Source organism: Corynebacterium pacaense (assembly GCF_900169525.1).
Taxonomy (GTDB): Bacteria; Actinomycetota; Actinomycetes; order Mycobacteriales; family Mycobacteriaceae; genus Corynebacterium; species Corynebacterium pacaense.
Genome location: NZ_LT821239.1, coordinates 651,144 through 704,696 on the forward strand (window position 1 = coordinate 651,144; position 53,553 = coordinate 704,696).

At 62.9% G+C, this 53,553-nt stretch carries 36 protein-coding genes, 1 tRNA gene, 1 other RNA gene and 2 pseudogenes (1 of these 40 cut by a window edge); 24 read left to right on the forward strand and 16 right to left on the reverse strand.

Features of this window, described 5'->3' with window-relative positions:
* A pseudogene (locus tag B7E02_RS14910) lies at window positions 1-153 on the forward strand (PhoU family transcriptional regulator); its annotated part reaches 9 nt to the left of the window's first position; the annotation flags it as partial.
* An 11-nt stretch (window positions 154-164) separates the two neighbouring features.
* Here the strand turns inward: B7E02_RS14910 and B7E02_RS14310 are convergent.
* Window positions 165-788 (reverse strand): hypothetical protein, encoded by a 624-nt coding sequence (locus tag B7E02_RS14310; RefSeq protein ID WP_179129617.1) that lies wholly within the window; start codon window positions 786-788, stop codon window positions 165-167.
* Window positions 785-1,438 carry a hypothetical protein gene (locus tag B7E02_RS03140; RefSeq protein ID WP_080793021.1) on the reverse strand — a complete coding sequence of 218 codons (654 nt, stop codon included), beginning with the start codon at window positions 1,436-1,438 and terminating at the stop codon, window positions 785-787. The genes B7E02_RS14310 and B7E02_RS03140 overlap by 4 nt, the downstream gene beginning before the upstream one ends.
* Window positions 1,439-1,627: 189 nt before the next feature.
* Between B7E02_RS03140 and B7E02_RS03145 the strand changes: the two genes are divergently transcribed.
* From B7E02_RS03145 to B7E02_RS03155, 3 genes are all read left to right on the forward strand, one after another.
* Window positions 1,628-4,054, forward strand: a complete 2,427-nt coding sequence (locus B7E02_RS03145; RefSeq protein ID WP_080793023.1) for an MMPL family transporter — start codon at window positions 1,628-1,630, stop codon at window positions 4,052-4,054.
* Entirely contained in the window at window positions 4,044-5,297 is a 1,254-nt protein-coding gene (tgt, locus tag B7E02_RS03150) for a tRNA guanosine(34) transglycosylase Tgt (protein WP_080793025.1), read from the forward strand. The genes B7E02_RS03145 and tgt overlap by 11 nt, the downstream gene beginning before the upstream one ends.
* 152 nt (window positions 5,298-5,449) lie before the next feature.
* Complete coding sequence (locus B7E02_RS03155; RefSeq protein ID WP_245802144.1) at window positions 5,450-6,340, forward strand: hypothetical protein; 891 nt, start codon at window positions 5,450-5,452, stop codon at window positions 6,338-6,340.
* 317 nt (window positions 6,341-6,657) lie between these two features.
* On the opposite strand, the gene B7E02_RS03160 is transcribed toward B7E02_RS03155, so the two are convergent.
* Window positions 6,658-7,392, reverse strand: coding sequence for a queuosine precursor transporter (locus B7E02_RS03160; RefSeq protein ID WP_080793030.1), 735 nt, complete (start codon window positions 7,390-7,392; stop codon window positions 6,658-6,660).
* Here B7E02_RS03160 and gluQRS point away from each other — a divergent pair.
* Window positions 7,391-8,281: a tRNA glutamyl-Q(34) synthetase GluQRS gene (gluQRS, locus tag B7E02_RS03165; RefSeq protein ID WP_080793033.1), complete on the forward strand. Its 891-nt coding sequence runs from the start codon at window positions 7,391-7,393 to the stop codon at window positions 8,279-8,281. The two genes, B7E02_RS03160 and gluQRS, sit on opposite strands and share 2 nt — an antisense overlap.
* On the opposite strand, the gene B7E02_RS03170 is transcribed toward gluQRS, so the two are convergent.
* Window positions 8,278-9,147, reverse strand: a complete 870-nt coding sequence (locus tag B7E02_RS03170) for a DUF1963 domain-containing protein (protein WP_080793035.1) — start codon at window positions 9,145-9,147, stop codon at window positions 8,278-8,280. The genes gluQRS and B7E02_RS03170 overlap by 4 nt on opposite strands.
* A 61-nt stretch (window positions 9,148-9,208) precedes the next feature.
* Window positions 9,209-9,293 (reverse strand) — tRNA-Ser (locus B7E02_RS03175).
* A 129-nt stretch (window positions 9,294-9,422) separates the two neighbouring features.
* Here B7E02_RS03175 and ffs point away from each other — a divergent pair.
* From ffs to B7E02_RS03205, 6 genes are all read left to right on the forward strand, one after another.
* Window positions 9,423-9,517, forward strand: an RNA gene (ffs, locus tag B7E02_RS03180) — signal recognition particle sRNA small type.
* Between the two features lie 107 nt (window positions 9,518-9,624).
* A complete protein-coding gene (locus B7E02_RS03185) occupies window positions 9,625-10,908 on the forward strand; it encodes an aspartate aminotransferase type Ic (RefSeq protein WP_080793037.1) in 1,284 nt (427 codons plus the stop codon).
* Window positions 10,905-11,546: a hypothetical protein gene (locus B7E02_RS03190; RefSeq protein ID WP_080793039.1), complete on the forward strand. Its 642-nt coding sequence runs from the start codon at window positions 10,905-10,907 to the stop codon at window positions 11,544-11,546. The genes B7E02_RS03185 and B7E02_RS03190 overlap by 4 nt, the downstream gene beginning before the upstream one ends.
* Window positions 11,547-11,564: 18 nt before the next feature.
* Window positions 11,565-13,661 carry a DNA polymerase III subunit gamma and tau gene (locus B7E02_RS03195; protein ID WP_080793041.1) on the forward strand — a complete coding sequence of 699 codons (2,097 nt, stop codon included), beginning with the start codon at window positions 11,565-11,567 and terminating at the stop codon, window positions 13,659-13,661.
* 93 nt (window positions 13,662-13,754) lie between these two features.
* Entirely contained in the window at window positions 13,755-14,081 is a 327-nt protein-coding gene (locus B7E02_RS03200) for a YbaB/EbfC family nucleoid-associated protein (RefSeq protein ID WP_080793043.1), read from the forward strand.
* Window positions 14,082-14,160: 79 nt separating this feature from the next.
* The gene (locus B7E02_RS03205; RefSeq protein ID WP_080793045.1) at window positions 14,161-14,817 is read left to right on the forward strand and encodes a recombination mediator RecR; all 657 of its coding nucleotides are present in this window, start codon (window positions 14,161-14,163) and stop codon (window positions 14,815-14,817) included.
* 91 nt (window positions 14,818-14,908) lie between these two features.
* Here B7E02_RS03205 and B7E02_RS03210 read toward each other — a convergent pair whose 3' ends face one another.
* Together B7E02_RS03210 and B7E02_RS03215 are read right to left on the reverse strand one after the other, a co-directional pair.
* Window positions 14,909-15,664, reverse strand: coding sequence for a type 1 glutamine amidotransferase (locus B7E02_RS03210; RefSeq protein WP_080793047.1), 756 nt, complete (start codon window positions 15,662-15,664; stop codon window positions 14,909-14,911).
* Window positions 15,661-16,926: a Mur ligase family protein gene (locus B7E02_RS03215; protein ID WP_080793049.1), complete on the reverse strand. Its 1,266-nt coding sequence runs from the start codon at window positions 16,924-16,926 to the stop codon at window positions 15,661-15,663. The genes B7E02_RS03210 and B7E02_RS03215 overlap by 4 nt, the downstream gene beginning before the upstream one ends.
* A 107-nt stretch (window positions 16,927-17,033) precedes the next feature.
* Between B7E02_RS03215 and B7E02_RS03220 the strand changes: the two genes are divergently transcribed.
* The 3 genes from B7E02_RS03220 to B7E02_RS03230 all read left to right on the forward strand — a co-directional run bounded on the left by B7E02_RS03220 (window position 17,034) and on the right by B7E02_RS03230 (window position 23,860).
* Window positions 17,034-17,978, forward strand: a complete 945-nt coding sequence (locus B7E02_RS03220; RefSeq protein WP_143336620.1) for an alpha/beta hydrolase — start codon at window positions 17,034-17,036, stop codon at window positions 17,976-17,978.
* Between the two features lie 459 nt (window positions 17,979-18,437).
* Window positions 18,438-22,451: a Pls/PosA family non-ribosomal peptide synthetase gene (locus tag B7E02_RS03225; protein ID WP_080793052.1), complete on the forward strand. Its 4,014-nt coding sequence runs from the start codon at window positions 18,438-18,440 to the stop codon at window positions 22,449-22,451.
* Window positions 22,448-23,860 carry a DUF418 domain-containing protein gene (locus B7E02_RS03230; protein WP_080793054.1) on the forward strand — a complete coding sequence of 471 codons (1,413 nt, stop codon included), beginning with the start codon at window positions 22,448-22,450 and terminating at the stop codon, window positions 23,858-23,860. The genes B7E02_RS03225 and B7E02_RS03230 overlap by 4 nt, the downstream gene beginning before the upstream one ends.
* Here the strand turns inward: B7E02_RS03230 and B7E02_RS03235 are convergent.
* The 3 genes from B7E02_RS03235 to B7E02_RS03245 all read right to left on the reverse strand — a co-directional run bounded on the left by B7E02_RS03235 (window position 23,754) and on the right by B7E02_RS03245 (window position 26,487).
* Window positions 23,754-24,449, reverse strand: a complete 696-nt coding sequence (locus tag B7E02_RS03235; RefSeq protein WP_179129643.1) for a 4'-phosphopantetheinyl transferase family protein — start codon at window positions 24,447-24,449, stop codon at window positions 23,754-23,756. The two genes, B7E02_RS03230 and B7E02_RS03235, sit on opposite strands and share 107 nt — an antisense overlap.
* A 10-nt stretch (window positions 24,450-24,459) precedes the next feature.
* Window positions 24,460-25,584 carry a BRCT domain-containing protein gene (locus B7E02_RS03240; protein WP_080793057.1) on the reverse strand — a complete coding sequence of 375 codons (1,125 nt, stop codon included), beginning with the start codon at window positions 25,582-25,584 and terminating at the stop codon, window positions 24,460-24,462.
* Window positions 25,585-25,707: 123 nt separating this feature from the next.
* Entirely contained in the window at window positions 25,708-26,487 is a 780-nt protein-coding gene (locus B7E02_RS03245; protein ID WP_143336621.1) for a LamG domain-containing protein, read from the reverse strand.
* Between the two features lie 696 nt (window positions 26,488-27,183).
* Between B7E02_RS03245 and B7E02_RS03250 the strand changes: the two genes are divergently transcribed.
* The 4 genes and pseudogenes from B7E02_RS03250 (at window position 27,184) to B7E02_RS03265 (ending at window position 32,840) form a co-directional block, all read left to right on the forward strand.
* A complete protein-coding gene (locus tag B7E02_RS03250; protein WP_281248223.1) occupies window positions 27,184-28,413 on the forward strand; it encodes a nucleotide sugar dehydrogenase in 1,230 nt (409 codons plus the stop codon).
* Window positions 28,414-28,498: 85 nt separating this feature from the next.
* A complete protein-coding gene (locus B7E02_RS03255) occupies window positions 28,499-30,001 on the forward strand; it encodes a glycosyltransferase family 2 protein (protein WP_245802146.1) in 1,503 nt (500 codons plus the stop codon).
* 119 nt (window positions 30,002-30,120) lie between these two features.
* Window positions 30,121-31,770, forward strand: a complete 1,650-nt coding sequence (locus B7E02_RS03260; protein ID WP_080793061.1) for a polysaccharide deacetylase family protein — start codon at window positions 30,121-30,123, stop codon at window positions 31,768-31,770.
* A gap of 94 nt (window positions 31,771-31,864) precedes the next feature.
* Window positions 31,865-32,840, forward strand: a pseudogene (locus tag B7E02_RS03265) (IS481 family transposase).
* Window positions 32,841-32,944: 104 nt separating this feature from the next.
* On the opposite strand, the gene leuA reads toward B7E02_RS03265, so the two are convergent.
* On the reverse strand, window positions 32,945-34,786 hold the full coding sequence (gene leuA, locus B7E02_RS03270; protein ID WP_080793063.1) for a 2-isopropylmalate synthase: 1,842 nt from the start codon (window positions 34,784-34,786) through the stop codon (window positions 32,945-32,947).
* Between the two features lie 630 nt (window positions 34,787-35,416).
* Here leuA and B7E02_RS03275 point away from each other — a divergent pair.
* On the forward strand, window positions 35,417-40,531 hold the full coding sequence (locus B7E02_RS03275) for a DUF5979 domain-containing protein (RefSeq protein ID WP_143336623.1): 5,115 nt from the start codon (window positions 35,417-35,419) through the stop codon (window positions 40,529-40,531).
* 834 nt (window positions 40,532-41,365) lie between these two features.
* Here B7E02_RS03275 and B7E02_RS03280 read toward each other — a convergent pair.
* Complete coding sequence (locus B7E02_RS03280) at window positions 41,366-42,202, reverse strand: DMT family transporter (RefSeq protein WP_080793066.1); 837 nt, start codon at window positions 42,200-42,202, stop codon at window positions 41,366-41,368.
* Between the two features lie 168 nt (window positions 42,203-42,370).
* Here B7E02_RS03280 and B7E02_RS03285 point away from each other — a divergent pair, with 168 nt between their 5' ends.
* Together B7E02_RS03285 and B7E02_RS03290 are read left to right on the forward strand one after the other, a co-directional pair.
* The gene (locus B7E02_RS03285; protein ID WP_080793068.1) at window positions 42,371-43,636 is read left to right on the forward strand and encodes an aspartate kinase; all 1,266 of its coding nucleotides are present in this window, start codon (window positions 42,371-42,373) and stop codon (window positions 43,634-43,636) included.
* A 27-nt stretch (window positions 43,637-43,663) separates the two neighbouring features.
* A complete protein-coding gene (locus B7E02_RS03290) occupies window positions 43,664-44,698 on the forward strand; it encodes an aspartate-semialdehyde dehydrogenase (protein ID WP_080793069.1) in 1,035 nt (344 codons plus the stop codon).
* A gap of 17 nt (window positions 44,699-44,715) precedes the next feature.
* Here B7E02_RS03290 and B7E02_RS03295 read toward each other — a convergent pair whose 3' ends face one another.
* The 3 genes from B7E02_RS03295 to B7E02_RS03305 form a co-directional block, all read right to left on the reverse strand.
* Window positions 44,716-46,365: a lipase family protein gene (locus B7E02_RS03295; RefSeq protein ID WP_080793071.1), complete on the reverse strand. Its 1,650-nt coding sequence runs from the start codon at window positions 46,363-46,365 to the stop codon at window positions 44,716-44,718.
* Between the two features lie 24 nt (window positions 46,366-46,389).
* Window positions 46,390-47,763 (reverse strand): amino acid permease, encoded by a 1,374-nt coding sequence (locus B7E02_RS03300; protein WP_245802147.1) that lies wholly within the window; start codon window positions 47,761-47,763, stop codon window positions 46,390-46,392.
* A gap of 102 nt (window positions 47,764-47,865) precedes the next feature.
* A complete protein-coding gene (locus B7E02_RS03305) occupies window positions 47,866-48,450 on the reverse strand; it encodes an RNA polymerase sigma factor (protein ID WP_080793074.1) in 585 nt (194 codons plus the stop codon).
* A gap of 247 nt (window positions 48,451-48,697) precedes the next feature.
* Between B7E02_RS03305 and B7E02_RS03310 the strand changes: the two genes are divergently transcribed.
* The gene (locus tag B7E02_RS03310) at window positions 48,698-50,296 is read left to right on the forward strand and encodes a catalase (RefSeq protein ID WP_080793076.1); all 1,599 of its coding nucleotides are present in this window, start codon (window positions 48,698-48,700) and stop codon (window positions 50,294-50,296) included.
* A gap of 108 nt (window positions 50,297-50,404) precedes the next feature.
* On the opposite strand, the gene B7E02_RS03315 is transcribed toward B7E02_RS03310, so the two are convergent.
* Entirely contained in the window at window positions 50,405-50,701 is a 297-nt protein-coding gene (locus B7E02_RS03315; RefSeq protein WP_080793077.1) for a hypothetical protein, read from the reverse strand.
* 604 nt (window positions 50,702-51,305) lie between these two features.
* Between B7E02_RS03315 and B7E02_RS03325 the strand changes: the two genes are divergently transcribed.
* Both B7E02_RS03325 and B7E02_RS03330 read left to right on the forward strand, forming a co-directional pair.
* Window positions 51,306-52,763, forward strand: coding sequence for an ABC transporter permease (locus tag B7E02_RS03325; protein ID WP_080793081.1), 1,458 nt, complete (start codon window positions 51,306-51,308; stop codon window positions 52,761-52,763).
* A 61-nt stretch (window positions 52,764-52,824) separates the two neighbouring features.
* Complete coding sequence (locus B7E02_RS03330) at window positions 52,825-53,526, forward strand: P-loop NTPase family protein (RefSeq protein ID WP_245802148.1); 702 nt, start codon at window positions 52,825-52,827, stop codon at window positions 53,524-53,526.
* Window positions 53,527-53,553: the final 27 nt, after the last annotated feature.

A 53,553-nucleotide genomic window follows, 5' to 3' on the forward strand; every position in this document is an offset into this window, starting at 1 on the left:
GCCTCCGATGCGCTGTTGCGTGCCTCCCTGCAGTCGGCGGAAGACGCGCTGTCCAATGCCGAACAGCTCGATGAGGTCAGGAGCCTCTGCGAGGATCAGTCGGTGGAACTGCTCGCTCTGGAAACCCCGGTGGCAAGGGATCTGCGCCAGGTCGTGTCCTCGATCTACATCGTCGAGGATTTCGACCGCATGGGCGCCTCGGCGACGATCGTGTCCGCGGCGATGTCGGGCAGGACTCCCGCGAAGAGTGCCTGCTCGGGCAGAGTCCACTCGGTCTGGCCGAATGAGGAGAAGCCGGGGCGGGTGACCGTGGTATTGACCCGGACCGGGGTACCGGCGTGTGCGATTACATCACCGGTTCTCAGTGCGGCGGTGTCCGGATCCCCCAGGCACTCCCAGAGCCATTCGGCCGCGTCATTGTCCGAGGTGGTCAGCGCGGCCGTGACCTGAGCCTCCAGTGATGCGCGGTCGGCATCGCAGCCGTCGAGCGCGGCGAGCGCGATGGGGACCTTGATGGTCGACCGGGCGGGGGCGTCGAGAAGCCCCCCGAAGGTCCGGGCCTGACCGTCCTGCGCTAGCCCCCCCCCGCCCCGTCCCCCGTTTGTCGACGCCACCGCCGCTACCGCGGACGCCAGATCCGGGCCGGCGCCCGGCGTGACCGCCGCGGTGGTTGGTTGCGGTGGCCGGGAGGTCGGGGAGGGGACGGGGTCGGTGTCCGTGGGGATGGTGCAGGAGGTGGCCAGGGACAGAAGCGCGAGGGCGCCGATTACACCGGCGGGGCGCCTCATGCGATGTAGACGATCGCGTTGTTGCCGCCGCGGCAGGTGACAAAGTCCCCGTTGTCCGAGCAGAGCATGTCATAGTAGCGTCCGGTGACCGAGCTGTAGGCGGAGATCTGCCCCTCGGTCCGTCCCGTGGAGAGGTAGTGGTCGACGAAGGCATTGCGGACGGCCTCGGCGAAGGGCGCGGAGGTTTCCGGTGATCCCCGCCAGATGCTGTTGAAGTCCCCCGTCGGGGCGGCTGCGCTTGCGGCGGGGTTTGCGGCCACCGCTCCCGCGGGCAGGGTGATCGAGTTCGGGCGGGAGTCGCCGGAGGCGGTGGAGGTGGCCTCGGCGGGCTGGGACTGCGTGGCGGCCCCGGTTGTGGTGGTGGGGGACTGGGAGAACAGGTCACCGCCCCTGGTCACCAGAACACCGATCCCCACACCGGCGGCGATGAGCGCGATGGCGAGAACAGCGATGATGAAGCCCGCCGCGGACCTTCTCGGCGGATCGGGTCGCGGCGCGGGCGCGGGCTGCGGGGTGTTCTGCGGGGTATTCTGCGGGGTGTTCTGCCATCCCTGTGCGGGGGCGACCGCCGGAAAGGAACTGGTCTCGGCGGCGCCGGGGGAGTCGAAGGGGTTGGAGAAGTCCTGGTTGGAGTGGTCCTTGTTGTTCATCCTCGTCCCGATCGGTGGTAGATCCTCCCGGGACGGTGATGTCGGCCCCAGGCAGCAAACAGCTCCACATCAGCTTAGGTGCCAATCGGGAAATCCGGAGTGGTATCCCCGCCGTCTTTTAAGGATTTGCCGGGGCACGCGGGTAAGTTGGTCAGCACATGTGTCTGATCGTTAGAGGAGAAACACCCCGTGGCGAAGCTGCTGTTCAGGTTGGGTCGATGGTCGTACAACCGGAAATGGATCGTCATTTCGGCCTGGTTGCTCATCCTTGGCATCGTCGCGGCCTGCGCACTGAGCCTGCAGAGGGGCTTCACCGATACCTTCACCATCGATGACACCCCCTCGATCGACGCGACGGTTCTGCTCGTTGAGAAATTCCCGGATCAGCAGAACCCGGTCACCGCGGCCGGGGTGAACCTGGTGTTCCAGGCGCCGGAGGGGCAGACCCTGGCGGAGGCGGGCAACAGTGCAGCCATCGATGATGTCGTCTCCTATATTAAGGAGAACCTCGATGGACTCAGCGGCACCGATCGCTTCGGAAATCCCGTTGAGGTCTCCCCCGCGCTGCAGGACATGGTGGTCACCCAGATGACCGAGATGGGGTTGCCCGAGGACAACGCGCGCCGGGATGCGGAGAATCTCGCCCTGCTCAGCGACGACGGAACCATCGGCTACACCACCTTCAACATCGATGTCCCGGGGCCGGAGTTCGTTGAACAGAGCCAGCGCGATGTGATCACCCGCGCCATGGAGATCGGTCGGGACCGGGGGCTGACGGTGGAGGCCGGGGGCGCGGCCTTCGGTGATCCCATCCAGATCAAGACCACCAGCGAGATCATCGGCATCGGCATCGCCTTCGTGGTCCTGGTGTTCACCTTCGGTTCGCTGGTGGCGGCCGGTCTGCCCCTGATCACCGCGGTGATCGGAGTGGGAATCGGAGCCCTGGCTATCGTCCTGGCGACCCGTTTCGCCGACCTGAACACCGTGACCCCGGTTCTGGCCGTGATGATCGGGCTGGCCGTGGGCATCGATTACGCACTTTTCATCCTCTCCCGCTACCGTGCCGAGTACAAAAGGATGCCCCGGGACGAGGCCGCCGGCATGGCCGTGGGGACCGCGGGATCGGCGGTGGTGTTCGCGGGTGCCACCGTGATCATCGCGCTGGTGGCCCTGGCCATCGCCGATATCGGCTTCCTCACGGCGATGGGGCTCTCCGCAGCGCTGACGGTCTTCATCGCCGTGCTCATCGCGATCACCTTCATTCCCGCCCTACTTGGTGTGCTCGGGCCCCGAACCTTCAAGGGCAAGATAGTGGGCATCGCGGGCAACCCCACCCCGAAGCAGACATGGGAACAGGCACTGAACCGCCGGTCGAAGGGCCGTACCTGGGTCACCTTCGTGCAGAAGGTTCCCGGTCTCGTGGTGGCGGTGGTGGTGCTCGGTCTCGGTGCCCTGTCCGTTCCCGTGATCAATCTGGAGCTCGCCCTTCCCTCCGACTCGACCTCGAACGTGGACACCACCCAGCGCAGGTCCGCCGATCTCATGGCCGAGGGTTTCGGCGCCGGCGTCAATGCTCCCTTCCTCGTCATCGTGGATGCCGAGGACGCCGATCCCGATTCCGCCGCCCTGCAGCCCCTGATCAGTGCCCAGGACACCGGCGAGGGGGAGTTCGATGCCACCGCGGCGGCGCGATTCGCCACCTATCTCTATGTGACCCAGACCTACAACTCCAATGTTGACATCAAGCATGCGCAGATCATCGGGGTCAACGCCGATTCCACGGCCGCGCAGATCCTGGTCACCCCGTTCACCGGTCCGGCCGACCAGGAGACCACCAGGGCCCTGCACATTCTGCGTGCACAGGAGACCCAGATAGAGGATGTCACCGGGGCCGAACTGGGAACCACGGGTCTGACCGCGGTGCAGCAGGACATCACCGATCAGCTCGAGGGTGCCATGCCACTGTATCTGGCTGTGGTGGTCGGACTGGCCATCGTGCTGCTGTTGCTGGTCTTCCGCTCGATCATGGTTCCCCTCGTCGCGGGCCTGGGATTCCTCCTCTCCGTGGGTGCGGCCTTCGGAGCGACTGTCCTGGTGTGGCAGGAGGGCCTGTTCGGACTGGTCAACACCCCCGGTCCGCTGATCTCCTTCATGCCGATCTTCCTCATCGGCGTCACCTTCGGGCTGGCCATGGATTATCAGGTCTTCCTGGTCACCCGGATGCGCGAGCACTATACGCACCACGGGGGCAAAGGTGTCCCCGGCTCGCGCTACACTCCTGTTGAACAGTCCGTCATCGAGGGATACACACAGGGTTCGCGGGTGGTCACGGCGGCCGCCTTGATCATGATCGCGGTGTTCGTGGCCTTCATCGACCAGCCACTGCCCTTCATCAAGATCTTCGGATTCGCTCTCGGTGTGGGTGTGTTCTTCGATGCCTTCTTCGTGCGCATGGGTCTGGTGCCGGCGTCGATGTTCCTGATGGGCCGCGCAACCTGGTGGATGCCCCGATGGCTCGACCGGCTGCTGCCCAGCCTGGACATCGAGGGCACCGCGCTCGAGCGGGAATGGGAGAGCAACCACCGGCGCGATAAGCTGGACAACCATGTCGACTGACCTCTCTTTCACTCTGGGCACCCAGCTTAACGACGCCTCCCCGGGCAAACACGGACGCACAGGCGTGATCCACACGCCGCACGGGGACATCGCCACCCCGGCGTTCATTCCGGTGGCAACGAAGGCGACGGTCAAGACCCTGACCCCAGAGCAGATCCGTGAGACGGGAGCGCAGGCCATCCTCTCCAACGCGTACCATCTCTATCTCCAGCCGGGCCCGGATATCGTCGATGAGGCCGGTGGGGTCGCCCGCTTCGAGAACTGGCAGGGCCCGACGTACACCGATTCCGGTGGATTCCAGGTGATGAGTCTGGGTGTGGGCTTCAAGAAGGTCCTCGCCATGGACACCACCAACCTCACCCGCAATGATGTCAAGGCCGCGCACAAGGAGCGTATGGCGCACGTCGACGAGGACGGCGTGGACTTCAAATCCGTCATCGACGGCTCAAAGCATCGCTTCACCCCCGAGGTGAGCATGCAGATCCAGCATCAACTGGGTGCCGATATCATGTTCGCCTTCGACGAGCTGACCACGCTGGTCGACTCCTACCAGTACCAGACCGAATCGGTGGAGCGGACCCGGCGCTGGGCCGACCGCTGCCTGCGTGAGCACGAGAGGCTGACGCGCGAGCGCGTCGGCAGGCCCCTGCAGTCCCTGTGGGGGGTTGTCCAGGGTGCGCAGTACGAGGATCTGCGTCGACAAGCAACGCGTGGCCTGCTGGAACTCGACGCCCGCGCCCGTGATGAGGGCCGCCGCGGCTTCGGCGGCTTCGGTATCGGTGGAGCCCTGGAGAAGGAGAATCTGGGGACCATAGTGGGCTGGGTGTGCGACGAGCTGCCAGAGAGCATGCCGCGTCACCTGCTCGGTATCTCCGAACCCGATGATCTCTTCGTGGCCATCGAGGCGGGCGCCGACACCTTCGATTGCGTCGCCCCCACCCGCCTCGGCCGTCGCGGTGGCGTGTACACCCTCGACGGGCGCATCAACCTGACCGGAGCGAGATTCAAGCGCGATTTCTCCGGCATCGACGAGGAAGTCGGCGGCTACGTCTCGGAGAATTACTCCCGCGCCTATATCCATCACCTGCTCAAGGCCAAGGAATTCCTCGCCGGAACTCTGTGCACCATGCACAACCTCTACTTCATGATCGGGCTGGTGGACAAGATCCGGGCTTCCATAAGCGACGGGACCTACCACGACTTCAAGACGGAGTTCCTGGGCCGCTACTATGCCGCGCGCTGATTCCGGTAGCAGAACCCATCGTGGTGTGTTTAGCTGTCCGCATGACGCATCAAGGGGGGATGTTGATCAGGCAGTCGGCATGCTCGCGCGCGCAGAGCCGAGATCTGTACAGGAAATGCTCATCGGGGGAACTCCGAAAACTGGCGCCGGGGGTGTTTGTGCCGGCCGAGGCCTACGACGGACTCAAACCCTGGGAGCGGTACCGGCTGCGCTGCGCTGCGTACGGATACGCCTACCCGAGGTACGTCGTGGCGGGAAGATCGGCCGCGGCGCTGTGGGACATGGCTTCCGGGAGTGTCCCCGAGGAGGTTGAACTGGGGCGGCGGGCAGGATCGGGGCCGGTGGGCGCCAGCGGGGTGAGGAACCGCAAGCTGCCCGGTGAGGCCCCCGGCCGGGAACCGGTACTCCACCGTGGGCTGTGGCTGACCTCGCCCATCATGACGACGATCGATCTGGCGAGGTGGCATTCACTCGTCGATGCCGTAGGCGCAGCTGATTCGGGGATGCGGGGCAAACAGTTCACGCTGGAGGATCTCGAGGGGGCGGCCGGTGGCTACCGCGGGTACCGGGGGCGTCGACACATAGAGGACCTGTTGACGCTGGCTCACCCGGCCTCCGAAAGCCCTCGGGAATCGGCCATGCGGGTACTGCTGTGGCAGAACGGCTTCCCCGTCCCACATCTGCAGGCTGTCATCTCATCGGCTGCGGGGAGGTTCATCGGCCGTGTGGATGCATTGTTTCCCCAGCAATCGACGATCCTTGAGTACGACGGAGAACTCAAGTACTCACGCGCCTTTGGAAAGGATCCCGAGCAGACGATGCGTGAGGAGCTCGAGAGGCAGAAGGCCCTGCTCAATGCCGGCACCCGAATGGTGAGAGTGACGGCCGCGACCTTCAGGGATCAGAGCTGGATGGAGGATCTGCGCCGGGAGCTGAAACGCGGCGAGGGAAATCCGCTGCCCGAGAATCAATGGTCCTCGGCGGGCCTCGGCTGGGGGACGAGGATAGAGAAGACACCGGTGGGTGGGGCATTCAGAATATAAACGGTCAGCTGGTCGCAGCGGGTGCGATGAGGTGTCCGTTTATCGGGTTCCGGCCCGGATCTGCCCTGGTTTCCGGGTGCTGTGGGGGCAAACGGTCAGCTGGTCGCAGCGGGTGCGATGAGGTGTCCGTTTATCGAGTTCCGGCCCGGATCTGCCCTGGTTTCCCGGTGCGGTGGGGGCAAACGGTCAGCTGGTCGCAATGGGTGCGATGAGGTGTCCGTTTATCGGGTTCCGGCCCGGATCTGCCCTGGTTTCCCGGTGCGGTGGGGGCAAACGGTCAGCTGGTCGCAGCGGCCCTCAACCCCCGAAGCAACGCCTTAGTATCCCTCGCGCCTCTTCACCCAGGCGATCACCGTGTAGGTCACGGGGAGCAGGACAACTTCGAGCAGAGTTTTCCATAGGAAACCCACGATGACGTAGTTCAGGAAATCGCCGGTGGTCACGATGCCGATGACAGGTGCCGCGATCGCACAGAACAGAAGCGTGTCGCCGAATTCGCCGACGATGGTTGATCCGATGAGTCGGGCCCAGAGAGTCTTCTCGCCGGTGCGTTTCTTGATCGCCACCAGGACGGTCGCGTTGAGGAGCTGTCCGACGACGTACCCGGCGAGCGATGCCAGGACGATCTGCGGCACGAGCCCGAGCACGGAGGAGAAGGCTTCCTGGCCGTCCCAGAAGCTTGCGGGTGGAAGCCAGATTGCGATGTAGAAGGAGATCACGGCGAGGATCGTGACTCCGAAACCGGTGAAGATGGCCCGTCGGGTTGCCTTGAAGCCGTAGCATTCGGCGAGGACGTCGCCGAGGATGTAGGCGAGCGGGAAGAGGAAGAAGGCGCCATCGGTGACCAGGGGGCCGATCTCCACGCCTTTGGTCGCGGTGATGTTCGAGATCAGGAACACTGCGACGAACAGTGTCGTCAGGATGGGGTAGAGGCCAGCCTGCACGGGGATGAAGTGGGGGTTTCCGGACACCTCGGCGGTGCCCTGCCCAGACTCGTTTGATGAATTCACGTCCCACACCTTAGCTTCCCGGGATACTAGTGTGTATGCCATGGTTGGCAGATACGCACCCTCCCCGAGTGGGGATCTTCATTTCGGTAATCTGCGCACGGCTGTGCTCGCCTGGTTGTTTGCCAGGCATGGCGGCGGGGCCTTCCGTATGCGGGTCGAGGACATCGATGAGCAGCGTTCGAGTGTGGAGTCCGCGCATCGCCAGCTCGAGGATCTGCGCACCATCGGCGTCGACTGGGACGGCGGGGTGCTCTACCAGTCAACGCGCGATGCGGCCTATCGTGAGGCCGTGGGCCGCCTGGACACCTACGAGTGTTACTGCTCGCGGCGGGACATCCAGGAGGCATCGCGGGCTCCGCACGCCGTGCCGGGGTTGTACCCGGGAACGTGCCGTGATCTGGGGGAGGGGGAGCGCGTCGTCAAGCGGGGCGAGCTGGCGGCGCAGAAGCGGTACCCGGCCTTGCGCCTTCGTGCGCAGGTGTCGGCCTATGAGTTCGATGACCGCCTGCGCGGGCATCTCAGCGGTGAGGTCGATGATTTCATCCTCGTGCGAGGGGGCCGGGAACCCGGGTGGGCCTACAACCTCGCGGTGGTGGTCGATGATGCCTTCCAGGGCGTAGACCAGGTGGTGCGCGGCGATGACCTGCTCGGGTCCACGGCCCGCCAGGCCTATCTGTATCATCTGCTCGGCCTGACGACCCCGGAGTACGTGCATGTTCCGCTGGTGCTCAACGACCACGGTCAACGCCTGGCCAAGCGCGACGGCGCTGTCACCCTGCGCCAGATGCTTGTCGACGCCCCCCTCACCCACGTGGTCGCCGCCCTTGCGGGCTCCCTCGGTTACCGGGCGGACAACCTGAGCGATCTGCTGGCTGACTTCGATCCGGGACGGGTGGGCACCAAACCCTTCGTGTTCACCGCTGTGAGCTAGCAGCAGTCCCAGTTCATCTGCACCCGCCGGAAATCGCGGGTCCGCAGGTCCTCTGGTGAGATAAAGAAGTTCATCACCCCGGAATCGCCGATGACCACCGCGTTGTCTATGCCGTCGAGCTGCATGAGCAGCTGCAGCGTGGTGCCGGAGGGGCGGGGATCGACCTGGGTGAAGAAGGGGAAGCCACCCACCTGCGTGCCGCCGGTACCTGTGGCTTTTTCAACCGCATCCTGCGATTCCCGGTCCTCGGGGAAGAACCTCAGCTCCGCGGGCAGCGATCGGTCATTGTGCGGTGAGACCATCTGCACCAGCGGTTCGATGGCGGCGGGTTCAAGCCGGACGGGATTCTCCGGCTGGGTCAATGGGCTCCAGCTCCATGCATTGCTGGTGCACGCCGAGCTCGGCCGGCCCGCACGGAGCTGGCGGTTCGGGGTCTCCGCAACGAAGGTGGGCCCATCGCCGCGGATGACGGCGAGGATGCGGTCGTCGAGAGCATCCTCGGACTCGGTGACCTGCGGATACCAGGTGACAAAGGTATCACCCTCCATCAGTCCCCAGCCCTCCATAAGGGGAAGGAAGAACTGAAGCAGACCGTGGGTGGGAAGGTCGCCGTCAAGGACAGCGGCGGAACCGGTGCGCCGGCACCACCGCTCGATCTGATCCAGGTTGATCTGTGCAAGGAAGCCCAGTGGTTCCTCCACCCCGTCGGCACCACGGCGGTGGGGCCACCCGGCGCCCACGGTGCGGTAGGGGGCGCCGCCGAGTTTGGAGTCCCAGGGGGCGGCGGGGAGAAACTGTCCGCTGTCCCCGTCGACGGCGGCTATGAGGGAGATCCTCGGGCGACGGGGAAGTGCATCGGTGCGCATGGGGGCTATTATAGGCAAAACCCGGGCCTGCTCCGTGTGGAGCAGGCCCGGGTTCAATCTGCGGAGGATAGGGGATTTGAACCCCTGAGGGATTGCTCCCAACCCGCGTTCCAGGCGAGCGACATAGGCCACTAGTCGAATCCTCCAGCTGCGAACAACAGTAACCATGGCTACTGCGTCCTTGAAATACAGTACACAAATCGCGCGGAGTTAAACAAATCCGCCGGTAGCTCGGACGGGTTAGCGTTTCCGGGTGAAAGTCCGCTAGAGTATTTGGAGGATCCCGTGCGGCGTTCATCTTGTGAACTCCCCCAGGGCAGGAATGCAGCAAGGGTCAGCGAGCTCTGACGGGTGCGCGGGGTCCCCTTAAACGTCTAGAGTGGTGGCCTGAGGCCGCTGCTCTTTTTTTGTGGCCATGCGCTGCCGCCGTGGCGCATCCCTGTTGCCCCGTATTTTGTACACCGGAGGTCCACCGTTATGAGTCCCAGTCAGCTGCAGGATTTCGATGCAGATCAGCTCGCGCGCTTTCGAGAGGAAATCGAACTCGCCTACGCAGAGCTCAAGGCCAAGAATCTCAAGCTGGACCTGACCCGTGGCAAGCCCTCGTCCGAGCAGCTGGATTTCGCCGATGAACTCCTCGCACTGCCGGGCAGGGGGGACTTCATCGCCGCGGATGGCACCGATGTCCGCAACTACGGCGGGTTGACCGGCATTGTGGACATCCGGAGGCTCTGGGCGGAGGTTCTCGGTGTCCCCGTCGAGCAGATCATCGCCGGTGACGCCTCCAGCCTGAACATCATGTTCGATGTCATCAGCTGGTCCTATGCCTTCGGCAACCCGGATTCACCGAATCCGTGGAAGGACGAGGCCTCCGTGAAGTGGATCTGCCCGGTCCCGGGATATGACCGCCATTTCTCCATCACCGAACATTTCGGCTTCGAGATGATTCCGGTTGCCATGAACGAGGACGGCCCGGATTTGGAGGCCATCGCCGAGCTGGTCAAGGATCCGCAGGTCAAGGGAATGTGGGTGGTCCCCACCTTCAGCAACCCCACCGGCTACTCCGTCTCACCGGAGGTCGCCCGCGGGCTCGCCGAGCTGGAGACCGCGGCCCCGGATTTCCGCATCGTCTGGGACAACGCATACGCCGTGCACACCCTCACCGACGAGTTCCCCGACAACATTGATGTCGTCGGTCTGGCCGAGAAGGCCGGGCATCCCAACCGTTTCTGGGCGTTCACCTCCACCTCCAAGATCACCTTCGCCGGTGCGGGTGTGTCCTTCTTCATCACCTCGGCCGAGAACCGCGACTGGTACACCGGCCACGCAGGCATCCGCGGAATCGGGCCGAACAAGGTCAATCAGTTGGCCCACGCGCGGTACTTCGGTGACGCCGAGGGCGTGCGTGCGGTTATGCGCAAGCACGCGGCCTCGCTGGCCCCGAAGTTCACCGCCGTCCTCGGGATCCTGGATCAGCGTCTCGGCTCCCGCGGTGTGGCCACCTGGACCACCCCCGCCGGCGGATACTTCATTTCCCTCGATGTCATTGACGGCACGGCCAGCCGTGTCGTTGAGCTGGCGAAGGAGGCGGGTATCGCACTGACCGGAGCCGGTTCCTCCTATCCGCTGCACCGCGATCCGAACAACCGGAACATCCGCCTGGCGCCCTCCCTTCCGCCGGTCGCCGAGCTTGAGGTTGCGATGGACGGTGTAGCCACCTGCGTGCTCCTGGCGGCTGCGGAGCACCTCGCGCAGCAGTGAATATCGTCGAAACCTCCCACTGGGTGGACGGATTGTTTCCCGGTCGGGCCGAGTTTCATGAGGTCGGTCCGTTCACCGTCGCCGCATTTGATCTCGGTGGGGAGTCCGTTGCGTGCTCGGTGGATTTCGGAAGGGTGGACACCGGGCTGATCACCTCGGCCGCGGCGGAGAGCCTGGAGGTGCGCAGCGAGCTGCTGTGCCTTGCCCGCGCCGCAGGTGACGTGCCCGGGCGTGCCGTCGGTGCGGCGGCAACGATGCTTCTCGACGCCTCCACCGCCTTTCGTTCCGCCACCCGGGAGGGCGCGGCGGCGTCGGCACGCATGCACGCACAGCCGGGGCAGCTTCTGCCCGCCGTGGGAATCGTCGCCGGCCTGCCGGCCCAGGGTTTCACTGTCAGTCACGGGATCCTCGCCGATCCCCGAATCTGGGGCCCGGAGATTCCCTTCGTCAGGGAGGAGGCCGGGCAGGTGAGCACCTCCGCACCTGATGAGGCCTCGGAGCTCGGCCGACTGACCCTGCCCCTGCAGCTGATTCTGCTCACCGAGGAAGAGTTCGGGATCGCGGCGGAGCAGGGGGGCGATGTCCTCATGAGGCAGATGGCGGCCGCTGAGGTGGATCTGCTGGATCTGCGGCGGTAGGCGGTAGGCTCTAGAACCGTGGCTCTGTATCGCAAGTATCGACCGGCAAGTTTCGACGAAGTGGTGGGCCAGGATCATGTGACCCGCCCGCTTTCCGCAGCCCTGGACAGTGGGCGGATCAATCACGCGTATCTGTTTTCGGGGCCGCGCGGCTGCGGCAAGACGTCCTCGGCACGCATTCTTGCGCGTTCGCTGAACTGCGTCCAGGGGCCCACCTCCCATCCCTGCGGGGTGTGCAACTCCTGTATCGCCCTGGCGCCGGGCGGCCCGGGCACCCTGGATGTCACCGAGCTCGATGCCGCGACGCACAACGGCGTGGATGAGATGCGTGAGCTGCGCGACCGCGCCCAGTACGCCCCCGCCGAGTCCCGCTACCGGATCTTCATCATCGACGAGGCGCACATGATCTCGCGCCAGGGTTTCAATGCCATGCTCAAGACGGTGGAGGAACCGCCGGAGCACGTGATCTTCATCTTCGCCACCACGGAGCCCGAGAAGCTGCTCGATACCATTCGTTCCCGCACGCACCACTACCCCTTCCGGCTGCTCACCCCCCAGGCGATGCGCGGACTGCTCGAGCGCACCTGCCGCTCGGAGGGGATCGCCGTCGAGGATGCGGTGTTCCCCCTGGTCATCCGGGCCGGTGGCGGATCCCCGCGGGACAGTCTCTCCGTCCTCGATCAGCTGCTCGCCGGTTCCGGCCCGGAGGGACTGACCTACCAGCGGGCCCTGCCGTTGCTCGGGGTCACCGATTCCACGCTGATAGATGATGCACTGACCGCCCTCGCGACCAAGGACAACGCGGCGATGTTCACCACCATCGACCGTGTCATCGAGGCGGGTCATGATCCCCGCCGATTCGCCACGGATCTGCTCGACCGCCTCCGCGATCTGATGATTCTGCAGGCCGTTCCCGACGCCTTCGAACTCGGGCTTGTCGACGCCCCCGCCGACCGCACCGACGTCCTACGCGGGCAGGCCGCGATGTTCAACGGCAACGAGCTTTCCACACTCGCACTCATGGTCAACAGCGGGCTCGATGACATGCGCGGGGCGACCTCGCCGCGCCTGCTGCTCGAGGTGCTCTGCGCCCGCCTGCTGCTCTCGGCGGGCAACGCGGTTCCGACGCCCGTTGTTCCGGAGCAGCCGAAGGCGGCGCCCGCACCGGTGCCCGGCGGGGCGGCCGCGGCTGCCCGTGCCGCGGCCAGGGCAGCCTCGCAGACCTACGGGCAACGCAGTGAACCGCAGCCCACGCCCGTTCCGGAGCCAGCCCCGGAGCCGGTCCGGGAAACCCCGGAGCAGGCACCCGAACCCGAGGACATCCTCAGCACCATCCGCTCGCAGTGGGCGCATCTGCGGTCCCTGGTGGGCCGGAGCAATACCCATGCGGAGATCATGCTGACCGAGGCGAAGGTCCTCGGGCTGCGCGATGGAACCCTCGTTCTCGGACACAGCACCGGGGCCCTGGCCAATCGGCTGAACGCTCCCGAGCACAATGCGTCGATCGTCAAGGTCATCGCCGATGAGCTGGGCCGCAAACTGAGCGTCGAGTGTGTCGTGGGAACCGACCCGTCCGCAGCGGGGTTCACGGCGGAGTCGGCGGAACCCGCACCGCCCCGTCCGGCGTGGAATCCCGCGAAGAGCCCCCGCGAACCGCATGCGGCGCCCGAGGAGCCCGAGAGTCCGGAAACTGAGCCGAAGCATTGGGGTGCCCCGGTGGAGCTGGGTGGAACGCCCGCACCCGCGGCGCCGCCCGCTCCTCCGGCACCCGTGGTTGCGCAGCCCGATGCCTCGAAGCCGTCATGGAAGGAGATCGCGGCGAATGCGGCGGCGAGCATCGCCAATCAGCGAAGCGCACGGCAGGGTAGCGGAGCCCCCTTCGAGGGTGGTGTGCCGCTGCCCCCGGAACCGGTCGAGGAGGAACCGGCGGATGACCCCTATGGATATCCCGCCGATGAGGGAATCCCGGAACCGTCCGGGGCCGCGGAGGTGGAATCCGAGGAGGAGCAGATGATCCGCCAGGCACAGGAGGAACCCGGGGAGATGGACCGCCGCGACGCCCGCGCGATCGCCATGGAACTCCTCGCCGCGGAACTCGGTGCGAAGCCGCTGTAAGCCGTGAGCGAACCCCGGCCTTCCATAGGCGCGCGGGGGTGCCACCGGCGGTAGACTCGTGCCGAACAACAAACATCTTCCGAAAGGTTCACCATGACCCAGCCCGATATGTCCCAGATCCTGGCCCAGGCACAGCAGATGCAGGCGAAGCTGCAGGAGGCGCAGCGGGAGATCGTCAACTCCTCTGTCGTCGGCGATGCCGCGAACGGTCTCGTCACCGTGACCATGGCGGGCTCGGGCGAGGTCACCGCCGTGAGCATCGATCCGAAGGTCGTTGACCCCGACGATGTGGAGACCCTGCAGGATCTTGTCCAGGGAGCCTTCCTGGACGCCCACAAGAAGGTCGCGGAACTCGCCGAGGAGAAGATGGGTCCGCTGTCCCAGGGCTTCGGTGGCGGCGAGCTGGGCGGCCTGTTCTAGGCTGTTCTTTCCAAGGTGCCGGGGGATGCCGGTATGGTGTTCTTGTCGCAGGTAATCAACTGATAGGTGAAATCGCAACGTGTTTGAGGGGCCTCTCCAGGATCTGATCGATGAGTTGTCCAGGCTCCCCGGCATCGGCCCGAAGAGCGCCCAGCGCATCGCCTTCCATCTGCTCAGCGTTGAACCGACAGATATCTCGCGTCTCCAGGATGCGCTGGGCGCGGTGCGCGACGGGGTGCGCTTCTGCCGGATCTGCTGCAACATCTCCCGCGAGGAGGTCTGCCGGATCTGTGCGGACTCGGGACGTGACCGCGGTACCATCTGTGTGGTCGAGGAACCGAAGGACATCCAGGTGATTGAAAGGACCGGGGAGTTCAACGGTCGTTACCATGTGCTCGGTGGCGCGCTGGATCCTCTGGCCAACATCGGCCCCCGTGAACTGCACATTTCGGTGCTGCTGCAGCGTATCGGTGGGGTGTTGCCGGACCGCGAGCTGGCGGATTCCACTCCGGAGGAACCGCTTTTCGACGCCACACCGACCATCGGGGAGGTAATCATCGCCACCGATCCCAACACCGAGGGCGAGGCCACCGCAGCCTATCTGGCCCGACTGCTCAGGGATTTTCCGGATCTGGTGGTCTCGAGGCTGGCCTCGGGCATGCCGCTGGGCGGGGATCTGGAGTTCGTCGATGAGCTGACCCTTTCCAGGGCCCTGAGCGGCCGGCTGCGGATCTGAGCGGGCCCGGTAATAAACTGCGTACCATGCGCGAATCCGGGCCACGTTTTCCCTGGACGCGTCCGCAGGGCACGCAGTTTGTTACACGCGCCTAGGCTCCCAGTCGCTCCCGGCGCAGCTGGTCGACCACCTCGATGTCCAGCGGGGGCAGCTCAGCCAGCGAGATCCCCATTGCCTTGGCCAGCAGCAGATCAGCGAGCTGGGGATTTCGTGCCAGCCCGGGCCCGTGCATGTACGTGGCGATCACACTGCCTTGGACGGCACCCTCGGCGTACTGCTGGCGTTCGACGTCTCCGAAGTCCGAGGCGCCGTAGAGGTCGGTGTTGCCCTCCCCGCGCACCACACGCCCCAGTGGCTCGGCTTCCGGTCCGAGGATGGTCGCCCCCATGTGATTCTCGAAGCCGGTGAGCCTGTCCTCGAGCTCGGCGGTGAATCCGGCGCGGGTGGGTACGGACTCGACCTCCCCGATGGCGCGCTTTTTCAGGCTGACGGTGGTGGCGTCGATAAGCCCGAGGCCGTCGACGATTCGGTCCGCGGCGCGGAAGGAGTAGCCGAGCACCTGCATGCCTGCGCAGACGGCGAAGATCGGGCGACCGGCCGCGGCCGCGGACTGCAGTCCGTCGTGCTTGAGAAGGTGCTCGGCCGCCAGGATCTGGGCTGTGTCCTCGCCGCCACCGAGGCAGTAGATGTCGAGGGTTGAGGGGACGGCGTCGTCAAGCGTGATGCGTTGCACCTCGGCGGTGTAGCCGCGCATCCGGGCGCGCTGGCGCAGCACCAGCGCATTGCCGTCGTCGCCGTAGGTGCCGAGGACGTCGGGGAGAACAAGTCCGATGGTCAGTGAGGTCATTTCTTCTCCAGGGCCTTTTTCAGATCGCGGAATGCTGTGTAGTTTGCCAGAACCTCCACGCGCCCGGGTGGGCACGCGCGAATGGCGTCGAGGGGGTCCTTGATCAGCTCGTGGTCTATGGAGGCATAGGTCAGGCGAACGGCGAGATCGGTGCCGCGTTCACCGGAGGCCTTGACGGAGATGCCCTCGAAGTCCTCGAAGCGGACGTCCCAGAGCCAGGAGAGGTCCTCGCCGTCGGCGACCTGGCCGTTGACCGCGATCACCAGACCGTCGGCGGTGCGGTCGACCATGGCCAGCGCCTCCTGCCAGCCGGCGGGATTCTTGGCCAACAGGAGGTGGACATCGTGGTCACCGACCCGCACCGTCGAGTAGCGTCCGGCGACGTTGTCCACGGTCTCCACCGCCGAGACCGCGGTGTCCAGGGGAACCTCGTACACCTCCACCGCGGCGGCCAGGGCCTCGGCGGCGTTGCCCCGGTTCGCCTGGCCGGGCAGCTTCAGATCCAGTTCCACATCGCCTTCAGGGGTGTGCACCGTGTTGCCCTCGACCGTCCAGGTGGGGGTGGGGCGGTGGAAGGTGCGACCGTCGAGAAGCTTCTTGGATGCGTACCAGTGGCCGTCGGTGTGGATGATGCGGCTTTCGGTGCGGGGGCAGGAGACGGCATCGCCCTGCCAGCCGGTGCCCGCGGCGACCCAGATGACGTTGGGGGCATCGTAGGCTATGGAGGTGACCAGGACGTCATCGCAGTTCGCGATCACGGTCATCGAGGGGTTCGAGCGTACGGCCTCGCGCAGCACGCGCTCGATCTTGTTTATCTCGCCCACGCGGTCGAGCTGATCGCGGGAGAGGTTGAGCAGCACCAGGCAATTGGGTTCGAGCCGTTCGATCGCGGAGGGCACGTGCAGCTCGTCCACCTCGAGCACCACGTGGGAGGCGTTGCGGCCCGCGAGGAGCGCGGAGATGATGCCGGCGTCCATGTTGTCGCCGCCCTCATTGGTGGCCACAGTGTATCTGGCGCGCATCGCGGCTACGAGCATCCTGGTGGTGGTGGACTTGCCGTTGGTGCCGGTGACGAGCATTGTGGGACGGCCGTGGATGAGTGACTTCATGATCCCCGGATCCAGGGTGGTGGCAACGAGTCCACCGATCATCCCTCCCGAGCCGCGGCCGGTGAGGCGGGAGGCGGCGGTGGCCAGGGCTGCTGCGGCGACGGCGGCGCGGGTACGAAGCGATCTGATGCCGGGGGGAAGTGTCGGACTCATGTGACCAAGGATAACCCCTGCAATTATTGCGCAGGCCATGCCATGCTGGAAGATTGTCAGGGGCAGGTCTTGCGGAATCGTCCGGACGGACGGAGGAGATGAGGATTGTGGCGGAATTCAGAGGTGGGCGCCGGTGGTTGCCGCGCCTGGTGCTGTCCGTGGTTCTGGTATCGATTCTGGCCTCGGGCCTCATCGTCTATCTGGCGACGCGCGACACCGACGAACGTACCGATTGCACGGACTTCGGCATCGCCCCCGGGGATGCGCTCTCGAGCGTCGATCCGGTGATGATCCCCGCAGCTGACGTGGAAAACGGTGAGGGGTGGGCGCGGGGAGGCTCGCCCTGGGACAACGGTGAGGTCAGTGCGGCCGAGGGCGTGCAGCTGGGCCGGCACTTCGATTCCGGCTCCGTGCGTGGCAGGTACCACCTGTTCACCCGCGGTGTGGACTTCACCCGTCCGGTCGGCATGATGGTCCGGCTGCACGGCGACGGCGGGGATGAGTACCGCAACCCCGATGGCGAGATGGCATGCATGGCCGCTGTCGCCGCGGCGCACAACATGATCACGCTGGTACCGCGGACGCCGGATCGCTCCACCATGACCTGGTGGCGCGACCTCACACCGAACACAGAATGGGTGACGAAGCTGGCCGCACGCGTCGCCGCGGACAACGGTGTCGCCGAGGACAGCACCTGGTGGGTGGGCTACTCGGGCGGGGCCGAGATGATCAGCTACGGTCTGATTCCGAAGCGCCCGGAGGCACTGTCGGTGGGCGCCGTGATGTTCGGCGGGGGCGGGGCGCCAAAGGACGTGGAGCTGACCGTACCGGACCGGATCCGCACCACCGCGCGGCTGCACTGGATCACCGGGGAGCTTGACGACGGAACAGGCACCGAGGACGGCTTCAATGCGATCCGTGCGGCGCGCGAGGGCTCTCAGTGGTACCGCGAGCGCGGCTTCACCGGGGTGGAGACCAACTTCCCGCCGGACCGGAATCACTTCGATCTGCCCCAGGTGGGCATGATGAACGACATTCTCAACGCCGGGTAGCACTCGGACACGACCGCAGGATCGGACGGTGGCGAATGGTCGCGGGTGCCGGTCCGATCCGCGAAATACCCCTGCATGAGGGTGATCGAAAGATCGACCAGCGAGAAAATCTCGCGCAAATCACAATTCTCAGCTAACGCTCATCCTGGCAACCAATCTGGCTGTGACATTGGAGTTTTCTGGCTATTTGGCTGAGGAAAGTTAATAATCGACTTCCATGGCCCACGCCTCCCCTGCGGGACCGTTTCGCGGGTCAGCACAGTTCCTATTCAACTAGCAGATCTGAGATAAGCTCTGTAGCCGACGCCTCGACCATGCAAAAGGTCCCGGGTCCCGCGACGGGTATGCATCCGCATGCATATTTCTCGTGCCCAAAAATTCCGCGAACCGTGTGAAAAGCCTGGGTTGTTGATCACAAAAAACTGTGACAGACGGCCCACCATGGATTGGTAACCCTCAATGTCCCACGTCTTTACTGCCCGACCCCAGAGCCCTGAAGATCATCCCTTGTACGCAGTATTCGGTGTCGAGAACAACGACGTCGAAGAAACCATGCTTGATGTGTTGAATCGTACCATCAATGCGCACCGCGATACCACAGCCATCGAGGGGACGGACGGCGCACTGAGCTACGGACAGTTGGCGCACCGCCTGGACTCCGAGGTTCTGCGCCTGCGTGCTGCGGGTGTCGGGCGCGGCGATCGCGTGGGCATCCGTGTTCCCTCCGGAACCACGGACCTTTACGTGGCCATCCTCGCCACCATCAGTGCGGGTGCCGCCTACGTTCCCGTTGACTGGGATGAGACGGAATCCCGTGCCGAGACTGTGTGGGAGGAGGCCGGTGTGGTTGTGGTCTACGGCGCCGACCTGACCATGGAGATCCGACGGAGCAATGAACCGGATGAGTCACAGCCCACCCCCGATGATGCGGTGTGGGTCATTTTCACCTCGGGTACCACCGGAAAACCGAAGGGCGTGGAGGTCTCCCACCGTTCCGCAGCAGCCTGGATCGCGGCGGAGAATCGTATCTACCTCAGCGGCGCACCGTTGCGTCCGGCTGACCGCGTCATGGCGGGGTTGTCCGTCGCCTTCGATGCTTCCTGCGAGGAGATGTGGCTGGCGTGGAGCAATGGGTCGACCCTGGTGGCCGCCGAGCGCAACCTTGTGCGCTCCGGTGCGGACCTGGGGAAATGGATCGTCGAGAAGCAGATTTCGGCCGTGTCCACCGTGCCCACCCTGGCCGCGATGTGGGAACCTGAGTCCCTCGGCGCCGTCCGGCTGCTCATCTTTGGTGGTGAGGCCTGCCCGCAGCAACTCATTGAAAAGCTCGCCGCCCCCGGACGGGAGATCTGGAACACCTACGGCCCTACGGAAACGACGGTGATCGCCACCGGGCAGCTCATGGTCCCTGGCGAACAGGTGCGCATCGGCCGTCCCATCCCGGGCTGGAGGCTGGCGGTGGTCGATGAGGAGGGTGTTCCGGTGCCCTGGGGGGAAACCGGTGAACTCGTGGTCTCCGGTATCGGACTGGGGCGCTACCTCGACCCGGAGCTGGATGCGGACAAGTACGCGCCGTTGAAAGCCCTGGGGTGGTCGCGCTGCTACCGCACCGGGGATCTCGTTCGCGCGGAGCGTGAGGGTCTGGTGTTCGCCGGCCGCGGTGATGATCAGATCAAACTGGGTGGACGCAGGCTCGAGCTGGGCGAGATTGACAGCTACCTCAGCGAGGTTCCGGGTGTGGATGCCGGTGCCGCCGCTCTGCGGAAGACCGCGGCGGGCAACAGCGTGTTGGTCGGGTACCTCAGTGGCAAAAACCCCGGGGACATTGATCTTGATCTGGCACGGACCCTGCTCAGCGCCAGGATGCCCAAGGGTGTCGTGCCGTTGTTCTGCGTGCTCGATGAACTGCCCATGAAGACCTCTGGCAAGGTCGACCGGAAACTCCTTCCCTGGCCGCTGCCCGAGACCTCCGGGACCGCCGGGACTTCTGCCCTGCCGGAGCGCTATGCGCACCTCCAGCGCCTGTGGGCCGAGCAGCTGGGCCCGGTGCAGCTCACGCCGGAGAGCAATTTCTTCGACCTCGGAGGCGGATCGGTGCCGGTGGCGCTACTGACGGCACGGATCCGCGAAACCCATCCCGGCGCCGAGATCGGGGAGCTCTACCAGCGGCCCACGCTCGCCGAGATGGCCGACTACCTCGATCACCTCCAACCAGCCGGTGGACAACGCAGGATGCCCCGCCGGATTCCGCAGCTCAGTGCCGCCTTTCAGACGATCTGGGTGCTGTTCCTCTACCTGATCAACGCAGTGCGTTTCACCGTCGGTGCCCTAATAGCGGTATGGATTCTTGAAGGGCTTTTCGACGCCGGGTGGGTGCCGCACATTGACGGACTCCCGCTCATCGCCGCCTGGATCCTGCTCTATTCGCTGCCGGGAAAGGTGCTGCTTACGGCCGCGATTATCCGCCCCCTCACTCTCGGTATCACCCCGGGTCGCTACCTCCGGGGAGGATGGACGCACCTGCGGTTGTGGGCCGCCCAGCGAACCCTTGTCTTCATGCAGCTGGACAACATCAATGGCACGCCCTTCGCGCCGACCATGCACCGTCTGCTCGGCTCGAAGGTGGGCAGGGACTGCCATCTCGAGCACGCGCCCTCGGTGACTGGTCTGCTGTCCATCGGACGCGGGGCCGTCATCGAGCATGAGGCCGACCTCGAGGGGTACTGGATCGATGGCGATTCCGTCTTTGTGGACCGGATCACCATCGGTGAGGGCGCGAGAATCGGGACCCGCTCCATTGTGCAGCCCGGGGTGGAGGTGGGCCGCTACGCGGAGATCCTTCCCGGATCCAACGTCGACCGGAACATCGGTGACTCCGAATGCTGGGCGGGATCCCCCCTGAGCAGGGTAGGCGAGGTCGGTTCAACCTGGCCACGGATCGCCGCGGATCGTCGCAGTCGGAAGGAGAGGCTCAATGTATTCCAGCAGTTCATCGCCTATTCCGGCGGTCTCCTGATTCTCCGGGTGCTGCAGATTCTGGCGATGCTTCCCGGGTTCATGGTGGTGTATCCGAACGTCGCCTATCTGCAGCGCTATGAGGAGGTCTTCCCGATCCTGTTCCTGTGGGTGCCGGTGTTCACCATCCTCATGGTGATCACCTGGCTGACAGGGGTGGTAGTGGTGGTCAGGGTCGCGGCCGTGGTTATCGCCCCCGGGTTCTACCCGGTTCACAGTCTCACGGGATGGGCGGTGTGGCTGACGCACACGGTCCTGCAGCGCACACTGATCTCCACCTACCCGATCTATGCCTCCAGTTTCACCCCGATCTGGATGCGCATCCTGGGAGCGCGGGTGGGCCGGGATGTGGAGATCTCAACCATCGAGACGATCCCGCATCTGACCTGGATCAAGGACCGCAGTTTCCTCGCCGACCACTCACTGATCAACTGCACGCGCATGTACCGGGGATGGCTTCATGTGGGAACCTCGGTGGTCGGGGAGGGCAGCTTCGTCGGAAACTCCGGCATCGTCGGCCCGGACCGCGATGTCAGCGACGGTTCGCTCGTTGCCGTGCTGTCCTCGGCGCCGCATCATCCCCGTGCCGGCAGCTCCTGGCTCGGGCGCAGTCCGCGGTCGATTCCGCGGCTGAATGTCGAGGGCGAGTCCTCGCTGACCTACCGGCCCCCCACACGTCTGAAGGTGCTGCGACTGCTCGTCGAAAGCTGCCGGATTCTGCCCGCGATTATCAGCAACTGGCTGGATCTGCTGACGGTGTACGTGCTCACCATGGTCTACATGCACTACTGGCTCGCCGGCGAGGGCGCGGTGAAGGCACTGACGGTCGCCGCACTCTGGTCGTGGCCGGTGGTGCTGGGCGCGGGAATCTGTGCATCCCTTGTGCCGGTCGCGGTGAAATGGCTGCTTATCGGTCGATTCCGGGTGCGGAACGCACCGTTGTTCAGTTCGCTGGTGTGGCGCGGTGAGCTCCTGGATGTCTTCGTGGAGAGCCTGGCCGTACCCGCACTGATCCGCATGAGTCTGGGCACACCGATGCTCAATGTCTGGCACCGCCTGATGGGATCGCACATCGGCCGGAGCGTCTGGTGCGAGACCTGGTGGCTGCCGGAGTATGACCTGATCGTCATCGGCGACGGTGCCACGGTCAACCGGGGAACGGTGCTGCAGACGCACCTGTTCCACGACCGCGTGATGTCCATGCAACCGGTGCACATGCAGCAGGGGTCGACGCTGGGACCCAACAGTTTCATCCTTCCCGGCGCAGATCTGGGCTCATGCTCGACGGTGGGTCCCGCATCCCTGGTGCAGCGCGGCGAGATCCTCCCGGACAACAGCGTCTGGCAGGGAAATCCGGTTCGCTACCGCCCCGGGAGCGGACGCCATCTCCTCGGGGATCAGGCACCCGAATCCACCACCGGCGATCGATTCAACGAGAGAACGGCTGATTTGTCATGACCAATCAAACCATTGGCATCGAGGGCACCGTCCCCGAGGGAGACCTGCCACAGGGAACACATCCGGTGCCCGGTCGCAGGGAATGGCGTCCGATCTGGAGCGGGCGGGGTGGGGAATCCATCCCGCAGCATTTCGGTTCCTGTGCGGCGGACACCACCGATCCCCGCAGTGAGTTCGGCTCCGAACGGCAGATGAGGGGCAGCAGAATCATCGGTATCGATGTGGCCAGGATGGTTGCACTGATCGGCATGATCCTCGCCCACACCCTGCCGACCATGGACCCCGAGACCGCGGAGCCGACGTTTGTGCAGATCTTCGCGGGTGGCAACGCCTCGGCACTGTTCGCCCTGCTGGCCGGCATCGGCATCACCCTGACCACGAGAAGGGCGCAAAACCGTGGATTCGGGGCTAGGCAGGTGGCCAGGACACAGGTCGTGGTCCGCGCAGCACTGATTCTTTTCATCGGGTTGAGCTTCAACTCACTCGTTGAGCCACTGGATATGAATATCCTCCCGTACTATTCGATTCTCTTCCTCATGACCATCCCGTTTCTGTTCGTTAGGCGACGGGTGATCATCGGCTGGATAGTGTTCTGCACCATCGTGGGACCGCTGGTGCAGTATGCGGTGCGTGCACGAACCGGTGTGGCCACCATCCCGGCTCCGGTGTTCTCCGATTTCCTGAGCTCTCCGGTGGACACCTTCACCGGGCTGCTGTTCACCGGAACCTATCCGGTGACCACCTGGGTGGTGTACATCCTCATCGGTCTGCTCGTGGGCAGGCTCGCGCTCAACCGACTGCAGGTCCAGCTGGGGCTGCTCGGGGCAGGCACCATCATCTCCCTTCTGGGCTTCGGACTTTCGCGGCTGCTGGTGTCCTACGCCGGCGGATTCGAGAGGATGCTGTACTCCACGGAGGCGACCACTGCGGCTCAGGTGCGCGAAGCGTTGCACACCGTGCCGGACACGGGGATCCCCACCTCCTCGCTGTGGTGGTTGACCACCGCGGCCCCGCACGCCAACACCCCGTTCTCCCTCCTGCACAGCATCGGTGTGGCGATGGCGGTGCTCGGCGCCGTGCTCCTGCTGTGCCGGCTGTCCTCCCGCATCACCTATCCGCTGTCCCTGGTGGGTTCGATGACACTGACGCTGTATGTCATCCACCTGACCTTCCTCGATTTCATCGATGTCGAGGCCTTCCCGAACACCGCCTTCGCCATCCAGGTCCTACTGATGTTCGCGGTCGCCCTTAGTTGGCGGAGCTTCTTCGCCCAGGGTCCCCTGGAATGGGTGGTGTCCCGAATCACGAAATCGGTCGGACCCCGCCGCCGCTCTCCACAGCGGGTGTCGGGCGATCCGGAGCCGATGACAGACACAGGGCCAGTTCCACCCCGCGGTGATGCGAGTTGAGATTGAGCACGCGGTAGCCGGGCGGGGCCAGCGGGGTGCGGCGGGTGCCCACCTCGTCCAGGGCCGGGTCCCGGCTCAGCCCCACGGCCTGGGCCTTGAGTGTTGCTTCCTTGCGGGTCCACGCCGCGGTGACCTCCCTGCGGAAGACGAACCGGGGGAAGCGCCGGCGGTTGAGACGACGGCGGTCGCTCGGATGCAGAAGGCTCAGCAGCAACTGACACTGTTCGGTCGGGCGCGTTGTCTCCACGTCGATCCCCACGGGTCCGCGCGCCAGTGCGACGGCGGTGTAGCCGTTCGTGCGTGACAATGAAATCCGCGGCGGATCAGCCACACCGTGCAGGTGGGTGCGGATCCCCGGGGCGCCGACGCGCAGGTCAAGGTCGCCGGGCCCGATTCCGGTGGCTTCGGACAGCAGCAGGCGGAGCAGAATATAGGATTCGAGCCGTTGTGAGCGCCCACCCGCCCGCTGCAGTTCCGCGGCGGTGAGCAGGTGGGTGTGGGCGTCGACAAGCCCCTGCAGCGAGTTCGCGGTGAACAGGTGGACGGTGGCCGCGCACCCGGTATCGATCCGTGACGCGGACAGGTCCACCGCAACCGACCTACCGGTTCTTTTCCATGCGCCCGCCACGCACCCGTTCGGCGGCCTTCATGAAGGCCACGTCGGACAGCAGCGGGATGCCCTTGCGCTGGGCGTGCATGGCCTTGCCATCGATATCACGGGTCTGGTTGCACACCACCACCGAGGTCTGTCTGGTGAGCTTCTCCGAGTAGCTCAGGCCCTTGTCCACGACGGCCCGGATGATCTCGTCGGGATCCATCTCGATCTCCGGGGCGACCACCACCTCCATTCCTGCCACGAGCGACTTTCCCGGCTCATAGGGGCCGGGATTGATCAGTTCGGGCTTCGTCTCCTGCGCCCGGACACGGATATCTGAGCGCTGCAGCCCGAACTTGTCGGCCCTGAGCGAGTCCGGGGGCAGCTCCGCCAGCGGGCCCGAATCGCGCAGGGTGAAGTAGAGGGTGCCGATCAGCCGGGTATCCTCCCGGCACAGCTGATCATGTGGCAGGCGGGCACGCGCGACCGAGGCGGCCGCCGGCGCGGCGGACACGCCGATGCTGTGCGCGACACCCCTGATCCGGACGTCATCGAGCACCACGCCCTGACGGCGTGCGGAAGCGAGCGTATCGACGATCACCTGCGGCCGTGGTACATGCCCCACACGCTGACGACGCCGTCCCCGCCCGCCGCGGCCACCGTTGCGGTTGCTGTTTCTATTGGCCCGGGCGGCATCATTCATCGCGCGCTTGGCCTCGGCGACGATGAACCCCCATACGCGCGGGGCGTTGTGAATGATCAGTGCCCGACCGTCAATGAGCCGGTCCAGGGCCTTGAGGATCTGGCCGAAGCGCCGTGCCCCCGAGAACTCCTCCGGGGTGACACCGTGAAGATGAAAAGGCCCCGGATCGTCGCCGGGGTTGAGCACCGCGTGGAAGGTGTCCACGGGTTCGTTTTCCTGGGTCAGTGTGACGGCATCGACCGTGATCAGGCGGGATGTGGAGGGGTGGATACCACTGCTCTGGATGCTCAGTGCGACGAAGGGGGCGTGCCGGATGGCTTCCTCGCGGAGCTCCTCCTGACTCGGGCGCGCGGGCTTCTCCCGTTCCGGGACGGGAGAATCCTCAGTGTCGTCGGGAGAAGCGGGGGAGGGCGTGCGCGCGATCATGCTGCCTACTCTACTGTCTCCCCCTGGGCGTCCCGGGAGCGGCGGCGTCCAGGGGCTGAAACCGACACTGCCACAAGGGGTGTTCCAAGGGTCTACAGCGCGGCGCCGGCTGATGAACAGAGGCTAGTCGTTCGTTTCCACTGCGAAATCCCGGAACTGAAAGTCCACGTTGTCACTGCGCCATCCTATCCTTCCGGGTTGGAGGCTGCTCTTTTCAATGGTGTGGGACAAGACCTCGACGCCATCGCGATAGTAGGTGATGATCTGGTTGTTCCCGTCCCGTCTGACGTCGATCTCAACTGTGTACCACGTTCCGATCGAGCAGGGCAGGTCCGTCTGGTCAAGGGTGACATAGGGATCTGAACCGTTGGCGGGGTCCTTGCTCTTGATCACCACCGCACCGTCGCGTCTGCAGAGCGACAGGGAGTCGAAGTTATCGTGATCCTGGTAGTTGGTGAAGAAATGAACTCCGTCATAATCCATCGCCGGGGTCCGTGGGGTGGTGGAGAATTCATTGATCCGGATCTGGGTGCTCACCTTGAAGTCGGAGAAGTCCTCGCGCTGTGACACGGTGCGCAGCACCGAGGACCCGGTGGCGTTGCTGCTTGAAGGATCGGGGCTGTCCCCGTCGGGATTTCCGCTCCACCCCCCGCCGTCACGCGAGAACAGTGATCCACTTGTGGCGAGCCAATCTTGGGAGCGGACCGCCAGTGTCGAAGCTGAGTTTCTGTATGCCCACTCGTTGGTCACCAGTTCTGATTCCTGAGCAAAGGCGGGCTGCCAGGCTCCACCTGAAGTGGCGGAGTTCGAATCGCCGGGACGGGCAGGGGAGGCACAGGAGGACAGCGACAACGCCACCGCGGTTAGGGTGGCGACACCTGTGCGGATGCCGTGTTGATGCATGGTTCTCCCTCAACTCATCTCCAATGACTACCAACACCATAGTTCCGCCTCCACGAGCGGGGGACGATCGGTGCCGGACCGCATGGGGGGCGGGTGCCCTCCACCCCCTTGATGCTCGGCCCGTTCAGGCGCGGTAACCGCGCGAAGGAGGTGGCCCTCTACAGCCGTGGGAGGGAGTTTGTGCTGCTCAATGCTGCCTTGAAAGCCAGTGCATGCCGGCACTCCTCCCCGTGAACGGAGGGCCCGTGGGGCGTTCCTCTGTTTGGGCCACACGGGGCCGGGTGTGTTTCCTCCCGCCGGTGGTGGTGGGATCCGTCGAGCTGTTGGTCTTCTGCCGGTGTCACCGACCCCTCCGGCATCGGACTCCGATCTCCGCTGAGGTGGTGGGCGATCCTGCGGGAAACTATCACTTGAAAAGAGCATCCGAACGTCAGACGGTTTGTTCTATAAATTCAAAAAGTTTAATAATCAGCTCGCGCCCAGTTAAGTATATGCTCAGTGTTTATAAGCTGTGGAGTGGGACAAGCTCAGGGTTCTTTAATTGCGGGGTATCCCCTGAAAAACCTTTGTTTACGTGCGGTAACAGCATTTTGCTCCGGGGCTTCTCATGTTCTACACTTTTCAGAAGCGGCATAAAGCCATGGGTGGCTTCTCTCGGAAGCCAATGTAGACGGGACGGACAACATCGTGAACAAAGTGGGAATAATAGGTTTGGGCTATGTTGGCTTGCCAACTGCCATCAGTCTCGCCGATAAGGGGCATTCGGTCATCGGATATGACCTTTCCCCTTCCCGGATAGGAGCCATCCTTGGAGGAAATGTTGATCTGAGCGATGCCAAGAGGGAGATGCTTCGTCGTTTCCTGGATTCCGGGCAGATTCAGGTCTCAACAGATCCCGAGGGGCTCGTCGACGCCAGTGCGATCATCATCTGTGTTCCCACGCCGATCAACCGGCATCGCGTTCCCGACCTTGATGCACTTAACTCATCCATCGAGACGGTCCTTAGTGTGGTCCATCCGGGCCAGACAATCATTCTGACATCGACCACCTATGTGGGATGTACGCGCTCCATGATCGCGGACAGGCTCACGGACAGGGGTTTCACCGTCGGGAAGGACGTGTTCGTCGCATTTTCTCCTGAACGGATCAATCCCGGTGTGGTTGAGAATGAACCGATGAAGACTCCGCGTGTGCTGGGTGGCGTGACCGCGCAGTGTTCCGAAGCCGCAATGGAGACGATCAGGGATACCGCATCAATGGTGCATGTTGTCTCATCGCCGGAGGTTGCGGAAATGACCAAGCTCCTCGAGAACACCTTCCGGGCCGTCAACATCGCGTTCATCAACGAGTTCTCCGATGCGGCTGAGCACTACGGCGTACCCATCTCGGAGGTGATCGAGGCCGCCAGCACCAAACCCTATGGCTTTATGAAGTTCACTCCCGGCCCCGGCGTGGGTGGACACTGCATTCCATGTGACCCGGAATATCTCCTCTGGGGGCTGAAGGCGGAGCATGCCCGTGCACCCATCACCGAGACGGTGATGAACGAGATCGCGGAAAGGCCCATGCGGGTTGTGCAGAGCATTCAGAACGTACTCGGCGCGAATGGGCGTTCCCTCCACGATTCATGGATCCATATGGCAGGTGTTGCGTTCAAGCCCAACGTTGCGGACGTCCGGGAATCCCCGGCACTGGTCATCATCGAGGAACTGATCAGGAGAGGTGCCAGAGTCACCTATTCTGATACACACGTCGATTCAGTCAGGGTCAACGGCGGGTATATTGATGCTTCACCCGCAAGTATCGCCGAAGGTGCGGACCTCGTGGTGGTGCACACTCTGCACGAGGGGGAGACCGTTGGCGGATGGGAAAGTATCAATTCGCGAGTCTTCGATGCGACCTTCAGCTCCAAAGTGACGGTTTGATCGCCAGATTCCGAACCCATTCAGCTCACATATGCGACAACCACGGCATGAGGAGCCCGACACTGCAATCAGAGGCCACGACTCAATGAACAACTCCGCAATGCAACCGATCGGAAACACCGCATCGAGGATTGCAACCCCGCCTCCGGGGTCCGCTGCGTACATCGACGCCAGGAATCTCGGAGAGGCGAAACCACGGCGGAACCTCCTTGCACACGCCGACCCGCACGTGAGTTTGGCGGTACGGGCATTTCTCATCCTCATGGCGCTGATCCCGTTCCTCATCCTGCTCAGTACCCGACTGCCCCAGTTGCTGAGAGATCCGCTGATCGTCTCCTATGGTGTCGCGGTGCTTTCTGCCACGCTCTTCTACTTTTTTCTGGCCTACTCCTTCTATTCCGATCCCTCCGATGTTTCCAAATCCCGTCACGTTGCACCCATTTCCTTTCCCTCGCTCGGCGCGAACCCGAAGGTGAGCTTTCTGGTGGCGATCAAGGATGAGATCGATGTGATCGAGAGGTGTGTTCGATCAATGGTTGGTCAGGACTACCCGAATCTGGAGTTGATCGTCATTGACGATGCCTCCGAGGATGGAACGACAGAACTCCTTGAGGAGCTGGTACCGGAACTCGGTTTCATCCTGGTGAAGAATGAAAAGAACGTGGGCAAGAAGCGGGCCCTAGTCAAGGGTGCCGAACTAGCCACGGGCGATGTCATAGCATTCACCGATTCGGATTGTGTTCTCGCACCGGATGCTGTTCGACGCTGCACGGCCGCCCTCATTTCAGAACCCGACCTGGGAGCGGTTTCGGGACATGCCAGGGCGCTGAACGCGGACTCCTCACTGTTGTCGAGGATCCAGGACACCTGGTACGAGGGCTCGTTCCGAGTGGTCAAGGGAGCGGAGGCCTCGGTGGGATCCGTAACCTGTGTGTCCGGACCTCTCGCCGTGTTCCGAAAAGATGCAATCTGGAACTATCTCCCGGCCTGGCAACAGGATCGTTTCCTCGGGGCGGAGTTCCGATTCGCAACGGATCGACAGCTCACGGGGTATGTCCTCGGGCAGAAATGGGTGGGGAAGAAACTCAAGGATCGCCATCGTGATGATCCCTTTGTCGCCGAGGTGGACTACCCCGAGAGGAAGTGGCGAGTGGGCTACGTCCGATCCGCCGAGGTGTGGACCGTCGTGCCCGAGACCTTCAGAGCATTCATGAAACAGCAGATCCGCTGGAAGAAGAGTTTTCTGAGGAATCTGGCTTTCTCCGGTTCCTTTATGTGGCGACGGGGTCCGATTCCCACGGTTCTTTACTATGGGCACGCGCTCTGGGTGCTGGCCGCCCCCATTATGGCCGTCCGCCACATGATCTGGGCCCCGCTGATGGGGCTGTGGCTCCTGACGGCACTCTATCTCGCCGGAATCCTCCTCAAGGGAAGCCTGTGGGCGTTCTCTTTCGCCTTCGACAACCCCCGATCAAATCGCTGGAGATACAGAATATCCATGGGGCTGGTTTCATCGCTTCTCCTGTCCTGGCTCCTCCCATATTCCCTATTAACTATCCGACGCGGGATTTGGTCAAGGTCCCTGTAAATTAAGGTGGGCAGGTCCGTGAAGCGAAGAAGATTCATTAACCTCATCATTAACATCATTACTGTTGGAGCCCTGATTCTGCTCTATATCTTCGTCCTCTCCCGCGGGAGTTTCTGGGCATGAGCTACAAGGAGCGGCATTCTGCGCGCCAGCGCGCCACAAGCCTGCGCATGCAGGCCGCTGACCTGATGGACCAGCCCGTGGAATCCACCGTTAGGGGGGCGGCTTTTCGACGCCTGCAATCGGTGGCTCTGATGAGCGTGGTTGTGGTGCTGTTGGTCGCGCTACTGAGCACAGGCTTCGCCTACAACTGGTGGTCGAATAACATCGGATCCAAGGTTTCTCCACCGGATTTCTCCTTCACCGGGGAGGAGAGCGATCTCATCAAGGAGCTGAGTCTGTCGAACGCATCCAATGAAGCGATGGGCTTCGGCAGTGAGCCACTGGTGCTTACATATCACGACATCCGTCCTGAGCCGCCGGAGGGATCGGGGGAGCCCGTCAACTCCGTCTATGTCGTGACACCGGACAAGTTTGACAGGCAGATGGGTGCTCTCCATGAATCCGGCTACCGCTCCATGACATCCGCGGAGTTTGACGCCTACCGGGCGGGGACCTACCAACCTCCGTCGAACAGCTTCTATCTGACCTTCGACGATGGGACCTCGGGTCTGTATAAGTACGCCGACCGGATTCTTGACAAGTACGGGTTCACTGCAACCTCCTACCTGATCGGAAGCTTCATCGGCCAGCACCGCCCCTACTACATGACGTGGTCACAGATCGAGCTGCTTCACAGGTCGGGGAGGTGGGATTTCCAGTCACACTCAAATGGCTTTCACTATCGGACCGGACAGGGGGACAGGCTGGTTCCCGCCGTCGCTGCCCGCCTCTGGGTTGATGATAGGTGGGAGACCGATGAGGAGTTCACCGATCGGATAAATCAGGACTTCGAGGAGATCAGTTCCCAATTCCGGGAGCATGGCCTGCCCACTCCAACCCAGTTCGCCTTTCCCTTCTCCACAGCATCCAGCGATTTCAACAGGAACGACCCGACGCACCAGCTTGCGGTTCACCAGATGACCCAGAACTATCGGACCGCGTTCACCAATGTCGGCAATCCGTTGCCGGCGGCGACCTCCGCCCGGAACCCCTCGGCCTTGGTCGAGCGATTGGAGGTGACCGCGGATGATACGGCCGTGGGTCTTCTCAGGCGGGCATCGGCAATGCAGTCTGTTCCGGTTGGTGATTATGACGCCATTTCTCTGGACGCATCGTGGTTGCAGCCCAAGAGGTACATACGTGCGCCAATCGATGACAGGGATCTGGAAGCCGGAATCGTGAGGATGGATGCGGATACGATGCTGACGGCGGAGGCACTGTGGGCATCGCAACGCACGGCCGAGTGGGACCAGTACACAGTCACCGCGGACGCGATGGATCTGGGCCCGGAGACGTACGTCGGCCTGGGGGCCCGGGTGGGAAATGACAGCGCTCAGGAACTCAAGCTCCTGGTATCTGCGGATTCCTACCGGGTTCTTCGAGGCAACAGCACCATTGAGGAGGGTCCACTTCTTGAATCCTCCGAGAAGAACATAGGCCTGGAGACGAGTGAATCCACGTCGCGGTTCTATGTTGACGGACAACTGGTCTATGAGGGTGCCTCCAGCGAGGGCCAAGGTGGTTTCTCGGTGGTATCGAAGCGCACGAGCGCTGATATCCCGTTTGCGGCCCTGCGCAACATCTCAACAGGGACACTCGGGTTCTAGCTGTACTGACCCGGAGCGTTGTTGACGTAGGAGAGACCTCCGTAGTCGAGTTGGAGCTGTCTAGGTTCTCAACTCGATCCCACGGAGGTCTCTCGTGTCCCACGTTAATGCCCGGCTGACTCCGGCCGGCAGGTTGATCATGATCCAGCGCATCCAGTCGGGTCGTGCGGTCGCGCATGTCGCGGCGGAAATGGGTATCTCGCGCACGACGGCGTGGCGGTGGTGGCGCCGGTTCCGGGAACACGGCCCGGCAGGTTTGCAGGATCGTTCGAGCGTGGCCCGCTCGCACCCGCATCGCACGGGCGTGTGTGTGGAGACGCGGGTGCGGATCATGCGTCACCTCACACGTCGCGGTCCGGTGTTCATCGCGGGCAAGCTCGGCCTGCATGCCTCAACGGTGGGGCGTGTGCTGCGCCGCCACCACGTCCCGCTGCTACGGGAACTGGACCCAGTCACCGGGGCCGTGATCCGCGCGACCCGCCGATCCGCGCGACGCTACGAGCACGACCATCCAGGCTTACTGATCCACATCGATGTGAAGAAACCCGGCCGCATCCCTGATGGCGGCGGGTGGCGTCTGCACGGCCGCGGCGAACGCCCAAAACGCAAGCGCGGCCTCGGCTACGACTACGTCCACACCGTCATCGACGACCACTCCCGTCTCGCCTACGCGGAGATCCATGACGACGAGAAAGGCACGACAGCGGCCGGGGTTCTCGAACGCGCGATCGCGTTCTACGCAGCCCTCGGGGTCACGGTCGAACGGGTGATCAGTGACAACGCGTTCGCCTACCGCCACTCGACCGCATTCCGGGACGTGATCAACGCGCACGGCATCGGGCAGAAGTTCATCAAACCCCACTGCCCCTGGACGAACGGGAAAGTCGAGAGACTAAAACCGCACCATCGCGACCGAGTGGGCCTATGCGAGACCCTGGACCTCCAACGAGGACCGAACCGCCGGCTTGACGACCTGGCTCGACTACTACAATCTAGACAGAACCCACCTCGGCATCGGAGGCAAGACCCCCATCGACCGAATCAACAACGGTCGAGGTCAGTACATCTAGCGGCAGGGGGCCGACCCAGTTGACCGGTACCTGCCCGATATCCGACAAAAGGCCGGCACGAGGGGATCCTCCCCCGTGTCGGCCCTTCAGCACGTGACCGGTGACTAGTTGGTGACAACCAGATGCTTGATGTCCAGTGCCCTGTTGACGGCGGAGGTGACCGCCTTCAACGATGCGTAGGTGATCGATCCTGCGATGCCCACTCCCCAGACCTTACGGCCGTTGACGTCGGCCAGCACATAGGCGGCGGCCTCTGCATCATCGCCGGAGGTACGTGCGTGCTGGCTGTACTCCTGGATCTCCACGTCGATGTCCAGGTTCTCCAGGGCATTGGCATATGCTGCCAGCGGGCCGTTGCCGCGGCCGCTGACGGTTTGTGTCTCACCATTGACCACCAGCTCCGCGGTGATCGTGGCATCGTCGTTCTCGCTCTGCGCATTTTCGACGCGCAGGGCGATCTGCTCAACCGGCGCGGAGCGCTCGAGGTACTCGGTGGTGAAGATGTCCCACATCGCCTTCGAATTAACCTCGCCGCCCTCGGCATCGGTGACGCTTTGCACCACCGAGGAGAACTCCACCTGCATGGACCGTGGGATCTTCAGACCGTGGTCGGTCTTCATGATGTAGGCAACCCCGCCCTTGCCGGACTGCGAGTTCACACGGATCACGGCCTCGTAGTCGCGGCCGACATCCTTGGGGTCGATGGGCAGGTAGGGAACCTCCCAGGTGGTTCCACGCAGCTCCTCCCAAGCGACCTCGGAGCTGGAGGCGCCGGGGTTGACCTTCGCGGCCATCGCGTCCAGTCCCTTGTTCACGGCATCCTGGTGCGAGCCGGAGAATGCGGTGAACACCAGATCGCCACCGTACGGGTGGCGCTCGGGTACACGCAGCTGGTTGCAGTATTCGACGGTGCGGCGGATCTGCTTGATATCGGAGAAGTCCAGCTGCGGGTCGACGCCCTGGGTCGCCATGTTCAGTGCCAGCGTAACCAGGCAGACGTTGCCGGTGCGCTCGCCGTTGCCGAAGAGGCAGCCCTCGATGCGGTCGGCGCCGGCCATGTACCCCAGTTCGGCTGCGGCGACACCGGTCCCGCGGTCGTTGTGGGGATGCAGGGACATGATGATGGAATCTCGACGCTTGAGATTGCGGTGCATCCACTCGATCGAGTCGGCGTAGACGTTCGGGGTGATCATCTCAACGGTGGATGGCAGGTTGATTATGATCGGGTTCTCAGGGGTTGGATCCATCACCTCGACGACGGCATCGACAACCTCCTTGGCGTAGGCGACCTCGGTGCCGGTGAAGGATTCCGGGGAATATTCCCAGCGCCAATTGGTGTCCGGGTAGTCGACTGCGATCGTCTTGATCAGCGCCGCAGCATCGGTGGCCAGGTTCTTCACTTGCTCCTTGTCCATACGGAACACCACATCGCGCTGCAAGATGGAGGTGGAGTTGTAGAAGTGGACGATCACGTTCTTCGCACCCTCACAGGCCTCGAAGGTGCGACGGATCAGATGCTCACGCGCCTGAACCAGGACCTGGATGGTCACATCATCCGGGATCATGTGCTTTTCAATGATCTCACGGACGAAATCGAAGTCCGTCTGGGAGGCGGAGGGGAAACCGACCTCGATCTCCTTGAAACCCATCTGGACCAGCAGTTCGAACATCCGGCGCTTGCGCTCCGGGGACATGGGATCGATCAGTGCCTGGTTGCCGTCACGCAGATCCACCGCACACCACTGTGGTGCCTGCGTGATCTTCTTGTCCGGCCAGGTGCGATCGGGCAGGGAGATATCCTCGACCTCCACCTCGAAGGGCTGGTACCGGTTGACCGGCATTGAGGAATTGCGCTGCTTGTTCCATGCGGGCTGGTTCGGGTTCCGGTCACCATCGGGGGTGTTGATCTTGGAGGGTGCGGAGATGAATGCGTCATTGGGAGACATTGCTTGTGGTTCCTTCTCATGGGTTACGCGCCAGTGCTTCGGCTGCGTGCTACTCGGTTCCACGACCGGCAACGCCAAACTCCGCGACGGGGTGCCGGTCGTGTTAGGACCTCTGGAACCCGCCGCGGCACAGAAGGAGGTTGCGTCCACGGAAGAACATGAAAGGGAGTATAGCGCGTTTTGGCGGGTTGGCGCATTAGAATGCCGGAAATAGCGAAGTTCCCGTTAATCGATGACGATTGATGCCTTCAGGACTGAAACGTAGATTTCACTGAGAAAGTACTGAAACTATCCCATACGGGGGTATTTTGGATTTTATCGACACGATTCATCCCTTCTTGCGTATGTGTTCTTGAACACAGAAGAAGCCACTGGTTAGGGAGAAATTCAGTCATTACTTAGTTCTTTCTCAGGTTGCGTGGGTTTCGAGCTCAGTATTGGGAAAACCTGTGTGAGAGCTGATCTCGGGGCCTGTCATAGGGCGGCGCCTTTGGGATAAAGTTTCCCGTCAGGATAGTGGGGGACCGCTAATCCCTGATGTTGGTCGCCGTTTCCGCTTGGATGTTTTATACACGGGAACAATCTCCGGACCATACTGCGATGTCTTCGACCTTGGAAGGGAAGTAGAAAATGAATAGTCTGTTGAAACGACGCGACCGAGAGGGGGTGGCGTCCTGGGTTCCTTTTGCAGCCATTGTTGGAATTGTTGCGCTGATCATGACCATGATGAGCATCATCCCAACAACCGCAAACGCAGTTGAAGATGATGACGTTCTTCAGCAGCAGAGTGAAATTAGCCAACAGTTGGACGCCCTTCCCGATTATGTGACTCCGAGTGAACCGGAAGCGCCCACATCGACGGATGTGCAGACGGAAGCCACTGATAGCTTTGCGCATTCGAATCCGACGCCGGAAGAATCCCTGTTCAGCCCCTTTGATGCGGCAGTAGAGCGTGCTGTTAATAACTCAATCGTGGTTGACGTTACCCAAATCGAAAATGTTTCGGATCCTGGCCAGCAGCTCGAGGTGGGCAAGAGTGCGAAAGTCTCGGGTACCTGGGATGCCACCAATGCTGACCCCAAGTCCGGCGATACCTTCACGGTCGGTTTTCCGGAGGAGCTGAAAATCCCCGGAGGACAATCCTTCGAGCTGTTGGGTGAAGATGGCGCCTCCTATGGCACTTGCGTTGTCGCCTCCGATAACAGCTTCACCTGTACCCTCAACGACCAGGTCATAGGCAAGGATGGCGTCAAGGGAACCTGGTTCATTCAGGCAACCGCGACGAAGTACACCGCAGCAGAAGATGTCATCTTTAACCTTCCCAAAGGGGAGGTGAAGATTCCTCTCCCGGGTGACAATGGAGGAATCAGTGATGGTACGAAACTTGAACTCAAGAAGTCGGGAGCGGTTCAGCCCGATAGCTCTTCAATTCGGTGGACGGTCGATATCCCGGGAGCCATGCTGGTGGCCCAGGAAACTCCCAATGACGGTTCCCTGACGCTGAAGGACAAACTCCCTCAGGGGCTGAAGATCTGTGACCCTGTGCGTGATCCAAAGCTTTCAGTCGGTAGATCATCCTTTACTCCGGTTGAAGGCGGGCTGAGTGTCGCGCCCGGAGCGACGGGTGATATTTCCGTCGGAATTGATGCGGGAGCTCCCTTCAAGAGTGACCAGATCTACCGCGTTGAGTACACCGCGTGTACCACGGATGGCAAGGTTCTGACAGCGGGAAATTACGAGAATCAGTTCTTCATTGGGGAGAATTCCGTAAGCGGCATCGTCGGATATGACGGATACAAGCCGGCGGAATTGAACAAGGCGGGGTCAGTTTCTGGCAGCCTCGATAAAGTCAACTGGACCGTGACCATCCCCGGTGACTTGGTCAACTCCGATGGAACGGTTGCCTTCTCGGATACTCTCGGTGGAGACCAGAGCATCTGCGAAGGCGGCGTCAACCTGAAAGTTCAGGTGGCCCCGGATGTCATTGTCTACCCCAACACTTCCCGCCAGTTTCAGGACGTTGCCGAAGTTGGCGGTGTTGCCGGTCTTGGCTCAGCCGGTGAGAAGAACTTCGCTACCACCATCACTGGACTTAAGAAGAACGAGGATCTCGTCTATCAGGTCACCTACTCGACCTGTTTGAGCAGCATCCCCGATCGTGGGACCAAGTTCCCGAATAGTGCCAACGTCAATAACAATCCAGTTTCAAACAACGCGGATACCCCGAGTCCCGGTTCCAAGAAGTCCGGCGCGCTGAATAAAACGGCGGTAACCATCGGCAGTGTCGTCTACCCAGCGGGGACAACCCAGACGTGGACAATCACTATTCCTGGATACGATCTTGAAACCGCGGTGGACGGGGAAACTCCTGTCCGCGGCACCAATATTGATGCGACCGACGTCATCAGCGATACCGCTCAGGTCTGTGGAGACAGCGGAGACCTCAAGGAGCGTCTCAACCTCAAAGTCTCTGGTAAGGGCGTCGGTAATAACGGTGATGTCGATCTGACCGGCAATTCAACGGTCACAGGAGACAAGAACTCCTTCAACCTGGTTACCACACCTGCAGATGAGAAGGACTTCTCCAGGATGCGTAACTACACGATTACCTACGTGACGTGTACCAGCAGTGGTGGTCAGGATGTGCAGGGCACGACCTACTCCAATGATTTCACCTTCGGCACTAAAAAGCTTTCCAGTACGGTGAAGATGGACTGGAATGCCGGGGGTACCGGAGAGGGTGTTTCCCAGGGCTCGTTCTCCCTCTTGAAGGGGAATACGACCGACTCGGCAGCCTTTGATAAGAATCTTGAGTTCACCGTCACGGTGGAGGAGTTCGCGCCGGGCAAGGACCTCAATGATCCGACGGTCAAAGCCGATTCAACCTATGACATCAAGGTCAAGGCTGATGGAACTCCGGTGAGTGGAAAGTTCGCACGCGGAAACGGCTGGCAGATTCGTCTGAGCGAAACCGGCTTCCCTGGCGGAAGCGGATTCATCTGGGGACCGGCTACTTTTGTCTCCAGTCCCGGTGTGACCGTTGACGATCAAGGACGTGCGATCGTTACCATCACGCCGAAGACCAATGTTGCAGTGACGCTTAACAACACAGCCAAACTCGGCGACCTTAAGATTGTCAAGAAGGTTGTTGACAACACCGACGGCAAGGTTGACCCGGCGCAGAAGTTCATCGTCAACGCGAAGGTCGATCCCGACGGCTCAGGCCCGATGGGAAGCACTGTCCAGCAATTTGAGCTGGCTGATGGAGGAATAGGCCTTATTAAGAATCTGCCCCTCGGTGCTGTGGTTACTTTCGAGGAGATTCAGCCGACCAACACCGATACCGTCACCTGGGGCAAGCCTGTGTTCTCGCCTGAGTCATTAGTGGTGAGCGCGGAAACCGCAGGTAGCGAAGTAACGCTGACGAATACGGCAAATACGACAACCGGTACCTTCGAGATCTCCAAGAAGATCACCGGTCCCGAGGCTTATAACGCCAATGTTCCCGCCACCTTCACAGTGCACGCTACCTGGGGAGATGGCCAGTCCAAGGACATTATTGTCAACGCTAACGGCGATGCAACACAGTTTGGTGAGCAGCTGCCCGGCGGTACCGTGGTAACGCTGTCAGAAATCCTCCCGCCCAACGGCGGAGGTATCCACTGGGGCGATGTGGCTTTCTCCGGTGAGGGAGTCAAGGTCGATGACAATGGCACCGCCACCGTGACGATCGGCAAGGATGTCAAGATTGTCACAGTGACAAATTATGCCGACAAGAATAACGCGACACTTCGACTAACCAAGGGCGTTGTTGGCGAGGCTGCCGATGGTGTGGGCGAAGATGTGACGTTCCAAGTTCGTGCAGAGTGGCAGGAGGGAACCGAATTCCACAGTGAGGTCCTGGAGATCTCAAAGGGGCAGAGCACCCAGCTTTCCAAGGAGCTGCCCGTTGGAACCCAGGTTACTTTCACTGAGATTGAGCGTCCTGAGGTCCAGGGAGTTGAGTGGGGAACGATCAGTTGGGGCGAGAACACCAGCTGGTTGCGGGTCAATCCCGATGGCTCCGCCACCGGTATTGTCTCCGATGATCCTGCTGAAGGTCGTCTGATCACGCTGAAGAACGAAGCGCTCTGGAAGCCCGGAGCCGTTGAGATCGTCAAGAAGATCAACATCAATGACCAGGTGGTTGACGCCTCAGAAGCCAATTTGGCTGAGGGCACCGAATTCACCCTCAATGTGCGCTTTGACGTTCCCGAAGGTAGTTCACTGCCGGAAGGATTTGCCAATCCGCAGTCGGTGACCCTGAACAAGGACAACGGCTACCGGTGGTCCACCGACAAGATGCTGCCGAAGGGGACGACTGTCACCTTCAGCGAGGAAGCTCCGCAAGAAAGTGACACGCTGACCTGGGGTGCACCTGTGTTTGTTGGTGCGGACTCAGACGGACAACCGAATGATCTCAATACAGTCGTCGTGCCGGCTGATTCGGCGGTGACGGGTGAAGTGCACAATACTCCCATTTACTGGGTCCCCGTCAACATTCACAAGAAGATCGACAGCTGGTGGGATTCGATTTTCCTCAACGATCGAAACACCAGGTTCCATGTGAAGGCAACGTGGAACGATGACCTGGGTGCTCCCCAGTCCTGTGTATTCCGTGCCTATCTGAGCAGCCGCACAGATGCGACAGTCGTCGAAGATCAGCCGTGCGATGCACGTGTGATTGACGGAAAGATCTACCTGCCGCAGAACACTGATATTCACTTCGCCGAGGTCCTGCGAGAAATTCGTGGCAAGCAGGTTGAGACAACTGCAACTTGGACCGTGAAGACGGGACAAGCCACCGTTGTAGCCAACGACGAAGATGATTCTGTTGTCATCAACCTTGATGGTGAGGCTGGAGCTGGTGTTGATCTCCAGGTGAAGAACTCCACCTCGGATAACCCCGGTCCGACACCGACGCCGACGACCAAGCCGACTGAGCCGACCAAGCCGACTGAGCCGACCAAGCCGACTGAGCCGACCAAGCCGACTGAGCCGACCAAGCCGACTGAGCCGACCAAGCCGACTGAGCCGACCAAGCCGACTGAGCCTCCGGCATCTGACGTCGTGGTAGAGAAGTCCGTGACCGGACCGAAGGGTGACGCGGTTGAGGCCGATGCCAATGCAGAGTTCCAGATCGAAGCAAAATGGATCGATGCAAATGGAAAACAGCAGACTAAGGTGTTCACCGTTGTTCCCGGAAAGCCAGTTTCAGTTGAGGGTCTTCCGCTCAACACCGAAATCACTTTGTCCGAGGTCGGCGCAAAGACTGACGTTCCGAACGTGAAGTGGGGAGACATCATCTGGTCGGGAACCGGAGTTAAGGATGAGGTTGGAAACTCCCCGTCCGCAACAGTCATTCTCAAGGGTGACGGTACTCATCAGATCGATTTGGAGAATAAGACCAGCTCTAATGGAATGATTATCATTCCGATCCCGATCCCGGGTGGCGGGTCTTTGGAGCCTGGAAATCCTGTGGAACCAGTGGTTCCGGTCTCCCCGGGCGCGACTCCAAGCAATCCGGCTGCTCCTGTAGTTTCGAGCTCCTCGGTCCCTGCGCCCGGTAGCAAGACGACAACTGCCAATTCAGAAAGGAATGGTCTGGCAAACACCGGAGCCAACGTTGCATGGCTGGTCGGCGGTGGCGTACTTGTTCTCATCGGTGGAGTATGGCTTGCGCTCCGTGGCCGTAAGAACAGCTAGGCGTTGTCTTTGACACAGTGAAGTCAGGGCCTTAAGGCGTTGATTTCGGGGCGGATGAGTTCTTCCTTGGGAAATCATTCGCCCCGCCAGCGGGACATAAAAGCGACAACAGAAAGTGGTTACATGATTTTTCCCTTGCCTATCGTTATCGAAGACATCCAGTATGTTGGTTCAAGTGCGATTGATTTTTTCGTGGATCTGTCGGTGTGGCTATTTGACGCATTGTCAGGCGTGGGGAGCAGTACTGCGGAGCTTTCTTCCGTGTCTTCTTCCTAGATTGATCCTTTAGAACCAATGCCGGTGTGCAAGCCAGTTTTCTGGTGCACACCGGCATTCATTCGCTTCCATGTCCGTGGTCATAGCTCATATGAACTTCGGCATAATCAAAAGGCTCATCATGGGTACCAGATTTTGCTATGGAAGTACCTTGAGCGCGTTCGAATAGGGTTCAGCGGTTGTTTGATTTCTTTGTTTCTTGGTATCTGGCGAAGGTAGTCGATGCTCCGGAGGCCTTCTCCAATAACCTCCCCGCCTGCCTTGCCTCGGGCGCAAGAGCTCTCGGCCTAGATCACCGTGACCTGAAGTATGGAACTGGTCCAGTGGCGTTGATAGTCTTCCCGGACTCTCCATCAACCCTGGGACGAATCATCCAACTTTCCAGCGCTCGATTAGGACCGCTGCTGGATTGCGTGTCGCGAATGGAGACACGTGGCAGAAGGACAGACGCAGGCGCGCATATGGTCGGTGGGGAGTGAAGAATTGTCTTTGAGCGTTCGGCGGAATCCAGGAAGGGAACTTCGAGGAAGATGTCACAGTCTCGGGCCGCAGCACTATCTACAGACTCTTGCGCGAGAGCACCACGGTGGCCACGACCACGACCAGGATGGCCAGCCCCATCCAGACCCATTCCCAGTCGTAGACCTGGAACTTCTCGCCGAGGACGATATAGCCCAGGGAGAAGGCGACGATGGGTTCACCGATCTTCATGGCGGGAAGTGAGGTGCGCAGGGCGCCGGCGTTGAAGGCGTTCTGCTGTACATAGGTGCCAATGCTCGCCGTGGCGGTCAGTGCGTACAACTCCCAGGCGGTTAACAGGCCGGGGATTCCCCCGGAGACGAAAACGTCGGCGACGGCCTTGGAGAAGACGGCGACGAAGCCGAAGAGAGCACCGGTGACCAGGCCCTCCAGAAGTGCACGTTCGCGCCGGATGAGTCGGCGTGCGATGCGTTCCATGCCCACGAGGATCAAGCTGCCCACCACGAGGGAGGGGATCCACCGCTGAATCTCCGGGTGCGCCTCGCCGCCCACGGGACGACCGAGAATCACCACCACACCGACCCCGGCGGTCAGAAGGGCGGACCAGAAGGTTTCACTGAGAGAGACGCGCCGGCCGTCGTAGATCGCGGAGAGTGGCAGTGTGAACATCAACGACATCACTAGGACTGGCTGGACCACGAGCAGGGGGCCGAAGGCCAGGGCCACCACCTGCAGCATGTAGGCGATGATCGCCGTGGACATCCCGGCCCACCAAAGCGGCCGGCGAATGGCGGTGAGAAAGGGGGACTTCCCCTCGGGGGCGTGTTCTGCAATACGGTGCCGCACAACGGTTCCCCACGCGATGGTGAGGGCCGAGGCCAGTGCGAACAGCACGGCAAGGGTATTGCTTTGCACCCGGTCAACGTTAGTTGATCTGTCACCTGCGCGCCCGTCGGGTGGTGGGTGGTGGGCGTCGAAAAGCTGTGGCGGAAGTAATGTTTGCCCCGGATATGTATCGCGCGACCAAAACGGTAGAGTAACTAGGCGTAACTGACAGTAGAAGTGATCGAAAGGTGCACAACGGTGGCCCTGGTCGTACAGAAGTATGGCGGTTCCTCGCTTGAGAGCGCGGAACGCATCCGAAATGTTGCTGAACGGATCGTCGCCACCAAGAAGGCCGGGAATGATGTCGTGGTCGTCTGCTCAGCAATGGGCGATACCACCGACGAACTTCTCGAGCTGGCCTCCGCGGTCAATCCCGTTCCCCCGGCCAGGGAGATGGATATGCTGCTCACCGCGGGTGAACGCATCTCCAATTCCCTCGTTGCCATGGCGATCGACTCCCTCGGGGCGCGTGCGCAGTCCTTCACCGGTTCCCAGGCCGGGGTGCTCACCACGGAACGTCACGGTAACGCGCGCATCGTCGATGTCACCCCCGGCCGAGTCCGGGAGGCTCTCGACGAGGGCAAGATCTGCATCGTCGCCGGCTTCCAGGGTGTGAACAAGGAAACCCGCGATGTGACCACCCTCGGTCGCGGCGGTTCCGACACCACCGCGGTCGCGCTGGCCGCGGCGTTGAACGCCGACGTGTGTGAGATCTATTCGGATGTGGACGGCGTCTACACCGCGGATCCGCGCATCGTTCCCAATGCGAAGAAGCTGGACAAGCTCTCCTTCGAGGAGATGCTCGAGCTCGCCGCCGTCGGTTCGAAGATTCTTGTGCTGCGCAGTGTCGAATACGCCCGTGCATTCAACGTCCCGTTGCGCGTACGATCATCCTATAGTAATGACCCCGGCACCCTGATTGCCGGTTCGATGGAGGATATTCCCGTGGAAGAAGCAGTCCTGACCGGTGTCGCCACCGACAAGTCCGAAGCCAAGGTCACCGTTCTGGGCATCCCCGACAAGCCGGGCGAGGCCGCGAAGGTCTTCCGTGCGCTCGCCGACGCCGAGATCAACATCGACATGGTCCTGCAGAACGTCTCCTCCCTCGAGGACGGCACCACCGACATCACCTTCACCTGCCCGCGCTCGGACGGGCCGCACGCCCTCGAGCTGCTGAAAAAGCTGCAGGCGCAGGGACACTGGTCAAACGTGCTTTACGACGATCAGGTGGGCAAGGTCTCACTGGTGGGTGCCGGCATGAAGTCCCACCCCGGCGTCACCGCCGACTTCACCGAGGCGCTGCGCGACGTTGACGTCAACATCGAACTGATCTCCACCTCCGAGATCCGCATCTCCGTCCTCATCCGCGAGGGTGACCTGGACAAGGCCGCCCGCGCCCTGCATGAGAAGTTCCAGCTCGGCGGCGACGAGGTTGCCGTCGTCTACGCCGGAACCGGCCGCTAAACCCACTTTCAAGGAGCAAGTTCAATCATGACCACCATCGCAGTTGTCGGTGCCACCGGCCAGGTCGGCCGGGTAATGCGTGATCTCCTCGAGGAGCGCAGCTTCCCCGCGGAGACCGTCCGCTTCTTCGCCTCACCCCGCTCGGCTGGGTCGAAGCTCGACTTCAACGGCGTTAGCATCGAGGTCGAGGATGTCACCGCGGCTACCGTGGACTCGCTCGCCGGGATCGATATTGCCCTGTTTTCCGCGGGCGGTGCCGCCTCTAGGGAGTACGCCCCGCTGTTCGCCGCGGCGGGAGCCACCGTGGTGGACAACTCCTCGGCATGGCGCAAGGACGAGGATGTCCCCCTGATCGTCTCCGAGGTCAATCCGGAGGCCAAGGAGAATCTGGTCAAGGGGATCATCGCCAACCCCAACTGCACCACCATGGCCGCGATGCCGGTGCTCAAGGCCCTCCACGATGTCGCCGGCCTGCGTTCCATCCGCGTCTCCTCCTACCAGGCGGTGTCCGGCTCCGGCCTCGCCGGCGTGGAGACCCTGGCCAAGCAGGTCTCGGAGATCGGCGACCACAACGTCGACTTCGTCCGCGACGGCAGCGCCGTCGATCCCGGTGACCTCGGCCCCTATGTCGCCCCCATCGCCTACAACGTCGTTCCCTTCGCCGGGAACCTCGTCGACGACGGCACCCTGGAGACCGACGAGGAACAGAAGCTGCGCAACGAGTCCCGGAAGATCCTCGGGCTGCCGGAGCTCAGGGTTTCCGGCACCTGCGTGCGTGTCCCCGTGTTCACCGGCCATACCCTGACCATCCACGCCGAGTTCGACTGTGCGATCACACCCGAGCAGGCCGACCGCGTGCTCGAGACCGCCCCGGGCGTCAGGCTCGTCGACGTCCCGACCCCGCTGGCCGCTGCCGGCATCGACGACTCATTGGTGGGACGCATCCGCCAGGACGCCGCCGTAGATGACAACCGGGGTTTGGTCCTCGTCGTCTCCGGTGACAACCTCCGCAAGGGCGCCGCCCTGAACACGATTCAGATCGCCGAGCTCCTCCTTCCATAAGCGAGGGGGGGTGGCGCTCATCCGCTTATGGAAGCCTCCCACTCGAAGAGGTCCGGGATCAGCGGTGAGTCCTCCGCGATCACACCCATGTGGCTCCGCCCGGGGTAGGACCTCTCGGTGACGGGCCGGCCGCTGAGCCTGGCCCGTTGCGCCATCTCGGCCTGCCCCGCGATGGGAACGACCTCATCGTCGATGCCCTGTCCGAGGAAGAGGGGAGCGGTGCCCGCGCCGCTGGCGGTATTGCCGCGGAGATGCTCGGCGGCAGCACTGTCGTCAAGGTCAATATCGAGCAGGGGCGCCCTGCCGCCCAGCGCGGCCGCTGTGAGCACGGAGAGCACCATTGACTTCTCGGTCACACAGCGCTGCGCATAGGCCCTGATGAAGGCCAGTCCGGCCGGGTGGACATAGTCGGCAAGGGCCACATCCGGATACTCCTCGGAGTAGGGCACCAGGACATAGGAACTGATCACGGATCCGAGGGCGCTGGCCCCGGAGGCCGTGATGCGCTCTGCCAGGAGCAGGGGATCGGCGGCCGCGGACAGGGCGGCGACGCCGGTTATGTGCAGTTCGGGTGCGTAGTCCGCGGCGATCTGGTCGACGAACAGGGTGGCGTGCCCGCCCTGGGAGTGTCCCCAGAGCATCGTATCCCCGCTGCGGCCGACACCGTCGAGTCCACGGGCCGCGCGGACGGCATCGAGGGTGGCGCGGCCCTCGCCCTCGCCGATGAGATAGGGATAGCGCCCGGTGGTTCCCTGTCCGGGGTAGTCGGTGGCCACGACGGTCCAGCCGCGGGAGATCGCGGTATCGATACCCGGGATCGCGAGTTCGGTCAGTGCCGTGGGGGTCATGCTCGGGGCGCAGAACTGCGAGACCCCCGTGGTGCCGTGCTGCCAGGCGAGGACGGTGGAGGTCCGCCGGTCCGCGGCGGGCAGCGCGACGACGGCGCTGGCTACCGCCGGCGAGCCGTCGGCGCGCGTGGTGGCGTAGAGGATTCGTTGCGGCAGCGCGCTGTCCGGGGTGGTGCCGGTGTAGGCGTCGATACGCAGGAGCGTTCCCGGTTCCGGGATGGTTCCGGCCCAGTCGTAGAAGGGATCCGCGGCGGCGACGGAGGCGCGCGCGTAGGTGGTCGCCACCGCGGCGGTGCCGCTGAGCAGCAGCGCCAGCACGGTGACAAGTGACACCGCTATTCGACGCCCGCGTGGCCGCCACTCCGGCAGCAGGCGGAGCACCCCGCCGAGGATCAGGGTGAGCGGGAGGGTGTAGGCGATCAGGAGCAGTGCCGCATCCGGCCACCACCACAGCGACCAGGCGGCGAGGATGCAGGCGCCGGCGCCGAGGGCGGGGAGCACCAGTCGGCGTCGGATGGCGTAACCGAGCAGGGCGATTGATCCGATACCGAGGCCGATCGGGAGGATGACGGGCAGCGCGGTGACCAGCGGCCGCGCGTTGATCACGGCAGCCGCCGAGATGGCACCTGCGAGCACGACGGCGCCGATCCCGAGCGGGAGCGCGGTGTCCGGCCTGCGGCGCAGATACCAGGCGAGCGGTACCGCGAAGGGAAGGACCGCGAGAAGAACGAGCAGGGCCGTCAGCGGCCGGGGAAGCAGGAACAGGCCGATAAGCACGGCGAGCACCGAGGTGGAGAGCCGGATCCAGGGTATTTTCACAGGCTCAACATTAGGGCATCTCGATCAGCGGGTACGCTCCCCCAGGGGAACGGCAGCCCTCCGCGCCGCGCCCTTCGGTCCGCCGGTGGACACCCACGCCACTCCGAGGATGATGAACCACACCGGTGTCACCATGAGCGCCATCCGTGTGTCCGCCTCGAGGGTCAGGACAACGAGCATCGCGGCGAAGAAGACCAGCACCACTACGGCCATGACCACACCGCCCGGCATGGGGAACACGGAATCCCTGTGCAGTTCCGGGGTGCGGCGCCGGTAGACGATGTAGGCGAGGAGGATGAAGGTCCACACCACCATGAACAGCACCGAGGACACCGTGGTGATCAGGGTGAAGGCTCCGATGACCGTTCCGCCGGCGTAGAGCACGGCGATCGCCGGGATCAGACAGAGCACCGAGAAGACCAGGCCCCTGGCCGGCACCTGGGATTTGGACAGCCTGGACCAGGCGCGCGGGGCCGCTCCCTCGAGGGAGAGGCCGAAGAGCATCCGGGAGGTGGAGAAGATGCCGCTGTTGGCCGAGGACGCCGCCGAGGTGATGACCACGAAGTTGATCACCCCGGCCGCGGCGGGAATCCCGGCGAGCGCGAACATCTGCACGAAGGGGCTTGAATTGGAGTCGACCTCGTTCCACGGGGTAACCATCATGATCACGGTCAGGGAGAGGACGTAGAAGATCACGATCCTGATCGGAATGGAGTTGATGGCCCGGGGCAGGGTTTTCACGGGATCCCTGGTCTCAGCCGCGGCGGTGCCCGCCAGCTCGATTCCGACGAAGGCGAAGATGGCGATCTGGAAGCCGGCGAGGAAACCGGTGAGACCGTTGGGGAAGAAGCCACCATTGTCAATGAGATTGGCCACGCTCGCGGTATGGCCGTCAGGGGACTCGAAGGCTGTGAGCACCATGAACAGCCCCACCAGGATCAGGGCGACGATGGCGACGATCTTGATGATGGCGAACCAGAACTCGATCTCACCGAAGAGTCGGACGGCCGCGAGATTCAGCGCGAAGAGCAGGACGATCACGCAGACACCCGGCAGCCACAGGGGGACCCCTGGCCACCAGTACTGCGTGTAGCCGGTGATGGCGACGATATCGGCCATTCCGGTGACAATCCAGCAGAACCAGTAGGTCCAGCCGGTGATGAATCCCGCGCTGGGGCCGAGGATGTCGGAGACCGCGTCGCGCAGCGACTTGTAGTTGAGGTTGGCCAGCAGCATCTCACCCATCGCACGCATGACGAAGAAGAGCATGAATCCGATGATCGCGTAGACGAGGATGACAGAGGGGCCCGCAACCGAGATGGTCTTTCCCGACCCCATGAACAGTCCGGTCCCGATGGCTCCACCGATGGCGATGAGCTGCAGATGCCGGTTACTCAAACCTCTTTTCAGATCGGAGGATTCCTGAGTGGGGCTGTGTTGTTCCAATGTTTCGGTCTTCCCGTGAAAAAAGGTGTCGGTGGGGATGGATGCTCAGGCTGTTCAGCTGCCCAGTTGGCGCGGGGGGTCCTCCGCGGAGCCATCGGCGCTTCGGGTCGCGTTGATCAGATCCGCGCGGGCGCGGGCGACCCGGGACCGGATGGTGCCCACCCGGACGCTGGCGATGGAGGCCGCCTCCTCGTAGGTGTATCCGAGCACCTGGGTGAGGATCAGTGCCTCCCTGCGTTCGGCGGGCAGGGCGTCGATAAGCGTTCGGACGTCGATCCACTCCGACCAGATCGCCGAGCTGCTGCCGTCTGTGACGCCGGTGTCCTCGTACTCGACGATCGATTTGCGGGGACGCGCCATGTCGTGGCGGATGTTGTCCACCCAGACGCGCCGGGCGAGTGAGAGCAGCCAGGTGCGGGCGGAGGATCGGGCAGCGAAGCGTGGCAGTGCGCCCATGACCCGCAGGTATGTCTCCTGCGTGAGGTCGTCCGCGATCTCGCGGCCGCCGAGGTGCGCCAACAGGCGCCAGACGTCGTCCTGGGTCGCGCGGATGAATTCCGTGAGCGCCGAGCGGTCGCCGCGGCCGGCTGCGAGGGCCAGCTCGGTGACATGCGCGTCGTTTCGCTCGTGGTGCTTCACAGTTGGCAAGAATACCAGCTCAGGCGAGTCACGCTGCAGGTGCCCGCACACATCACGGTCAAGGTTGACACGGCAAACAGGGGGTGGTCTGGGGGTGGTCACCGGATGCCGATACCGATGTCGAATGACTTAGGCGCTGGTCAGTCGCTTGGGATGCGAAAAGATGGTGGCGGGAGGTGACATGAGCGGGTATTCTATTAATAAGGCAACATCCATAGGATACCCATATTTAAGGAAGGCTTTGCTCATGTCCGACCATCAGACCTCAGCAGCAGACCAGATCCTGGACAAAGGCCGGGAGGATGCTGCGGCCCAGGCCACCAACAGTCGCCGACTCAACGGCGCACCGGTCCAGTCCGAGAACATCTCCATCACCGACGGTGCCCAGGGGCCGAATGTTCTCAATGACATCCACCTGATCGAGAAGCTCGCACACTTCAACCGTGAGCGCGTGCCGGAGCGCAACCCGCACGCCAAGGGTCACGGTGCATTCGGTGAGCTGCATATCACCGAGGATGTCTCCGCATACACAAAGGCCAAGGTGTTCCAGCCCGGCACCGTCACCCCGATGGCGATCCGCTTCTCCACTGTCGCCGGCGAGCAGGGTTCCCCCGACACCTGGCGTGACGTCCACGGTTTCGCCATGCGCTTCTACACCGAGGATGGCAACTATGACATCGTCGGCAACAACACCCCGACCTTCTTCCTCCGGGACGGCGTGAAGTTCCCCGACTTCATCCATTCCCAGAAGCGCCTCGGGCACAACGGACTCCGGGACGCGGATATGCAGTGGGACTTCTGGACCCGCACCCCCGAATCCGCGCACCAGGTCACCTACCTCATGGGTGATCGCGGAACCCCGAAGACCTCCCGCCACCAGGACGGCTTCGGATCGCACACCTTTCAGTGGGTCAACGAGGCCGGCGATGCGGTCTGGATCAAGTATCACTTCAAGACCCGCCAGGGTTGGGAAACCTTCACCGACGCGGAAGCCGCGGAGGTCGTCTCCAAGAACACCGATTACCACCGCGAGGATCTCTACCGGTCCATCGAGGAGGGCAATTATCCCATCTGGGACGTCAAGGTCCAGATCATGCCCTTCGAGGATGCGGAGAACTACCGCTGGAATCCCTTCGATCTGACCAAGACCTGGTCCCAGAAGGACTACCCCCTCCAGGATGTCGGATACTTCATCCTCAACCGTAATCCGGTCAACCACTTTGCCCAGATCGAGCAGATCGCCCTTGATCCCGGCAATATCGTCCCCGGCGTCGGACTGTCCCCCGACCGCATGCTTCAGGCACGTGCCTTCGCCTACGCCGATGCCCAGCGCTACCGGATCGGGCCAAACTACCGCCAGCTGCCGGTCAACCAGCCCCTGGTCCCCCGGAACACCTACTCCCACCAGGGGCCGATGGAGTACTTCTTCGCAGATGCGGGTCAGCCGACCTACAGCCCGAACAAGTATGACCGCGGCGCAGGAGTCCTCGATGACGGCGTGAGCTCATCGTCCAACCACACCAGCTACGGACAGGCATCGGACCTTTACGTCAACCCGGATCCGCACGGAACCGACCTCGTCCGGGCAGCCTATGTCAAGCACCCGGACGACGATGATTTCATCCAGCCGGGAATCCTCTACCGCGAGGTCCTCGATGACGCCGCACGGGAGCGCCTGGCGGACAACATCACCAATGCCATGGCGGGCGTCTCACCGGAGGTTGAGGAGCGCGTCTACTGGTACTGGGGTTCCGTCGATGAAAACCTCGGTGCGCGGGTCAAGGAACTGTTCGCGCAGAAGTACGGCCCTGATCATGGCGACAGCGAGGCGAACCAGCCGGGCTGATCGCTGAACCTTCCATAAGGGAGAGGGCACCCCGAGATCGATGGGGTACCCTCTTTGTACCGATCGGGCGCTAAAATGCGCGGCTCTCGGCGATCGCTGTGCGGAGTTTTAGTACAGCGAGGTGCTCAGCGCGGTTGAGCTACCGAGGCCGAGGCCCAGGACGGAGCTTCCGACGCTGGCCACGGAGCTGCCGACACCAATTGCCAGCCACGCTGCGACCACCTGGAGTCCGGCAAGAGCCAGATCGTGGGGAACGCCAAAGTTCTGGACAGTCTGGACAAACTCGCGGGGCATCTGAATCTCTGAGCTGGGGTAGGGGGCGGTCACGGCATTGGCTGTTGCGGTGGTGCTCCCCGTGATCATGGCGACCGTGAGGATTGCAGCGGCTGTTTTCTTATAACGCATGAGGACTTCCTCCGTGTAATCGGTAAAGCTTCAATGAGTTGTGTCACCTCTGATACTAGACGTGGAGGTGGGTGAAGTCAGTATTTATGCAAAACTAATCAACTCTGAGCTTTTCGCTCCGCGGGCCACCGTTCCGGAAGTGCGGGCCACCGTTCCGGAAGTGGGGGCCGGGGCTTCACAGGTTGTGGACAGGTGGGTCAAACTTTGGGGGTCCTGGGCTGATGGGTGCCGGTTGGTGGACTTTGACCGGTCCGTCAACGCGCAGGGGGCGCCTGCCGACGTCACCGCCGCCCGCGGTGCTGCGGCCCCCACCGGGCTGCGGGCCACCGTTCCGGAAGTCGGGGCCGCCGTTCCGGAATGGGGCCAGGGCTTCACAGGTTGTGGACAGGTGGGTCAAACTTTGGGGGTCCTGGGCTGATGGGTGCCGGTTGGTGGACTTTGACCGGTCCGTCAACGCGCAGGGCGCCTGCCGACGTCACCGCCGCCACCCCGGAAATCCCCTGGGGCCTCCGCGACCTGCGCACGCCACCTCGCCAGCGTTTGGGGTGGTGCTTACCGGTGCGCCTAACCGATGAAACATGGAGAAGTTACTACATTGCTGACTATGTCCGCCGACTCCGCCCGCGCCGCATCATCCACCTCGAAACTGCGTAGCGTTCTGGCCGCTCTGCTCCTCCTCATCCCGGTGCTGGGAGGGACTATTTTCGCTGCGGCGACCGACCTCGATATCTCCAGGGCGTGGGCGGGCGAGGATGAGATCACCGGTGCGCCCGCGCCGGCCGTCGCCAATAGTCAGGCGCTGATCGATGCGCGCCGGGCAGCCGGGGAGGCCGGCACCCAGGCGGGGTTCCTTGTCTCAGGCACCGATGAGCTGACCAGGGGCACACAACAGCTTGTCGACGGCGCGACCCCCCTCACCGACGGGATGGGCAGCGCCGCTGACGGCGCCAAGGCCCTCCACGATGGGCTGGTGCAGCTCCAGGCGGGAACGGGCCAGTTGGGAAGCGGAGCCACCGAGATCGCCGATGGGGTCGAGGGGGCCGTCGAACAGCTCAACGGGTACATGGTGGTGCAGCAGCAGCTGGTCGCCGTAATGGACCAGGCGGATAAGACGCTTGCGGATAGCAAGACGCCCGAGGCCGAGCAGCTGCGGGGCCAGCTCGCGGACCTGCGCAGGCAGATCCAGCAGTTCGGGCTGTCGGTGGGAATGACCGATCAGCTCAACGACCTCCGCTCGGGAACCCGTGACCTGGCCAATCAGCTCGCGGTGCCCGGCTATGGATTCCATGACGGCATCTACTCAGCGACAAACGGTGCTGCCGAACTGTCATCTGGACTGAGCCAGCTTGAGGAGGGAGTGGACAAGGCTGTCAACGGCTTCTCCACCCTCGATGAGGGCGCGGAGCGCCTGGATTCCATGGCCACGGCGGTCCAGGACAAGACGGGTGCGGTCCAGCGGGCGCTTCCCGTGGTTCAGGCCACCGGGGCGGAGGAGGGTGCAACCGGCCAGGCGGGCGAGGATGGGCGCAGTATGGCGCTGGCCCCGATGTATGCTTTCCTTATCGCCACCCTTGTGATGCTCGGAGGAGCGGCGATCGGCTGGGCGACCCTGAAGAACCGCCTGCTCACGGTCATCGTTCTGCTCGGTATCACGGCACTGGGCGGGATCGTCCTTTTCACCGTGGCGTTCGGGATGTCCCCGGCGGTGCTCGCGGCATCGTCGGCGGTGCTGCTGCTGGCAACCGTTGTGGGCGCGATTCTCACCCGCGTGATGGTTCAGCTGTTCGGGGGCACGGCTGCGGTGGTCCTCGGGGTGGTCGGATGGCTCCTGCAGGTGGCTGTGGTGGCCCATGTGTGGAGTGTGCAGGCGGTCTCGGAGATCTCCACCCTCTGGCGGGCGCTGGCCGGAATCATGCCGCTGCACTACCCGACCTTCGCACTGGTCTCGCTCGGCAATGACGGGGCCCAGTCCGCCATCTGGATGAGTGTCGCGGTGCTGGTGGCGGTTGGTGTGATCGGCGGGGTCATTCTGAGAATAACGCGGAGGCGGATTCCCGCGTAGCTTCCCGCCTCGCAATGCCGGCGGGTCGACCCGCGCCCAGGCGTCTATTAGGGTTGGTCGAATGCTCAGTGCCTTCGACCCCGTTGATTGGGAGCCCCAGAGAATCGCCGTCGCCGGGACCAGCGGCTCGGGAAAAACCACCCTGTCCGGGCAGGTGGCGGAGATTCTGGGGTATCCGCGCGTTGAGATTGATAGTCTCTACCACGGTCCCGGATGGCAGCCGCGTGATGCGTTCCTCGCCGATGTCGAGGCATTCATCGCCGGCCCGCGATGGGTGATCGAACTGCAGTACCGCCAGGCCAGGCCGCTGATCACCGCCCGTGCCGATACCGTCCTGTGGTTGGACTATCCCACCGTTGTGCAGATGAGAAGACTGATCCGGCGCACCCTGCACAGGCGCCTCTGGCGGAAGCGGCTGTGGAACGGCAATGTCGAGCCTTCCCTCGCCACGATCTTCACCGATGATGAGCACATCCTGCGCTGGGGCTGGCGCACCAGGAACCAGCTGAAGCCGGTCATCCCCACTCTGGAGGCGCGCTTTCCAGGGTTGAGGGTCGTGCATCTGAGGAATCCGAGGGAGACCAGGCACTGGGTGGAGTCGCTGTCGGGGCGGGGCGGGGGGGGTCGGGGAGGGGGGCACGCACAGCCAGGCCCCGGTGGGGTGGGGGGTACCCGGGGGGGTGTCGGAGGTCGGTTCGTCTTTGGCCGCAGACCCAATGCACGGGGAGGAGCCGCCCCCCGGGCGTTTCGGGGGTCTACTTGATGATCCTGGGCGTGTCTTGGGCCCCCG

Excerpts from the sequence above, each read along its gene's own strand:
- B7E02_RS03315 (WP_080793077.1), bottom strand. The coding sequence starts at position 50,701 with ATGCGTTATAAGAAAACAGCCGCTGCAATCCTCACGGTCGCCATGATC.
- B7E02_RS03245 (WP_143336621.1), bottom strand. The coding sequence starts at position 26,487 with ATGCATCAACACGGCATCCGCACAGGTGTCGCCACCCTAACCGCGGTG.
- B7E02_RS03160 (WP_080793030.1), bottom strand. The coding sequence starts at position 7,392 with ATGGCATACACACTAGTATCCCGGGAAGCTAAGGTGTGGGACGTGAAT.
- B7E02_RS03200 (WP_080793043.1), top strand. The coding sequence starts at position 13,755 with ATGACCCAGCCCGATATGTCCCAGATCCTGGCCCAGGCACAGCAGATG.
- B7E02_RS03210 (WP_080793047.1), bottom strand. The coding sequence starts at position 15,664 with ATGACCTCACTGACCATCGGACTTGTTCTCCCCGACGTCCTCGGCACC.
- B7E02_RS03310 (WP_080793076.1), top strand. The coding sequence starts at position 48,698 with ATGTCCGACCATCAGACCTCAGCAGCAGACCAGATCCTGGACAAAGGC.
- B7E02_RS03140 (WP_080793021.1), bottom strand. The coding sequence starts at position 1,438 with ATGAACAACAAGGACCACTCCAACCAGGACTTCTCCAACCCCTTCGAC.
- B7E02_RS03290 (WP_080793069.1), top strand. The coding sequence starts at position 43,664 with ATGACCACCATCGCAGTTGTCGGTGCCACCGGCCAGGTCGGCCGGGTA.
- B7E02_RS03325 (WP_080793081.1), top strand. The coding sequence starts at position 51,306 with ATGTCCGCCGACTCCGCCCGCGCCGCATCATCCACCTCGAAACTGCGT.
- B7E02_RS03225 (WP_080793052.1), top strand. The coding sequence starts at position 18,438 with ATGTCCCACGTCTTTACTGCCCGACCCCAGAGCCCTGAAGATCATCCC.
- tgt (WP_080793025.1), top strand. The coding sequence starts at position 4,044 with ATGTCGACTGACCTCTCTTTCACTCTGGGCACCCAGCTTAACGACGCC.
- gluQRS (WP_080793033.1), top strand. The coding sequence starts at position 7,391 with ATGGTTGGCAGATACGCACCCTCCCCGAGTGGGGATCTTCATTTCGGT.
- B7E02_RS03170 (WP_080793035.1), bottom strand. The coding sequence starts at position 9,147 with ATGCGCACCGATGCACTTCCCCGTCGCCCGAGGATCTCCCTCATAGCC.
- leuA (WP_080793063.1), bottom strand. The coding sequence starts at position 34,786 with ATGTCTCCCAATGACGCATTCATCTCCGCACCCTCCAAGATCAACACC.
- B7E02_RS14310 (WP_179129617.1), bottom strand. The coding sequence starts at position 788 with ATGAGGCGCCCCGCCGGTGTAATCGGCGCCCTCGCGCTTCTGTCCCTG.
- B7E02_RS03275 (WP_143336623.1), top strand. The coding sequence starts at position 35,417 with ATGAATAGTCTGTTGAAACGACGCGACCGAGAGGGGGTGGCGTCCTGG.
- B7E02_RS03185 (WP_080793037.1), top strand. The coding sequence starts at position 9,625 with ATGAGTCCCAGTCAGCTGCAGGATTTCGATGCAGATCAGCTCGCGCGC.
- B7E02_RS03260 (WP_080793061.1), top strand. The coding sequence starts at position 30,121 with ATGAGCTACAAGGAGCGGCATTCTGCGCGCCAGCGCGCCACAAGCCTG.
- B7E02_RS03215 (WP_080793049.1), bottom strand. The coding sequence starts at position 16,926 with ATGAGTCCGACACTTCCCCCCGGCATCAGATCGCTTCGTACCCGCGCC.
- B7E02_RS03330 (WP_245802148.1), top strand. The coding sequence starts at position 52,825 with ATGCTCAGTGCCTTCGACCCCGTTGATTGGGAGCCCCAGAGAATCGCC.
- B7E02_RS03230 (WP_080793054.1), top strand. The coding sequence starts at position 22,448 with ATGACCAATCAAACCATTGGCATCGAGGGCACCGTCCCCGAGGGAGAC.
- B7E02_RS03240 (WP_080793057.1), bottom strand. The coding sequence starts at position 25,584 with ATGATCGCGCGCACGCCCTCCCCCGCTTCTCCCGACGACACTGAGGAT.
- B7E02_RS03255 (WP_245802146.1), top strand. The coding sequence starts at position 28,499 with ATGAACAACTCCGCAATGCAACCGATCGGAAACACCGCATCGAGGATT.